Source organism: Nocardia sp. XZ_19_231 (genome assembly GCF_015355705.1).
GTDB classification, from domain to species: domain Bacteria; phylum Actinomycetota; class Actinomycetes; order Mycobacteriales; family Mycobacteriaceae; genus Nocardia; species Nocardia salmonicida.
Window position 1 is genome coordinate 1 of record NZ_JACUZI010000009.1, and the last position, 57,671, is coordinate 57,671.

Annotated in this window: 44 protein-coding genes (1 of these 44 running past the window's edge); 24 read left to right on the forward strand and 20 right to left on the reverse strand. The window is 65.0% G+C overall.

Features of this window, described 5'->3' with window-relative positions; genetic code table 11:
* A partial coding sequence (locus IBJ82_RS29120) for a single-stranded DNA-binding protein (RefSeq protein ID WP_194829190.1) occupies nucleotides 1-272 on the forward strand: 272 nt, incomplete at its 5' end.
* Between the two features lie 1,178 nt (nucleotides 273-1,450).
* On the forward strand, nucleotides 1,451-5,677 hold the full coding sequence (gene mobF, locus IBJ82_RS29125) for a MobF family relaxase (RefSeq protein WP_194829191.1): 4,227 nt from the start codon (nucleotides 1,451-1,453) through the stop codon (nucleotides 5,675-5,677).
* Between the two features lie 22 nt (nucleotides 5,678-5,699).
* Here mobF and IBJ82_RS29130 read toward each other — a convergent pair whose 3' ends face one another.
* The 5 genes from IBJ82_RS29130 to IBJ82_RS29150 form a co-directional block, all read right to left on the reverse strand.
* The gene (locus IBJ82_RS29130; RefSeq protein ID WP_194829192.1) at nucleotides 5,700-7,472 is read right to left on the reverse strand and encodes a hypothetical protein; all 1,773 of its coding nucleotides are present in this window, start codon (nucleotides 7,470-7,472) and stop codon (nucleotides 5,700-5,702) included.
* Nucleotides 7,469-7,996 carry a MobC family plasmid mobilization relaxosome protein gene (locus IBJ82_RS29135; protein WP_194829193.1) on the reverse strand — a complete coding sequence of 176 codons (528 nt, stop codon included), beginning with the start codon at nucleotides 7,994-7,996 and terminating at the stop codon, nucleotides 7,469-7,471. Before IBJ82_RS29135 ends, IBJ82_RS29130 begins: the two co-directional genes overlap by 4 nt.
* A 331-nt stretch (nucleotides 7,997-8,327) precedes the next feature.
* Nucleotides 8,328-8,933, reverse strand: coding sequence for a hypothetical protein (locus tag IBJ82_RS29140; RefSeq protein WP_194829194.1), 606 nt, complete (start codon nucleotides 8,931-8,933; stop codon nucleotides 8,328-8,330).
* A gap of 766 nt (nucleotides 8,934-9,699) precedes the next feature.
* The gene (locus IBJ82_RS29145) at nucleotides 9,700-11,331 is read right to left on the reverse strand and encodes a hypothetical protein (protein ID WP_194829195.1); all 1,632 of its coding nucleotides are present in this window, start codon (nucleotides 11,329-11,331) and stop codon (nucleotides 9,700-9,702) included.
* Nucleotides 11,328-11,690 (reverse strand): hypothetical protein, encoded by a 363-nt coding sequence (locus tag IBJ82_RS29150; RefSeq protein ID WP_194829196.1) that lies wholly within the window; start codon nucleotides 11,688-11,690, stop codon nucleotides 11,328-11,330. Before IBJ82_RS29150 ends, IBJ82_RS29145 begins: the two co-directional genes overlap by 4 nt.
* A 366-nt stretch (nucleotides 11,691-12,056) precedes the next feature.
* Here IBJ82_RS29150 and IBJ82_RS29155 point away from each other — a divergent pair, with 366 nt between their 5' ends.
* Both IBJ82_RS29155 and IBJ82_RS29160 read left to right on the forward strand, forming a co-directional pair.
* Nucleotides 12,057-12,788, forward strand: coding sequence for a ParA family protein (locus IBJ82_RS29155; protein ID WP_194829197.1), 732 nt, complete (start codon nucleotides 12,057-12,059; stop codon nucleotides 12,786-12,788).
* Nucleotides 12,788-13,648, forward strand: a complete 861-nt coding sequence (locus tag IBJ82_RS29160) for a hypothetical protein (protein ID WP_194829198.1) — start codon at nucleotides 12,788-12,790, stop codon at nucleotides 13,646-13,648. Before IBJ82_RS29155 ends, IBJ82_RS29160 begins: the two co-directional genes overlap by 1 nt.
* 155 nt (nucleotides 13,649-13,803) lie before the next feature.
* Here IBJ82_RS29160 and IBJ82_RS29165 read toward each other — a convergent pair whose 3' ends face one another.
* The 5 genes from IBJ82_RS29165 to IBJ82_RS29185 all read right to left on the reverse strand — a co-directional run bounded on the left by IBJ82_RS29165 (nucleotide 13,804) and on the right by IBJ82_RS29185 (nucleotide 17,738).
* Complete coding sequence (locus IBJ82_RS29165; protein WP_194829199.1) at nucleotides 13,804-15,018, reverse strand: hypothetical protein; 1,215 nt, start codon at nucleotides 15,016-15,018, stop codon at nucleotides 13,804-13,806.
* A 111-nt stretch (nucleotides 15,019-15,129) separates the two neighbouring features.
* Nucleotides 15,130-15,504, reverse strand: coding sequence for a hypothetical protein (locus IBJ82_RS29170; protein ID WP_194829200.1), 375 nt, complete (start codon nucleotides 15,502-15,504; stop codon nucleotides 15,130-15,132).
* A 118-nt stretch (nucleotides 15,505-15,622) separates the two neighbouring features.
* Nucleotides 15,623-16,195, reverse strand: a complete 573-nt coding sequence (locus tag IBJ82_RS29175) for an isochorismatase family cysteine hydrolase (protein ID WP_194829201.1) — start codon at nucleotides 16,193-16,195, stop codon at nucleotides 15,623-15,625.
* Nucleotides 16,195-17,274, reverse strand: coding sequence for a hypothetical protein (locus IBJ82_RS29180; RefSeq protein ID WP_194829202.1), 1,080 nt, complete (start codon nucleotides 17,272-17,274; stop codon nucleotides 16,195-16,197). The genes IBJ82_RS29175 and IBJ82_RS29180 overlap by 1 nt, the downstream gene beginning before the upstream one ends.
* 32 nt (nucleotides 17,275-17,306) lie before the next feature.
* Nucleotides 17,307-17,738 (reverse strand): GntR family transcriptional regulator, encoded by a 432-nt coding sequence (locus IBJ82_RS29185; RefSeq protein ID WP_194829203.1) that lies wholly within the window; start codon nucleotides 17,736-17,738, stop codon nucleotides 17,307-17,309.
* Nucleotides 17,739-17,844: 106 nt separating this feature from the next.
* On the opposite strand from IBJ82_RS29185, the gene IBJ82_RS29190 reads away from it, so the two are divergent.
* The 11 genes from IBJ82_RS29190 (at nucleotide 17,845) to IBJ82_RS29240 (ending at nucleotide 43,050) form a co-directional block, all read left to right on the forward strand.
* Entirely contained in the window at nucleotides 17,845-18,180 is a 336-nt protein-coding gene (locus IBJ82_RS29190) for a hypothetical protein (protein WP_194829204.1), read from the forward strand.
* Nucleotides 18,177-18,494 carry a hypothetical protein gene (locus IBJ82_RS29195; RefSeq protein ID WP_228537872.1) on the forward strand — a complete coding sequence of 106 codons (318 nt, stop codon included), beginning with the start codon at nucleotides 18,177-18,179 and terminating at the stop codon, nucleotides 18,492-18,494. The genes IBJ82_RS29190 and IBJ82_RS29195 overlap by 4 nt, the downstream gene beginning before the upstream one ends.
* The gene (locus IBJ82_RS29200) at nucleotides 18,491-18,679 is read left to right on the forward strand and encodes a hypothetical protein (protein ID WP_194829205.1); all 189 of its coding nucleotides are present in this window, start codon (nucleotides 18,491-18,493) and stop codon (nucleotides 18,677-18,679) included. The genes IBJ82_RS29195 and IBJ82_RS29200 overlap by 4 nt, the downstream gene beginning before the upstream one ends.
* Nucleotides 18,676-19,008: a WhiB family transcriptional regulator gene (locus IBJ82_RS29205; RefSeq protein ID WP_194829206.1), complete on the forward strand. Its 333-nt coding sequence runs from the start codon at nucleotides 18,676-18,678 to the stop codon at nucleotides 19,006-19,008. The genes IBJ82_RS29200 and IBJ82_RS29205 overlap by 4 nt, the downstream gene beginning before the upstream one ends.
* Nucleotides 19,008-20,867, forward strand: coding sequence for a type IV secretory system conjugative DNA transfer family protein (locus tag IBJ82_RS29210; RefSeq protein ID WP_194829207.1), 1,860 nt, complete (start codon nucleotides 19,008-19,010; stop codon nucleotides 20,865-20,867). The genes IBJ82_RS29205 and IBJ82_RS29210 overlap by 1 nt, the downstream gene beginning before the upstream one ends.
* On the forward strand, nucleotides 20,864-21,520 hold the full coding sequence (locus IBJ82_RS29215; RefSeq protein ID WP_194829208.1) for a DUF4913 domain-containing protein: 657 nt from the start codon (nucleotides 20,864-20,866) through the stop codon (nucleotides 21,518-21,520). Before IBJ82_RS29210 ends, IBJ82_RS29215 begins: the two co-directional genes overlap by 4 nt.
* Nucleotides 21,521-21,546: 26 nt before the next feature.
* Complete coding sequence (locus tag IBJ82_RS29220; protein WP_194829209.1) at nucleotides 21,547-24,858, forward strand: hypothetical protein; 3,312 nt, start codon at nucleotides 21,547-21,549, stop codon at nucleotides 24,856-24,858.
* Nucleotides 24,859-24,886: 28 nt separating this feature from the next.
* Nucleotides 24,887-26,956: a hypothetical protein gene (locus IBJ82_RS29225; protein WP_194829210.1), complete on the forward strand. Its 2,070-nt coding sequence runs from the start codon at nucleotides 24,887-24,889 to the stop codon at nucleotides 26,954-26,956.
* Between the two features lie 232 nt (nucleotides 26,957-27,188).
* Entirely contained in the window at nucleotides 27,189-27,848 is a 660-nt protein-coding gene (locus tag IBJ82_RS29230) for a hypothetical protein (RefSeq protein ID WP_194829211.1), read from the forward strand.
* 29 nt (nucleotides 27,849-27,877) lie between these two features.
* Nucleotides 27,878-40,552, forward strand: a complete 12,675-nt coding sequence (locus IBJ82_RS29235; RefSeq protein WP_194829212.1) for an SNF2-related protein — start codon at nucleotides 27,878-27,880, stop codon at nucleotides 40,550-40,552.
* Between the two features lie 263 nt (nucleotides 40,553-40,815).
* Nucleotides 40,816-43,050 (forward strand): hypothetical protein, encoded by a 2,235-nt coding sequence (locus tag IBJ82_RS29240; RefSeq protein ID WP_194829213.1) that lies wholly within the window; start codon nucleotides 40,816-40,818, stop codon nucleotides 43,048-43,050.
* A 27-nt stretch (nucleotides 43,051-43,077) separates the two neighbouring features.
* Here IBJ82_RS29240 and IBJ82_RS29245 read toward each other — a convergent pair whose 3' ends face one another.
* A complete protein-coding gene (locus IBJ82_RS29245; protein WP_194829214.1) occupies nucleotides 43,078-44,271 on the reverse strand; it encodes a hypothetical protein in 1,194 nt (397 codons plus the stop codon).
* A 284-nt stretch (nucleotides 44,272-44,555) separates the two neighbouring features.
* Here IBJ82_RS29245 and IBJ82_RS29250 point away from each other — a divergent pair, with 284 nt between their 5' ends.
* From IBJ82_RS29250 to IBJ82_RS29260, 3 genes are all read left to right on the forward strand, one after another.
* Complete coding sequence (locus IBJ82_RS29250) at nucleotides 44,556-45,374, forward strand: globin domain-containing protein (protein ID WP_194829215.1); 819 nt, start codon at nucleotides 44,556-44,558, stop codon at nucleotides 45,372-45,374.
* Nucleotides 45,375-45,444: 70 nt separating this feature from the next.
* Entirely contained in the window at nucleotides 45,445-46,515 is a 1,071-nt protein-coding gene (locus IBJ82_RS29255) for a hypothetical protein (RefSeq protein WP_194829216.1), read from the forward strand.
* 134 nt (nucleotides 46,516-46,649) lie between these two features.
* Nucleotides 46,650-47,375: a hypothetical protein gene (locus IBJ82_RS29260; RefSeq protein WP_194829217.1), complete on the forward strand. Its 726-nt coding sequence runs from the start codon at nucleotides 46,650-46,652 to the stop codon at nucleotides 47,373-47,375.
* A 499-nt stretch (nucleotides 47,376-47,874) separates the two neighbouring features.
* Here IBJ82_RS29260 and IBJ82_RS29265 read toward each other — a convergent pair whose 3' ends face one another.
* Genes IBJ82_RS29265 through IBJ82_RS29295 form a run of 7 tightly spaced genes read right to left on the reverse strand, consistent with a single transcriptional unit; the run spans nucleotide 47,875 to nucleotide 51,753 of the window.
* A complete protein-coding gene (locus IBJ82_RS29265; protein WP_194829218.1) occupies nucleotides 47,875-48,291 on the reverse strand; it encodes an NUDIX domain-containing protein in 417 nt (138 codons plus the stop codon).
* Nucleotides 48,284-49,216: an SUMF1/EgtB/PvdO family nonheme iron enzyme gene (locus tag IBJ82_RS29270; protein WP_194829219.1), complete on the reverse strand. Its 933-nt coding sequence runs from the start codon at nucleotides 49,214-49,216 to the stop codon at nucleotides 48,284-48,286. The genes IBJ82_RS29265 and IBJ82_RS29270 overlap by 8 nt, the downstream gene beginning before the upstream one ends.
* Before the next feature lie 2 nt (nucleotides 49,217-49,218).
* Nucleotides 49,219-49,506, reverse strand: coding sequence for a hypothetical protein (locus IBJ82_RS29275; protein WP_194829220.1), 288 nt, complete (start codon nucleotides 49,504-49,506; stop codon nucleotides 49,219-49,221).
* On the reverse strand, nucleotides 49,503-50,462 hold the full coding sequence (locus tag IBJ82_RS29280) for an NAD-dependent epimerase/dehydratase family protein (RefSeq protein WP_194829221.1): 960 nt from the start codon (nucleotides 50,460-50,462) through the stop codon (nucleotides 49,503-49,505). The genes IBJ82_RS29275 and IBJ82_RS29280 overlap by 4 nt, the downstream gene beginning before the upstream one ends.
* A complete protein-coding gene (locus tag IBJ82_RS29285) occupies nucleotides 50,450-50,662 on the reverse strand; it encodes a hypothetical protein (RefSeq protein WP_194829222.1) in 213 nt (70 codons plus the stop codon). The genes IBJ82_RS29280 and IBJ82_RS29285 overlap by 13 nt, the downstream gene beginning before the upstream one ends.
* A complete protein-coding gene (locus tag IBJ82_RS29290; RefSeq protein ID WP_194829223.1) occupies nucleotides 50,659-50,850 on the reverse strand; it encodes a hypothetical protein in 192 nt (63 codons plus the stop codon). The genes IBJ82_RS29285 and IBJ82_RS29290 overlap by 4 nt, the downstream gene beginning before the upstream one ends.
* Nucleotides 50,851-50,868: 18 nt before the next feature.
* Nucleotides 50,869-51,753, reverse strand: coding sequence for a hypothetical protein (locus tag IBJ82_RS29295; protein ID WP_194829224.1), 885 nt, complete (start codon nucleotides 51,751-51,753; stop codon nucleotides 50,869-50,871).
* A 582-nt stretch (nucleotides 51,754-52,335) separates the two neighbouring features.
* Here IBJ82_RS29295 and IBJ82_RS29300 point away from each other — a divergent pair.
* The 3 genes from IBJ82_RS29300 (at nucleotide 52,336) to IBJ82_RS29310 (ending at nucleotide 54,793) form a co-directional block, all read left to right on the forward strand.
* On the forward strand, nucleotides 52,336-53,652 hold the full coding sequence (locus IBJ82_RS29300; RefSeq protein WP_194829225.1) for a helix-turn-helix transcriptional regulator: 1,317 nt from the start codon (nucleotides 52,336-52,338) through the stop codon (nucleotides 53,650-53,652).
* A gap of 15 nt (nucleotides 53,653-53,667) precedes the next feature.
* Nucleotides 53,668-53,940: a hypothetical protein gene (locus IBJ82_RS29305; RefSeq protein WP_194829226.1), complete on the forward strand. Its 273-nt coding sequence runs from the start codon at nucleotides 53,668-53,670 to the stop codon at nucleotides 53,938-53,940.
* A gap of 250 nt (nucleotides 53,941-54,190) precedes the next feature.
* Nucleotides 54,191-54,793, forward strand: coding sequence for a hypothetical protein (locus IBJ82_RS29310; protein ID WP_194829227.1), 603 nt, complete (start codon nucleotides 54,191-54,193; stop codon nucleotides 54,791-54,793).
* 54 nt (nucleotides 54,794-54,847) lie between these two features.
* Here the strand turns inward: IBJ82_RS29310 and IBJ82_RS29315 are convergent, their stop codons facing one another.
* Both IBJ82_RS29315 and IBJ82_RS29320 read right to left on the reverse strand, forming a co-directional pair.
* The gene (locus IBJ82_RS29315; protein ID WP_194829228.1) at nucleotides 54,848-55,177 is read right to left on the reverse strand and encodes a hypothetical protein; all 330 of its coding nucleotides are present in this window, start codon (nucleotides 55,175-55,177) and stop codon (nucleotides 54,848-54,850) included.
* Nucleotides 55,178-55,260: 83 nt separating this feature from the next.
* Nucleotides 55,261-55,785: a hypothetical protein gene (locus IBJ82_RS29320; RefSeq protein WP_194829229.1), complete on the reverse strand. Its 525-nt coding sequence runs from the start codon at nucleotides 55,783-55,785 to the stop codon at nucleotides 55,261-55,263.
* A 143-nt stretch (nucleotides 55,786-55,928) separates the two neighbouring features.
* Here IBJ82_RS29320 and IBJ82_RS29325 point away from each other — a divergent pair, with 143 nt between their 5' ends.
* The 3 genes from IBJ82_RS29325 to IBJ82_RS29335 all read left to right on the forward strand — a co-directional run.
* Complete coding sequence (locus IBJ82_RS29325; RefSeq protein WP_194829230.1) at nucleotides 55,929-56,654, forward strand: hypothetical protein; 726 nt, start codon at nucleotides 55,929-55,931, stop codon at nucleotides 56,652-56,654.
* A gap of 185 nt (nucleotides 56,655-56,839) precedes the next feature.
* Nucleotides 56,840-57,133, forward strand: coding sequence for a hypothetical protein (locus tag IBJ82_RS29330; RefSeq protein ID WP_194829231.1), 294 nt, complete (start codon nucleotides 56,840-56,842; stop codon nucleotides 57,131-57,133).
* On the forward strand, nucleotides 57,130-57,671 hold the 5' portion of the coding sequence (locus IBJ82_RS29335; RefSeq protein ID WP_194829232.1) for a zeta toxin family protein. Its footprint extends 508 nt past the window's final position; 542 of the gene's 1,050 nt are visible here — the first part of the coding sequence; the start codon lies at nucleotides 57,130-57,132; its stop codon lies off the right edge, out of view. Before IBJ82_RS29330 ends, IBJ82_RS29335 begins: the two co-directional genes overlap by 4 nt.

The following is a 57,671-nucleotide window of genomic DNA, read 5'->3' on the forward strand; positions in this document are numbered from 1 at the left end:
AGAACGTCGCCGAAAGTCTGACCCGAGGCGCTCGCGTCATCGTGAGTGGTCGGCTCAAGCAGCGCTCCTACGAAACCCGCGAGGGTGAGAAGCGCACTGTGGTCGAGCTCGAGGTCGACGAAGTCGGCCCCTCGCTGCGCTACGCGACCGCGAAGGTCTCCAAGGCCGGGCGCGGCGGCGGACGTGGAACCGCTGCCGCCGAGGCCAGTTCGGTCCCTGCAGAGGACCCATGGGGCACCTCGCAGCGCCAGGACGACGAACCGCCGTTCTGATCCCCCGCTCTGTGGTGTCCCTCTCCCATACCGAGAGGGACACCACACATCGGCCGCGAGCACCAGGAGCGGCTGAGCCGCCGACCTTCCCCCAGCCCCGTACCGCCAGGCCCGTAGAAGGGCAACGCGGTACGGGGCTTGTGCTTTGAGCGCCGACCGCCGAGGCGCGGACGCTGTCGGCCAATGAGCCTGCATGCGGCGAACCGCCGAACGCCCAGCGTCACTCCCGCCGAGCGCCGCCGATCGTCGACCGCCGAGGCGCCGACCGTGCTGCCGAGCACCTACCCGATGACCGCCGAAGCCCTCAGCCTCACTACCGCCGACCGCCGTGCACCCAGCCCGGGGTACGACGAACCGCCGACCTCCCGACGTGCCGAGCGCCGAACCGCCGACCCTGGCCGCCGAGCATCTACCAGCGACCGCCGGGGCCAAGGCGCCCGCTCGCGCGGCGAACCGCCGAACCCCGTGGGCGCCGAACCGCCGACCGCGGTTGCGTGCCCGCCGAGCACCGTCCGTCCGTGCTGCGAACCGCCGAACCACCCCGCCTCGCTGCCGCCGAACCGCCGACCGTCGTGCGCCGAACGCCGTGCGCCGAACGCCGAACGCGGGGGTGCGCCGAACCGCCGAGCGCCGAGCGCAGCCGACCATCACCAACGGAGCAGAGCCGCTGTGCATGGTGAGCGCGAACTCGCGTCTGCTCCCCCAAACGAGGTCGAGCTCTCGAGGCAGCGATCTCCACCCCAGGACCACACGAAAACCCGCGGAACCGAATTCCCATACAGCGCTGCAGCATCGGAGCTGACACCCTCACAGTTGTCCGTTCCAGTTCTGGTTGGCGAGGCCCGCGCGCCTGAGCAGCAGCTCGCCATCTAGACATGAACGCCCAGCGGTCGATCCGTCCAGGTGCAGTTGGCGAAGTCGGCGCGGTCGGCGGTAAGACCCGCCCGGGTGCCGCACCTCCAGCTCCGCGAAAGCCCTCGTCGCCCACTGCGGCTCGCCACTTACACCTGGACTTCGCCACCCACTCGCCAAATACACCTGGACTTCGCCAACTACATCCGGACACGACAACAGTCCGTGTCGCCTCCCCCAATCCCCCGTCACAGTCATAACTTTCCACACACCTCTTGCACTCTGGAGTGAAAAGCGGCCATTTGGCCGCTACATTGGGCGTAGTGATGACCGTCCATAAGCTCCATGCGGGGGACGGCTACGTCTACTTGACTCGTCATGTGGCTGTGGGCGACACCACTGAGCAGTCGAAATCGAAGATCGTCGACTATTACAACGCCAAAGGCACTCCCCCAGGCCAGTGGTTCGGCGCGCTGACAGCGGCCGCGGGAGTGCGATCAGGTGAGCAGGTCACCGAGGACCAGATGATCCAGGTCTTCGGCGGGGCGTGGCGGCCGAATCGCGGAGCCGACCTTGTGGCGCTTGCAGAACAGCAGCGCCGGAACCCCGACCGATGGGAGCTGTCCGCCAAGGCATCCCGCGCCGCCGCGCTGGGACGACCATTCAGTGCCTTCGACAACTCCAGCGAGCTCGTCCAGGAGGTACTCCGCCGCAGCGCCGACCACAAGGCCGCTCACGGCGAGTATCCGGATGCCGCGATCTCGCTCACGCTCAAGCGTGAGGTAGCCACAACCATCCTCACCCGCACAACGCCGAAATCGCTGCTCACCGTCGAAGAGACGGATCGGTTCATCGCCGAGGCATATTCGAAGGTCCGGCGCCCGGTGGCTGGATACGACCTCGTATTCACACCAGTCAAGAGCATCAGCGCGATCTGGGGTCTCGGCGACGCAAGAATGAAGGAAGCCGTCGAGCGGGCTCACCGCGAAGCTGTCGACGAAACCCTGGCCTACATCGAGGACAAGGTCATCTACACCCGCCGCGGCGCCGGCGGCGCGAACCAGGTCAAGGCCGATGGTCTACTCGTCGCGCGATTCGACCACTGGGACAACCGTGCATCCGATCCGAACCTTCACACACACTGCGCAGTGGTCAACCGCGTCATGGCCAAAGGAACGTGGACCAGCATCGACGGACGCGTGTTGTACAAGGCCGCAGTCTCGGCCAGCGAAACCTACAACACCCTGGTGATGGACAAAGTCGCACGTCTACTCGGTGTCACCTTCGCACCGCGCTCGGACACGTTGACCAAACGCCATCCTGTCTACGAAGTCCAGGGCGTCCCGCTGTCCTTGATAGAGGAGTTCTCACGACGCGCCCAGATCGAGACCCGCCAAGCGGAACTGGCTGAGATCTATCGTGCGCAGCACGGCAAGAACCCGCCCAAGCGCACCCAATACGCCCATGCCCAACGCGCAACACTCGACACTCGCAACAGCAAGAACCCGCCGCGCAGTCTGGCTGAGCTGCGCGCAGAGTGGCGCAGTCGCGCTCAAAAGGTGATCGCCGCAGGCCACGTCCACGAAACCCTGCTCGACCTTGACCCGCTCACTACGGTCGAATCAGCCGGGGACCGTCGGCCGCGGTTTCACCGCGACGCGGTCGGCGACCTAGCCCGCGCGACTGCGGACAGGCTCTCGCGTGAGGCTGGCACTTGGACTCGATACACGATCGTCGCCCAGGTCCAGCGCACATTGCGCGCCTTCTCCTTCGCCTCGCCCGGGGATCTTCACCAGGCCGCCGAGCAGATCAGCGATCTCGTGCAAGACACCCTGAGCCGACCCATCCACGTAGAGAGGCACGCGGCGCCACCAACGATCGCCGAACAGGTCTCCGATACACATCACCGGCTGGAGTCCGAGGAGTACGCGACGATCAGGTACACCTCCGAACAGGTGCTCGAGGCCTGCGACTACATGCGCACCGCCGCGGCCACCGACAGCGAGCTCGCGATCTCCACCACGGCAATCCGCCGACACGTCGCGTTGGTTCAAAACCGCACTCGCAGCGAGTCTGGGCCCGCCGATTTCGCGCTCAGCGACGACCAACTTGCCATGGTCGATCACTTCCTTCAATCGCGGACGCTCGTAGCGGTCGCCGTCGGCGCGGCCGGGTCCGGCAAGTCCACCGCCGCCGAAGTCGTAGCCCGAGCGTGGGAATCGACCGGAGCCAAGGTCATCGCGCTCGGCCCTTCCGCCCAAGCAGCCGAAGTTCTCGGTGACCGCCTTGCCGTCACCGGACGCACGATCGCCCATGTGCTCACGTGCGCCGAAAATGGGCTACCCACCGGAATCAGCACAGGTGACATGCTCTTGGTCGACGAAGCGGCCATGGCCTCAGCGCGCGACCTGGCCGATCTCACCGCGCTCGCTGAATCCAGCGGCGCGGTCGTGCGACTCCTCGGCGACCCACAACAGTTGGCCGCCGTCGAATCCAGCGGTGTGCTGCGCGATCTCGCCGAACGCACGAACGCCCCGTTCCTCAGCCGAGTTCATCGATTCGTCAATCCGGAAGAAGCCCAGATCAGCCTCGCGCTGCGCGCAGGCAGCGCTGACGTTGTGGACTGGTACGCCGACAATGACCGAATCAAGTCGGCGATGAAACACCAACTCCCGGAACAGCTCTTTGCCGACTACGCCGCCGATATCGCTGCAGGCACCCTGGCCATCATGATCGCACCCACCCGTGAGATGGTCGGCGCCCTCAACGAGCGCGCCGCGCTGCACTACCGCAGCACAGGCCATGTGTCCGGTCCAGAAACCGAGTTGTCCGATGGCTCGCGCGCGGCCGCAGGTGACATCGTCGTCAGCCGCAGAAACACCTCCGAATTCCCGGTCAAGCGACCCGGGCGAAAGAACTCGCGGGTCCGCAACGGCGACCTTTGGACCATCACGACCGTCCACCCTGACGGGGCTCTCACCCTGGTCAACAACGCGAACTCCGGACACGTCTATCTGCCCCCTTCCTACGTCCACGAACACGTCGAATTGGGCTACGCGAGCACAATTCATAGAGCGCAAGGCCTCACAGTGCAGGTGTCGCGGGTCATGGCCGATCAGCACGCGATGGACCGGCAAGGGCTCTACGTCGCGATGTCTCGCGGTACGGAAGCGAATGTCGTCTACGTCCCGGACGATGCACTGCCCGACTACGACTTCGAACATCGCCCAGATCCGCACCCTGATCACATTCAGGTACTGCAGACCATCATCGAGCGCGACGGATCCGAAGAAACCGCGCTCGTTCAGCTCGAGCGCGCAGCCGCGCTCGATCGGTCACTCCCTGAACAGATCCGCAACTACCTACACGCGGTGACCGCGCTCTACGACACCTACACGCGCACGCAGCTCGGCCGCCGATTGACACCTGAACAACTCGCATTCGTGGTCGAATCCGATGGCTGGAGCCAGGTCGTGAAGCTCGTCGCCGCCGCAGAGACTCGCGGCCAGCCGAGCCGAGAAATGCTCGATCGCGCAGCGCGTGCTCTCAAGCAGGCTGGTGCTCAGCAACAGTTCGACGAGGACGACCACACCCCCGCGAAAGTGCTCGCGGGCGCCCTCCGCGCTGCTCGCCCCCAAACCCGCTATCGACGCGACGATCCGCTCATGGTGCTCAATGTCCCTGCGGTTTCCTCCGCCGCGGCCGTCGCAGACAAAGAACTGGCAGCCTATGCACGGGGACTCGGCCGGCGGATGCTCGCTGACGTTCACGCTGGCGCTGCGGCAGTCGAGAACGCTCCGCCGTCCTGGGTCGAGTCCCTTCCGGATCCGGGATCAGACCCGCGACGGGCAGCGATCCACCACGAACTGATCACCCGGGTGGCGGCACACAGGCTCGCCCGCGGAATCGAACTCGATGAACCCGACATCATGGCGGGCCTGCCCGTCAGCGGCGCTGTGTCCAAGCTGATCGCCACGCTCGAAGACCCAACCCCGGCACAGCGGACGTTCGCCGCGATGTCGGACAAAGACCTCGCACGCTCGACAAAGGCCGCACACGCTCGGGTGGCGCAGAGCAAGCAGATGGTCCGGCAACTGGAGTCGACGCTCACTGAGGCCCAGCAGAGGCCTCGCGAAGCCTTCGCACGAACGCATCTGACCGAGATCGTTCAACGCGGGCAAGCCGTCAAAACGGCACAGGCCGAGATCTCCGACGCCGACCTCATCGCAGCTGGGACCTCGGACCCAGCGACGATCACCGCAGCTCGTGACTCAGCGTTGGCCGCTGTCGCAGCGGCTCCTGCCCTCGCCGACTGGGAAGCGGCTCAGTTCGCCGCGGAAACACTCGATGAGCAGTACCACCGGATCGACCTCGCGTGCGAACTCGATTCCGAGCTCATCGAAACGGCGACTGCTGCCCTGACTAGGGCGACGACGGCGTTGGGACTCAACCGTCGCCACGCTGCGGTGTTGGATTCCGAGACCCAGCTACGCGGCAGTGGACCTACCGACGCGCAGCTGGGAACCGACCTCAACGCAGGGCCCGCCCTGTAGTCAGACAACCAGGGCCGGGCATCTACCGCTCGAACTCGTCTCGCCGCTGCTCTGGCTGCGCTTGGGGCGCGAGCGGATCCCCGGTGACCCGGTAGTCCTGCCCGCCAGCACGAGGCACGCGCCCTGGGCGAGCTGCCCCGGACTCCGCCGCCACGATCTGGCCGATGGTGTCCTCATCGAGCCCAGCCGCGCGCAGCCGCTCGGCGCGCTGCTCTTCGTCCTCGAGCTCGCGCGTCGCCGTGGTGGGCTTTTGGGCATAGAGCTCCGCGTAGTGCGCGTGCATCGCGGCCAACGGTTCGACCGCCCGGTCACGCAATTGCAGCGCGCGCCCCAGTTCAGCGCGAGCCTCGTGCGCGGATGCGAGCGCTGCCAGCGTGAGCAGCAGTTGGCGCATCAGCAGCATCGACTCGTACAGCGGGTCCCCGCCGGTGCGGCGACGCAACTGGGTGAGGGTTACCGCGACCCAACCCAGATCCGGCATGCTCTCAGGTCGCGCAGAACTCGACCGCCGAGCCGAGTCCCTTGGCTGCGCCGACCGGGTCAGCTCGTCGGCAGCGTCGGTGAGGACCCCGCCGTCAGGCTCTACACGCGCCGACCACGCCGAAAACACCCCAGCGGCCCGTCCAGCCGCCCACTCGTATGTCTCACGGTCATCGGATGGAATCTGCCGCAGCTCTTTGTTCCACTTTTCCAGGTCACGAGCCGCCTGCAGCCACAACTTCGGATTGTCGAGGTCAAGGCTCTCCCTGCCGGGCTTTCCCTCACCGCGCAGCGCGGCCACTGCCGCTTGACGCTCTTCCGGCGTGTCCTCCCACTGCTCACGCAGAGCTGGCAGTCCAAGTCCGCCCAGACCTTTGGCCCCGCCGAGCCGAGGCCCAATGGGGCCATCGTCACCTTCGAGTTGATAGCTGTACCCCACCACCTTGCCGCGGCCGAACCGAGCCGTCACCGCGACACCAGACGTCTGGCACCGCCGCACGAACTCAGCTTCCGTTTTCGACGCGACCGCGCAACTTCGAACTGTTCTCCTCAGCACTTCACGTTCGGTGGAGTTGCTTCCAGTCCGTGCCGCACGCTCTACCTCTGCCCGCGAATTTCCCGAAAGCGCCCCACCCTCTTCACGCGACGCCAGAACCTGCAACCCGTGGCGGTGCTCCAGTCTGTTGGCGACAGCCTGTGCCATCGCGAAGTCCCCCCGCGGGCGGCCGGTCTTCGGATCTCGGAAGTAGGTGTCAACCGCCGACCCGTCCTCACGCACCAAGCTGGCAGCGATGTGGACGTGGTCCTGCCCGTCTCCCGTCTCACCGGAATGGCCATGGCGAATCGCAACCCAACGTGCTTCTGCCACATCACCATCGCCGACAAATCCCATCTCGGCCATGAAGTCGTTGATCAGGTTGCTCCACTGCTCATCCGTGAGTTCTTCACCCGGGTTCAATGAGAGGATGCAGTGCCAGACCGGCGCATCCCGAAGCACACCCTTCGCGCCCTTGTCAGGGCGCTCGATCACATCGGTGCCTTGGCCACGCTGTCCCTGCGCGGGCTTCGCACGCATCTTCACCGTGGTGCCGTGAAGCTTGCGGGGAATCTCGATCTCATTCGCGATCGCGAGCGCGGCGTCACGAGAAGCTCGCTTGTCGGCGGGCCCATCGAACGACGCCAACCACTCCGGCCGCATCACGGTCGCAGATCCCGCAATGACATGTCGGTGACGATGTTCATTGGCACGACCCTCACCAAGCAGGTAGACCACCAACCCGCCCAGCTTCTGCCCCCGCTTGATTTTCGGGATCAACGGCGCACGACCTCCTTCGCGGCCTCATCCATCCGCGTCGCGATCTCGCGAATCATCTCCATGACCTTCTTGTGCTCGACGAGAGCCTCTTCCAGGTCGTCCAAGATCTCCCCAGTAATCCCTGCGGCGTTGGCCGCATGGGCAATCTGATTCATGTTCGCGCCGAGGTGCGACAACTGGGCATTGCTTGTCCGATCAAGAGCGCTCGTGGCCGAGAGCACGGTGGCAGCCAACACCTGCCGCTGCGGCCACGGCAACCACGGCCCTGACTCGGCGGTCGTCCCCGTCGGATTCAGCGCGCTCTTCACCAGGTACCACGGCACGGTCATGCTGGCCTTGGCCGCCGCCGACGTAAGCATTTTGAATTCTGACCCCGACACGACGACCTCTATCGTGTGGACGCCCTCCTCACGCGGGATGTTCGGTCGCCGCTTCCGCGTCCGCCGGGCAGTCACAGTCCGCGCGCGTCGCGCGCCGTCAGCACCACCGGGCGTGACCACCTCACCATCGCCGAAATCGGCCATCTGACCCCTCCTGATCTCCTCGAAAGCCCAGTGCAACGCCGTTCACCACTACGTGGAGAACGGAACCTCGCCCCTGCGAGGTCCATATTTACCCTGGGTAAATGTTATCTTGCTCTGCCGGGGCCCGCCACAATAGCAACCAGATCCACCCTCTCACTCCGCCCTGATCAACGCGCCCAGCTCGACACACATCAATCACCGACCAGACCTGAAAGAACCGACACCGACCACCTCGGGGAACGTGACAGCCGCGGACTTCAGCCATGCACCAACGCCGATCCCCAGCAGCTCATCTCGGCGAACCTCCAAACGACGCACGGCGCTCGGCACCTCAGCACGGCGGTCGGCGCTCGGCACGGCGGCGGTCGGCGGTCGGCGGTCGGCGCACGGCGCACGGTGGTCGGCGGTCGGCGCTCGGCACGTCGGCGGTCGGCGCACGGCGCACGGTGGTCGGCGGTCGGCGCTCGGCACGTCGGCGGTCGGTGCTCGGCGGTCGGTGGTCGGTGCTCGGCGCACGGCGGTCGGCGCACGGCGGTCGGCGGTCGGCGCTCGGCACGTCGGTGGTCGGCGGTCGGCGGTCGGCGCTCGGCGCACGGTGGTCGGCGGTCGGCGCTCGGCACGTCGGAGGTCGGTGCTCGGCGCACGGCGGTCGGCGGTCGGCGGTCGGCGCTCGGCACGGCGGCGGTCGGCGGTCGGCGCTCGGCGCACGGTGGTCGGCGCACGGCGGTCGGCGCACGGCGGTCGGCGCCTCGGCAAGTCGGCGCTCGGCAGGTGGGCGCTCGGCGGTCGGCGCACGGTGGTCGGCGCACGGCGGTCGGCGCACGGCGGTCGGCGCACGGCGGTCGGGCACGGCAGGTGGGCGGTCGGCAGGTGGGCGGTCGGCGCACGGCACGTCGGTGGTCGGCGCACGGTGGTCGGCGCACGGTGGTCGGCGCACGGCGGTCGGCGGTCAACACGTCGGCGGTCGGGAAGCTTGAGACTCAGAGGACCGATTCGGTGGGGCAGCTCCCTGGGTCGGCACACTGAGGCGATCACGCGCCGCGATCAAGCGCTTGGGACGCGGCTGCGCTTCGGTGCCGGAGTCACGTCGCACGGCGGTTTAGCGCAGCAGGTGCGGCCATCCCGCGCCGAGCCGAGCAGTCGGATGTCATGAACACAGCACTGTGCTGGCCGGCGGCCGCCCGCAGACCGCGACGCTCCGCGGGCTGTCTCCAGCAAGTAGCGCCGCGTCCAGCCGTGGCGCCCTCCGTGCGAGACAGGCGGAAGCACAATCGCGGCGAGGCTGTCGCCGACGGACACCTCGGTGCACCCCCGATTGAATGGGTCCAATTGGACCCATTCAAAGACGGCGGCAGGGGATGATCGGCGCCCGCATCACCGATGGAAACCCAGTACCAACCGAACTGTCACTGTGACGGACGATAGAAGCAGTCGCGCCAAAACGATCGGCGCGTCATACTGTCAGACGTGATTGCCCACTCATTGTTCATGGCTTGCGACCATCGAGGTTGCAAGGCTTTCCTCGAGGAGCTTGAGCAGCGAGCAGCCGAGGAGGTACTCCGCGAGACCGCGAGCGCGTCAGGCTGGTGGATGGGTAAACGCGGAGAATTCTGCCCGGATCACCACCCGGTTCGTCGCTTCCACTGAGTACGCAAGAGGGGCCCGACTGAAATGTCAGTCGGGCCCCTCTTGCGTACTCAGTGTTAGTTCAGATTGGGCAGGTGTGGCTTCGCGGACTTGACGATGCGCCGCACACTTGCCTCGTCACACTTCATCTTCTCGGCGATCTGCAGGTTCGATTCGCCTTCGAGCTTCAACGTCAAAACCGTTTTGACCAGATCCGGCGACCGCCGCCCGGTCCTGCAGATTAGCGTCACAGCCCTGTCGACCTCATCTTCAACCTCGTTGGGAACCACCGCGAGAGTGCCCCGAACGACGCTCACCCGCGACGCACCAGCGGGGCTACCGACAGGACGCGGCGGCTTCGTGGAACGGCTGGCATGCTTGATGGGCGCCGCGGGCTGGACGGCGCGCTCGGGTTGAACGCGGGATAGCGTCGAGAGCGTGCGCGCTGCCGAGCCAGTAGGCGCGGCCTCGGTACCGTGCGAACGGTCTTCGGCGGGCGCAGGCTGCTCCTCGGTCGAGCCCTCGTGTTGCGCTGCAACCACTTCGCTGCCGACACCGTCGGTCTCCACGTTCATATCAACGCCCGACGGGTCGGTTACTCCGAAGGCATCCGGCGCCGCTTCTTCGTGACGCGCCTCGACAGCTCGCTCGTCGCCAGCAGGCGCTACGACGGGGGTCGCCGCACTGTTCTGCGCTGCATCGGCAGTGTCGTAGCTGGGAAGTGCTGCGGAGTGGTCCACCTGGATATCAGCACTGACCGGCGCCGACATCTCGTCCGTGCGCCCTTCGGCCCGCAGCGGCTGCGCGACGGAGAAGTCGACCGGGACTTCCGCCTCCGGCAGCTGCACTCGTCCCGCCGATGGAATCGGGGTGGTGGCTGTTGCTTCTAGATCCATCGGACTGTCCGCATCGGCGAGGGTGAGGCTGTCCACCGACGACAGGTCATGAAGTTCTACCGGCCCCATTGCGGCCGACGCTCGTTGGATCGCGACGCCGTAGCGTTCGGAAACCGCGTTGTGGATGAGCAGAGCAATGCCGATCATCACTGGCGCAATCGAGTTCGGAAGGAGCTTGTTCAGTTGGAGCGGGCTGACGTAGGGGTAGCAGTTGAGACCGATGCTGAGGCCCAGCAATGTCAGCTCAGCGGTGACGACCTGGTTCTTGTTGTTGTTGACGCCCCACTCGGCGACCGCATTGGAACCGACCATGATGACGACCAGGCAGGCGCTGATCATCGCCTCCAGTAGGTAGCTGACCCAGTACAGCGGGTCGCTCGGTCCAGACGGTGCCAGGTTGTGTTGGACGTTGACCGCCGAAAAAACCATGCCAGCGACGACGACCCCGGCCAGCACACGCAGCGACCACTTCCGTTGCCGATACAGTGCGGCCAACTTAGCGGCCGGCGAGTGCTCGCGGCGCTGTGCAACCAGGGCATTGTGCGCGTCGATCTGGTCCCGGTTAGTGGACTTTGCGATGGCACGCTCGGCTGAACGACGCTGTCGGCGCAGTCTGGCCCCGTGGCGGATCGAGCCCACGCGTTCCTGGCGGGTCATCTTCCGCGCGTAGGCCTCAACTTGAGCTTCCTTCGCGAGCTCCTCGTCTGAGCGTGCCGCACGGAGAGCCGGATTGTCTTGCAGAGCGAGCCGATTCTTGGCCCTTTCGACGAGATCGGCGAGGTCTGCCTCGTCGCTGCGAGTTCTCAGTTTCATTCGCTCTTGCCCTCGAGGAGTCGGGTGATGATCGACCGGATCTGTGGTCGCGCAGCGGTGAGATCGTCGGCGAGCTCGCCGCGGTTGGTCGCGTTCAGCTCGTCACTGGCGGTATCGATCATCGTGACGATGGCGGCCAGAGTGAGCGCAACGTGCGCTTCTGCCGCGTTGTCGCCCTGGCGGCTGAGGCGGATCGCAATGCGGGCTTGGAGCGCATCGTCCTCGACAAGTTCCTCCGCCAAGGCAATCATGGTTTCCCTGTACGTGCAGCGACGGCGGCCGAGATCCCTTCCGAGACGTTTGCGCGCCTTCTCCAGCTCATCGTAGAGGTCGGTGTCCATGTCGACCGACGTGTGCATTGGCCAGCTCCCCTTCTGTGCCCAACGCTCGCTCGTGGGCGCGAATTGCGCATCTGCGCGTTTGCGCGTCTGCTCAAAAATTGTACCCAGACTCGATCCTTGAGCGCCAGTGTTCGCGCCAATTTTTGCGCCAATGTTCCCGGATTCGTGTTGCCGCCGAGCAGAGTTGAGGCCGCGCCGGTCCTGATGGGTCCAATTGGACCCATCACGAGCCATGGCCCAACAGCTGGCCACCCACACATTTGGGTCCAATTGGACCCATTCCGGTGCTTGCGGCCAGCCGCCATCGTGTCCACGCGGATCCGCCGCGCCGCGTGTGACACACTTAGCGCGCATTACCAGAACCTGTCCTCCAGGGAGGGGATTATGACCTCAGCCGTCACGCTTGAGATCCCGAAGCCACTCGTCATCACTCTCGGCAATCTCAAGGGCGGCGCGACGAAGACCACATCCTCGTTCTTCCTCGCCTGCTACTTCGCCATCGTCCATGGACGTCGGGTGCTCGTAATCGACGCAGACCCACTGTCCCAGACCGGATACTCTTGGTATCGACGTCTCCGTGACGCCGACGTCGAACCTCCCTTTTCTTTGGTTGCCTTCCCGTCCAAGCAGATTCACCAATGCATCGACGACAACAGCGCGCTCTACGACGTAATCATTGTCGACGCCGGCGGCGAGTCCGATGAGATCTTCAAAGCGGCTGTGCGGCGCACCCAGGAATTGATCTTGATGACCGGGACGAATCCGTCAGAGTACAACCGGGTTCCCTCCACCTTCCTCGCAGCGAGCGAAGCGGCCGCTCAAGTCAGCCATGAGATCAATGTGCGGGTATTGCTGGCCAAGGTTCCGACCCAATGGCGGACCATCGATGGCAAGAAGGTCAACGTATCCACCGAACACCGCATGGCGCGTCAGGATCTCGTCGATGCGGGCTACGAGCTCTTTGAGACTTTCCTGTCCGACTGGCGGTGGTACCGCGAAGCCGCCGACGGGAAGGTCGGCAAAGGGGCTGAGAACCCAATCACCGACCTCGGCGAATATCAGGCCGTCGGTGATGAGCTCGTTGCCCGATACCTCACCGCAAAGGTGGCGTCCTAATGCCGCCGCCGAAGCGGCCGACCGGAAAAGGGACGCTAGGAGGAGGTGTCAATCCGGTCGCTGACATCAATCCGGTCGCTGACACGTCACCGCACACCCTGCCGGTTTCTCCGCTGCACAATGCTGACTGGCCGCCGACTGGAGTTACGCCTGTTACCCCGTCGACCGATCCGACGTCTGCAGTGTTCGACGCGGTGATGGAGATGCCGGTACCGGCCACGGCCGGTGAGGACGGATCCGACGCCGCGCTCACGGTGCGCGAAAAACAGCAACTCGAAGTGCTCGAGCAGTCGATCGAAGCGCTGCGGATGGCCTTCGCGGTGGCTGGCCGCGCACTGGAGATCATTCGCAATGGCAGGCTCTACCGATCGACGCATCCGACGTTCGAGGCGTACGTCGAGGACCGATGGGGCATGCAACGCGGGTACGCGAACAAGCTGATCAGGGCATGGCCGTTGGCGAACCGACTCAGCTCCCGCGCACCAGCCATCAATGAAGCGCAAGTGCGCGAACTGCTTCCGGTGGCTGACCGCTACGGCCAGGATGCTGCGATCACTGTTTACAGCGTGGTTGCCGAGGCCGACAAGGTGACCGCGGCCAAGGTCAAGGAGGCTGTGGCTGTCGTCCCAGATGGCCCGTTCGACGAGGACGAGGTCATCAAGCGCATTCGGGCGCTCCAGCAAGGACTTTCGGTCGATCCGGCAACTAAGGATGACCGGCTGGTTCTGACGCTGCGGAAGCTGGAAGGAATCACGTCCCAGCTCGTCGAGGGCTCGCGTGACCATCCTGACGAAGCTCGCGATGTTGCCCAGCGCCTGCGCGAGATCGCCGATCGGCTCGAACGGGCGGCCGAGGACTGACCTCACCCTGTTTTGCTGCTCCTGTCCTTGCGGTCGTGGCGAGGACAGGAGCAGTGTTCGTCTGCGGCCCATGCGATCAGCGCCGCTGACCTCACCGGGTGATCGTCGAGAGCGACTATTGAGTTCTGACAAGGCGTGATCGAGCTGCACGATTCTCATCCGGCGTGCCGGAGCGACAAGGCGATCTCTCGCCGGGCGAATTCTTCTGTCCTCATCCGGGCTGCGGCGCGGCCGCTGACACGCAGCCGGTTCGCTTCCCGGAACTCGGCAAACAGCTTGCGGCCCAACGAATCCGAGTTAACAGACTGAGCGGTCTTTTTTGCTCGTTCGACATCGTCGCGGTACAGCTGCTGCTCGAAGCGCTGATGGTGTTCCCTCTGGACCCGCTGGCCACGTGCGATCCTGGCAGGGGGCTCGTTGACCGGCACCCGGCGCAGCATGTGAACCAGGTAGCCGGAGGGGTTTTCGGGATCGGTGAGCAGCGTATGACCAGCGAGGCGGAATTGTTCGATCGCGGTCAACACGTCGTCGACCAGCCATCCAGCGCGGGCGTAAGGCGTGAGAACCGCGGTGAGCTTGCCCAGAGCGATTCCAGCGATCCAGTCCGGGATCCTCATGTCACCGCGGCAGTTTCGAGCGAGAGAGACGGCTTTGGAGTCCCAGATCGGTGCGCTGCGGTTGGTCTTCTTCGGTCGCGGAGCGGGATCCTCGGTCTTTTCGGGAAGTTTTTTTTCAGCCGACAATGAGAGAACAGACCTACCACCGCTTTGCGGTAGTGGGGTGTCAATTCCCAGGTCGAGCAGCTCTGCGACCGCTTTTTCATCCACAGACAGTGTGGTCGATTCATGCAGCGCCGCAACCGATGCCCACCCCCGGCCCTTGTCCTGGTGACGGTAGGACTCGAGCCGTTCGGCCTTCGTGCGGTGCCGGCCACGAAAGACGACCGTGCGTACGCCGAGCTGCACCGCGAGTCGGCGGCAGCGTTGGATCGTGGACTTCGACCTGATGACGAGGTGCTGGAGTCTGCGCACTGTCGGTCGGCAGTCGCGACCGGTAGCGATGTCGGCCGTGGCGCTTTCTGCGATGACGTAAGCCATCCAGGTCGATCGACTGATCGACGGGACGAGTCCGTCGCGGCGCAGAGCCCGGTAGTGCTCGTCGTAGAGCGCGACGCAGTGCGCCACGAATCTGACGCGCGACCACCAGCACGGCGGCGCACCAGCGTTTGAGTAAGCCTCGTCCGATAAGACCAACCGCAGCGGTCTGTCGGCGGGCGATGCCTTTTTCAGGGTAGGGGAGGGCGATTTGGCGTGTCGGTACTTGCCAGATCGCAGGCGTGCGCTACCCTGAGATCTGTCCTGGAAAGACATGATCCCCTTGGGGGTCCGGAACCCCTCTCAGCCTGGTCCGCTGTGGGGGGGTTCTTGCGTTATGGGGTATGTGGGGGAGAGGTCAGTCACCTCGCGGGCTGCTCGGCTTGGTCAGGCCGAGATCCGCTGTGGAGCTTCACCTCCTTGGTGATGCTCGCCGGTGCGCTCGGATGGGGTCAGCAGTCCGAGTTCGCGCAGCAGCGCGCGTTCGAAGAATTCCTTCTTGGCGCCTATCCGCTTGGGCAGATAGGACTGGTAGTCCTTGATGACGTCCAGCGAGAGCATGACTCCGCCTGCTTCGGTCGATCCAGAAAGGTATGTCAGGCCGACCTCGGCCGGAATCGCGGTTGTGCCGGGTCGTTCCCCGTGCACAATCGCCAGCTCGCCTTTGAGTGCGTACTCGTAGAAAGCCCTCTTGGTCCAGCCGCGGCGGTAGATCTCCGCTGCGACAGCGGTTTCCAGCGCTTCGGTGAGTCGCAGGTTCACGAACTTGCCTGGTGGTCTTGATATGGGTCGGCCCATATGAATATAGATATCTCACGTCGGCTCGAGAAGCGAGCCGACACACCCATAAATTCTCCTGGGTTGGATGCCGCGCGGGCTATCACGAAGTGCGGTGCCTGTTCAACGCATTGAGAACCTCGGTGCTCGTGATGATCTGACCGGCGCCGATGGATCGGCCGATGATCAGCAGGGCGGCTTCGTGGACCTGGTCGGCACGGTGCCGGGTTGCATTGGAGGCGACGGCATCTCGGACCACCCACGGTGTCCAGCCGAGCTCGAAGGCGTCCAGCGCGGACTTGAGGACGCAGGCATCGGTCGCGATGCCGCACAGGAACACGTCGGTGACCGCGAGATCACGTAGCGCGGAAATCGTTTCAGGGGTGAAGGCGCTGTAGATCTGCTTGTCGATGACGATGACGTTGGGCAGCTCCAGGTGCGGTACGAGCTCGTCGACGACCGCGATCTCCTCCGCACTCTGCAGGGCTGTCCAGCCTATGTAGCGCTCGTAGGGCGAGCCGGCGTAGTTGGCGAACCGCGTGATCACGATCGGCTGACCGGAGGGCGCCCAGGACCGAATCAGGTTGTCGACCACCGGGACTACCGGTGCTGAATCGGGAGTGATGAACCCGTGCTGGACGTCGATCACGATCAGCGCGGCGGTGTCGATGTTCACTAGCTCTCCTGCAGTGCGTCCATGGCCAGCTCGAGCTGTTCGATCAGGCCGCTGGTGGTGGTGATGGCTTCGCGCATCGAGTACTCCGAGCCGGTCTCCTGCGGCCGCGGTGTGAAGAGCATCGGTCGGACTCGGCGCAAGAACCGGTGCCCGAACTTCGGGTCGATCGACTCCGGCGACTCGTTGATCGCATGGGTGTAGGACCAGATCGCTTGCAGTGCGATCTCGAAGCTGACGACGCGGGGCTCCTGCAGCGCGCGAGCGGGATCGTGCGGGTGGTAGGCGACACCGGACCAGGATGCGAATCCGGTTGAGACTCCGGGAATGCCGAAACTTGCCATCTTGACGTCGGGGTATCCGGCGGCCAGGAGCTGCGCTTCGATGCGTTCGCCTGCGACCTGCGCCGCGGCGGCGTCGGGCGCATCAGGATCGATCAACACCCGTGGTGAGCAGATCAGCCGGACGGCGGTCTCGAGCGATGCGCCGACCCACGGTGCGGTGTAGATCCAGTACAAGCTCAGGATGTAGGAGCCGGTGACCGGTGCGTCTGTCAGCGAGCTCAATGTCTCGCTGGCCCACTTCAAGTCGGCGGGGTAGGTGTCATAGCGCCACAGGGCGATCGAGGTGATATCGGCTGCGTCGACCTCTTCTGCGAGGTGGATGATGACGGTGCCGAAGGCGAAGATCTTCATCGTGCAGCCAGGGCGAGCCATCGGAGCCGACCATCCGCCGAGCTTGCCGAATTCCTCGGTGGGTGTGGCATCTACAGCGGTGACGAGATCGCCGATTGCTGCCGGGGGGATCTGCGCCGCGATGAACTTGTGTGACCGGATGCCGATCTGGGTTGCGGGTGTCGGTGCCAGCGCGCTGACAGCGAGCAGGACATCTCCCGGTGGGGTGGTGCTCGACTCCCAGGCTTGGACATGGCCCGCGGCGATAGGGCGGCCGAGCTGTTGGGTGAGGCGCGTCGCGAACTCGCTGTGCGTCTGTCCGGCCCTGGTACGAGCGTCAGCGATGCGGCGGCGCGCAATTGCGGCGTAGTCGGGGCGCCACGCCGAGTGTGTTCCCAGCGCGGTCACTGACGCTGTGGACGACGTCGGCAGGTAATGAATCATCCTGCGGCCTCAGCAGACTCGTTGTGGTGCGGCAGGTCGGACAAGCCTAAGTTCGACCGTGCCTCGCCGACCAGCGCTTCGAGCTGCTGGATGTCGCGCCGAAGTTCGGGGATCGCCTTGCACTGGTCCTCCAACTCGGAGACACGTCGGCGCAGCTGCGCGACTTCAGTTTCCAGCGCCTCAGTGCGCTCGGGAATCGACGGGCCGGGCTCGGGTCGGGGGAGAACGTAGGTCCCCATGCCTTGGCGGACCTCGACCAGCCCGCGGTCGACGAGGAGTTCGACAGCCTGGTTGACCGTGCCGCCGGCGGCGCCGTAGATCTCCTGCAGCGCCCGCTTGGCGGGCAGCGTGTCGCCGACGCGGTATTGGCCATCGGCCATCTTCTTATCCAGATCGTCGGCGATCTGGACGTATTTCGAGGTGCCCATCACCGCATCATAGTCCTTCATAACTCACTTGGGTGATCTAGATGTCTATTGACTGAGCTAGCACAGTTATGAAACACTTAGATCACCGAAGCGAGAGGAACCCCCAATGAAGTCCACCGGACAGGACTCCCGATCCCGATACCTTCGCCACACCGATACCCACCACTACGCGTTCCTGGTCAGCGCGGATCGCTATGTGATCTCCTTCTGGCGCTTCGAGCCCGGCGCGGTCGTCCTGACCCGCGAGCAGGCTGTCGCCGCACTCGACCTCGCCGCACTCGTCACCCACTTCGCCGATCAGCTGCTCTTCGCCCGCACCAAGCAGGCGACGCGCCTGTGGGACAAGGTGACTCGCCTCGCCGAGGTGGTCGGCCTCGACCCGCTCGACGCTGTCCTGCGCGCAATGCAGGACCACCGCACCAGGCAGGGGTGGCTGGCGTGAACATGACCACGTGGCGTCGCCGCCGTGTCGAATCCGGCAGCGTGCAAATCACCGAATCCGCCGAGAAGGTCGACGTGGTGATCACCGAGACCTCGATCACCTCGAAATACACCCGCCAGATCGGCGTGTACGTCGGTGACGGCCTTTGGGTTGTCAGCTACCTCCCCGGACGCGAGTTCGACCTGCTCGGCGCCATCACGGCGATCTCGGCAGCCGCCGTCGCCGACAGCGTGCTGGCCGACTCCGCCGCACAACTGGGCCTGACCGCCGCCGAGCTCGTCGGCTTTATCGCGATGACGGGGGCGTTCAGATGACTCTCGCTACAGACACCGATCACGTCGTCACGAGCAGCCAGCGCACCCCGCGCAGCGCCGAGGCGCGGATCGCGATCGCCCTTTTCGTACTCCTTATCGCCTGCGTGGCAGGCGGATTCATCTTCCAGGTGCGCTACGCCGCCGCTCCCATGCCCTGCACCTACTGCCAGGAGACACCCCGATGAACCGAACTCACGAGACCACCACCATCGTCGCGACCGTGATCGCGGGCCCCTGCCGGAAAGACCCGGACCGCTTCTTTCCGGCTCGTCTAAACGTCAACAAGGTCATGGCGGCCCGCGATATGTGCGCCTCTTGCGACTTTCTGCAGGCCTGCGCCGATCGGGCCCTCGCCATGGTCGAGCGCTCCCCGGAACTGCTGGTCAGGTCGATCACCGCCGGATACCCGATCCCGACCAACCCCTCCGAAGCCCAGTTCACCGAGCTCGTCACGAATCTGCGATTCACCAGCGCGACCGGGGTTCTGGCGCCACTACGCGAGCGGAGGGCGTGATGGATCGCAAGATGAAGCCACCCCACCACGGTGGTGGGCTGGACCTGGAGACCTGGGGGCTCTTGGGGCTGGTCGGCATCGCCGGTGCAGTCTCCGGCTACACCACGCTCTCACTTGATCTCGCACAGGAGATCGGCGGTCCGACCCAGGAAGTCCCGTGGCAACCGGTCGAACTGTTGTGCGGTCTGCTGACCGACGAGCTGGTCTGGAGCACCGAGGCCACGATCGTTGCCGTCGGAATGCCCATCACCGGTTGCACGGTCTGCGCTGCGGGGATCTACGCCGCTCGACGCTGGTGGCGGAACCGGCCCACACGTCGTGACCGCAAGGCCATCGACTCCCAGGCCCAGTTCATGGGCAGGGGTAAAGAGATCGACGGCCTCAAGGAGGCCGCAGTCGCCGAGCGCGCCGCCAGCCTGCAGGTTCGTCTGCCGCAGGGATCTGTGCCCGGCGTGCTCATCGGTAACACCATCCGCCAGTCGGTCTTCGATCGGTCAGAGCCCCTGTACGGGTCCTACGAGGACCTGCACGTCGATATCTGGGGTCCGCGTCAGGGAAAGACCACGTCGCGGGTCATCCCGGCAATCATGATGGCCCCCGGCCCTGTCGTGTCGACGTCGAACAAACGCGATGTCGTCGATGCCACTCGGCTTCATCGCGAGAGTGTCGGTGACGTCTACATCTTCGACCCGCAGGGTGTGGCCGACGCCGACCCGACGTTCTATTGGGATCCCATCGCCTGGGTTGCCAGTGGCAAGACGCTGGCGCTGATGGAACAACGCGCGGCAGTGCTCACCGGACACTTCGCGGCGTCTGTCGGGGACGATCGTTCGGTCGACGCGTTCTTCGAACCCAGTGCCCGCAAGTTGCTCCGAGCGCTGATCATCGCCGCCGTCGTCGCGAAAGCGCCGATCACCAAGATCGCGGAATGGATCGACGCCGAGCACGACGATTCTCCTCGACTCCTTCTGCACAAGGCCGGGTTTCGTACCTACGCAGGAGTCCTGGCGCAGCAGTACAGTGCACCGTCCAAGCAGAAGGGCGGCGTTTTCGCGACCGCCGGGGTCATGACCGAATGCCTCAATACCGCCGCGATCGTCCCGTGGGTTACCCCGAGCCAGGACGGTGAGCAGCCGCGTAGCGCGTTCGACGTGCGGGCATTTGCCAAGTCCCGAGACACGCTGTATGCGTTGTCATTGGAAGGCGAGGGCAACGCCGGAGCGTTGGTGTGTGCGTTGACCGACGCCGTGACCGATGCTGCCATGGACCTGGGATCGCGCTCACCGCGCGGCCGTCTGTCCGTGCCGATGCTCGCCGTACTCGACGAAGCTGCCAACATCATCCGCTGGCCAGCCCTGCCGAAGCTCTACAGCCACTTCGGATCTCGCGGCATCGTCGTGATGACGATCCTGCAGTCCTGGGCGCAGGGCGAGCGCTGCTGGGGCCGCGCCGGCATGGACACCCTGTGGTCGGCGGCGACCCTGCGCGTACTCGGGTCCGGCGTCGATGATCCCACCTTCCTCGCAGGTCGCAGTGAGATCGTCGGCGACCACTACGAGAACAACGTCAGCGTCTCGAAGAGCCCCGGCGGTAACAAGTCGACCACGACCAGCCAAACCGAAACCCGCACCTTGAAGCCTTCCGACCTCGCAAAAATGCCGCGCGGGCGGGCGGTGTTGTTCTCCGCAGCCAACCCCGCCGTCCTGTTCAAGACCGTGCCGTGGTTCGAGCACGACTTCGCCGACAAGGTGGCCGCATCACTCGCGCGCTACGAGCCCAAATTCGAGGACGAGGCCACGATCGCCCCGCTTCATGTCGTGCACGACGATCTCGACACCACGGAAGGAATCTCCGCATGAGCGACGCTGATTGGGAGGAGCTGATCTCCTCCGACACACTCCCTCCAGCCCTGGCCGCGATGGCCACCGACACCGTCGAACGAGCCATCACGACTGCCTTTGCCGCGATCACCAACCCCGCGGTGACCGAGGCCCTCGAAGGGCGCGAAGAGGAAATCCGCGCGGTCGCCAAGCGACAGGTCGATCGTCTCCTGGCCGGTTCGGCGCCGGGCGGCGAGCTGCGATTCCGAACCCTCGACGAATTCGTCGAAAAGTTCGTGGCGCGTGTCTATCGCCGCGATGTCAGCGAGGGCACCGAGCGCGGGCCTTGGCGGTGGTGCTCGGAATGGTGGCAGCACGGCGAGGCGGTGGCCAAGCTGTCAGCTCTGTGGTGCGCGTTCGAAAACCTGCGCACAGGCCCGGGCACCGAGCAGGCGGTGTTCTGGGTGCAGTTCGGCGAGCCGATCCTCACCAAACTTCTCGGCGAGGAAGGTCCGTTCAAGTACTGCTACGGGGCCGCCCATTCCAAGCGCCTCGAACCCCTGCCCACGGTGCCCGCGCCGACCGGGATGTTCGCCGACGGCGCCCTGGCGCCCTCTGCCGTCGCCGCACCGGCCGCCGTCGCAACAGATCCCGTCGTCGAAGCCCTGGTCGGCGAGCCGGGCTTCCCCTGATCGTCGCATCGAGGAAAGAGCTGGACATGCAGAACCCGAACCGTGCCGCCGCTGGCGGACATCGCCGCCGCGATCCAGGTCTGACCGATATGCGTGCCGAGCTGGAAGCCACTCGCACACTGGTGAACTGCCTCAGCGCAGTCACCATGGCGTGGGACAGCGGACTGAACCCATACAGCCGGGCGATAGCGCCGATCGTGGCACAGACCCGTGCGCGTGCCGACGCCCTCGCCCCGCTGGTGCACGAGCTGCGAGACGCCACGATCGACCTGCGCGAGGCCGAAGCGGTCAGCGACCCGTTCCTGGCCTCCGCTGTCGCGCAGATGGCCGACATGGGCACAGAACACCCTGACTACACCCGACTCAGCGACAAGGTCACCGACTACCTGCTCATCACCCAGACCGCAGACACGCGGATGATCGAGCACCACCGCGCCCGATCCGACTCGGCACGGATGCAGCTGGAAGCAGCCGCCGACGGCCATGTCGCCATCGATCAGCTCGACGTCGGGTACGTCCAGATGCTCGCCGACGACATCGCCGTCGAAGACCTGTGGGCCGCTCGCGCACGACTGCACACCCTCACCTGCCGCGAACGTGACGCGCGCGGCGCCGAGGTCCAGCGTCTGGTCAGGTCCGGAATCGACATCACCCAAGCCCGCGCCGCGGTCGACACCGACTACCAGCCGACACCCGAAGCGATCACTGCCGCCCTCCCGGGTGTGCTCGGACGCCCCGCTGCGGCACCCGAAAACCGGTTGCGCACCACCGATCCCGACGTAGTCGACGCTGCGGTACTCGCCGCACGGCGCCGTCTGATCGAAACCGGCCCACTCGACGACGAATCAGTACCGCCCGCGCTCGACGACTCCGTGATCGTGCGATTCGTGCGCGCCCGCGCCGACATGCTCATGCCCGCCGCCGTCGCTGGGCACATCGCCGCGCAGGCCGCGAAAAGCGCGGTCCAGGAGGTCGCGTTCGTCGAGGCCGCGCAGGCACGAGCCAGCAGCAAGGAGATCGACCCGTTCATCGTCGACGAGCCTTTCGTCGAGACGATGCGCGCGAGGATCGCCGAACTGCAGGACGACCCACCACGCCGCAAGGCGCTGACCCAGCTGCTCTCTCAGTTCCGTGTCAATGCCAAGGCCACCGCCACCGCCAAGCTGGCCACCGAGATCGCCGCCGCGACCGAGGCCGCCGAGTCCGCGCGGAACCTGGCCGAATCCCTCACCGGAAACGCCGCCCACCTGCAGCGCGGCTTCGCCGAATACGCAGAGCAGCTCGACAACTCGGCAGACAGATCGATCGCTGACTTCCCCGCGACCGTAGCCACGGTGTCATCCACGGCTGACCCTCCCACGCCGAAGCCCTACCGGCTGGACCTGAACAACGCGACAGCCCCGCAGCGCGGCACCGCAGAGACCACAACCAACCCGCCCACAGTTGGAGTCCCAGACATGTTTTTCAGCCACAGCGAGCCCACCCAAGTCGATCACCACTCCGCCGAAGACGCCTTCGGACAACAGTTCTCAGCGCTGACCCGACTGCTCATGCAGTACGTGATGGCGTGGGCGCAAACCGGTGCCAAGAAGCGTGAGGCCTACCTCCTGGCGATGGCACGCAAGGCCGACCGCGAGCGCGAAGAAGCCCAGGCCAAGTTCGATGCCGAACGCAAAGGTGTCGAGGCGAAGCTAGCCGCTGTGGAGAAGGCCGGGTTCGACAACCTGACCCGTCGCGAGGTCGTCGCAGCAGTCGGCGACGCTGCCTCGTGGGCACCGCACAGCGCGGTCGCCACGGCGTCGATGCACTCGCTTCGAACCTACGTACACGCGCGTTTCGGCATCGTTCTCGACCTCGACGAAGCCACCGCGGTGATCGACAAGGCCTACGTGCTGGACTCCAAACTGCACAAGGCAGAGGAAGAACGGCTCTACGTTGCCCGCGCCGGCGCGGCCCAAAAGCACATGATCGACCAGGTCGTCGCCGATCCATCCATCGATCAGTCGGCACGCCGGACCGTGATCGCCCAGATCCAGGCCTGGCAGAGCGACCCCACCGATACCACCCTGCGTGCAGTCAACGAGGCGATGGTGTCGGCGGGAGTCAACGACCAGACCCGCACCAAGGTCGCGTTCACCGCGCTCTACCTGGCTGGCCGCGATGACCAGCCCGCACCGGTGGTACTGCAGCGCAAGCTCGCCGAACCCCTCGTCGCCCCAGGCGAAGCGATCAAGAACCGCCTCGACACGCTGCTCATCAGCTACCAGACCCAGTTGAAGACGGGCATCGACTCCACCGCAACACGGCGCACCATCCAGAACCTGCTGCCGCTGCTCGACAAGACCGATGTAGAGGTGGCAAAGCAGCGGGGCAACGCGATCTGGGAGAACCCCACCGGCGAGTACAAGCCGCTGTGGCCAGACCACGTCAACCGGACAGCGGTCGAAGAGGATCTGCGGTTGTACTCGATCGTCCGCCAGGCCGCGACCCAGGCACAGATCGATGTCGACTCACTAGACGCCCCCGCAGCAAAGTCCTTGGAGAAGACGAGCGCCGCGGTCAAACGCCGACTGGACAAAGTGATCGACAAGGGCGAAGGGCTCCACCCGGTCGAACGGTCCCAGCTCGAGTTGACGATGCGCGGTATCGAATCCGGCAGCGGGCGAATCCCCGAACAGATCTTCGCCGATCACCACAGTGGCGCCGCCGCCGACATCGAGCGAGCAGTCGGGCAGGCCCGAACCAGCGCCGCACATCACCAGCACACCCTGGAGACGCTGGTCGGCAAGGAGATCAGCGACCCAGTTTTACGTGCAAAGCTGGTCTCTGACAGCAACATTCAGCACCACCTCGGCCGCCTGGCCACCTCCGCCGGTGGCGCCGACCCAGCGGCGAACACGGCCGCCGAAGCAGCTGTGACTCGCCTGAATGTCTCGCTGGACGCCTACGGGATCAGCGCCCCTGTCCGAGCCGAAGTCAACGCCCGAGCCAACGCCGCGATCACCGATGCCGCGAAACACGCCGCCTCGACTGCCGCCCGCCAAGAGCGCTGGAACAAAGCCATCTACGCGCCCGTCAAATCCACGGTCGACGCACCTGTCGGACACCCGGCAGAACACAAAGAGAGCGGAGCACACGCACACCTGACACCGGAACAGATGGAGGTCATCGAAATCGCGGCCAGCACTAGATCTGAGCCACCCGAGTCCGCAGCCCGCATCGCCGGACGGCGCGGTGCCCGCAAGACCACCCCCGGCGCGGGCATGAACTACCTGGTCGACCGCGCCATCCACGGCCCCGACGAGGGCACTTCCCCCGGTACCGGCATCGGCGACTGAGCCGATCAAACAGAGACAGGAACCCCCAATGACCAGCAACGAAACCCCCAACGACACCCCCAACGACCGTGCCGGCTACATCGAGCGGGCGCTGCACATCGAAGAGCGCCTGACACGAGGGGATTGGCGGCACGACGAGACCATCGGGTCCATCACGGTCGCACGTCACGTCCGCGACCTCATCAAGGTCACCGACACCTACCTCGACGGCGCCGAAGCCGAGCGCGCCACGGTCGTGCTGTCCTCGCTGATGCGCGGTGGTACCTCGGTGGGTCTGTGGGACCGCATCCACGATGCCCGCGCCTACTCCTTCTGGCTGCACTGTGAGGTGGGCATGCCGGTGTACAAGAACGACTGGATCCGGCTGAATCCCCCACTCCACGCCCGAGTGACCGGCGCGGAGTCGTCGTACGTGCCAACCGACGTCGAAGGGCTGGACTTGACGACGGGCAGAAGCATTCTCGCGGCCGCCGAAGAGGTGGCCAAGGAAGCAGCTGACCGCCCGGTTGGGCTATTCGCCTCCAACCGGTGGCGCGATGAGCTCTCAACAGCCACGACAGCAGTCATCGCCGCAGCCAACCATTCGATCGGCCTGACCGCCGGGGAACGGTACCGCATCAACATGCTGCTCAATAGGTGGAGCGACCTCTCCCGCGAAGGCGAAGGATTCGATCCCGGAACCCTGCTGCGCGATGCGGACCTGTTCGACCAGTGGTCGCGCAACCACGACAACGATTTCGAAGGCCATCCGCTGGTCGACCTGCCCGGCGTCAATGTCCATCCAGCGTCTGACGTCGACCTCGACGACCGGATCCAGGCCGTCACTGCAGCCGATATCTCCTACGAAGAGTTCAATCGACGTCTCACCGAGTTCGTCGACACCGCACCGACGTTGGACTACGAATCCTCTGCCGACGGCGGCGCCGATGGTTCGCGCGTCGACGAGGCGATCGTGATGACCGCGACTGCGCTGTGGGCCGGGCACACCCAAACGCTCACCCCGGCAGAGGTCGATCGAGCCCGGAAGATCATCTCCGCGGTCGGAGCTGAGGAAGGCGCCAAGTGGCGCACCCTGCTGCCCGCACAGGTCATGGACGCCGTCGTCGATTCGAATCGGTTCACCGAGTTCACCAACGCGGTGCAGCGTGGCTACTACGCCGAGGTGGAGGGCCGGTACCTGCGACAGCAGCCCGAGTACACCGGCATCATCGACCTGGACCCGATCATCGAGATCGCCGGATCATCCATCTCCAACCTCGAACCCCACCAGTTCGTGGCGCGGGAGGAACTGCGCCAGCACGTCGAAGGCGCAGAGAAGTACGTCAGCGCGAACGCGCGCGGCCTCAATCTCGACCAGCTGGCAGCCTTGGCGCAACTGATCGCCACTGCCCGCGCCAGCGCCTCGATCTCCGGTGCCGAATCCGCGCGCCTGGAGGTCGCGCTGATGGCACTCACCGACCCGACCGAGGACAACCCCGCCCGCGCCCGGCGCGAGAAGCTGTGGGAGGTAGTTGAAGACATCGGTGCGTTTCAGACCTTGGCGGCAACGCTGCGTCACCGCGCTCCCGTCGAGCGCGGTGAACAGACAGAAGTCGCGGTCGAGGAAACATCCGTGGCCTCACTCGATACCGAGCCGTACTTTGACGACAGCGACGAAACTCGGTGGAAGGCAGCCGAGGAGTACAACGAGGGCCTGGCGTACGACGCCTATGTCCAGGACGTCGTACGGGAAGCGATCGATGCACCAGAGGCGCCGAGCCCAGCCGACATCGACGCTGAGCCCGAGGACGTGATCCGCGAACTCATTGACATCGCGCGAGTTCAAGCGCGGGAGCTCGCGAATCTGCAGAAGCAGATCGATGACATTGTCGCCCGTCCCGAACCAGTTCAGGCGAGCGTGGACACCGAGGTGTCCAACATTCCTGCTGACCTCAAGGAACAGCTCGAAGCCGCCTTCTCCGGCCGCGCGCACCCGCCGGCCGCCGCGGTGGGAACCGGCACCCGACCGGCCCACCAGCTCCTCGCCACATTGGCCGAAGGCGCCGTGGAACTCAACGCAGACAAAGCAGTCGAGGACCCCGGAATCGGCGCCGCCTGACCGAGACCACGGCGGCCATATGCCGCCACACCGAAAGTGCCGAGACCAAAGCGATGGTCTCGGCACTTTCGTGCGCACACACAAAATTGTGCGAAAGAGTCCAGGCCCAACGCATTTAGGATCGAACTTCAAGCCATGTCAGTGCCAACCAGCACGATGGCTCGAGGGGAAATCATGCGGGCCGACACCCGCAACAACTGGTCACCGACCAGTAGCAGGAGGGAACACCGAAATGACAACCGCCCACCCCGAATACGACATCGACCCTGAAATTCGCGCCGAGGTCAGCAGAATCCGACGCGAATGGATCGGAATGGACCCGCAACAGACCCCGGTCGAACGCGAACGCCAGATCGATGAGGAATCCGCGCACCTGACAGCCCTGGTCGCTGAGATCACCGATCAGAGCGCCCACGGATTCCTCGTCGATCAGTGGCGAGCCGACCACCCGGGCAGCGATCCCGACCAGACCACCGTGCTGGCGCTGATGACCACCGCGCAGCGCAGCGCCCGCCAGCAGGTCCTCGAAGAGCACCTCTATTCGCAGCTGACACCGGAGATCCTCGAACAGCGGCGCAGCGAGACCGCCGAGTTGGTCGGAGCGGTCGCCGCCGAGATCGAGTCCGCGCGCACCGCCGCCGATCCCGACCGCTGGCGTCGGCGGATGGTTCAGCCCACCGAGCTCGCTGAACAAATCGTCACCGCGGCCTGGGGTTTGAGCCGGTCGATGGACTTCACCATCTTGGCGCTGGCGCTGATCCAGCAGCGCCTCGACGACAACGCACCCACACCGATCAGTTCGGTCGATCCGCTCGTCGACGACCTCACCGACCTGATCGAAGCGCAACTCGACCAGGAGGCAGAGCCATCAACGCCAACACCAACGAGCTAATCGGCAAATGGGCGAAGGCGCGGCAGGATTTGCTGCGCCTCACCCAGAAGGGCATGTCGACCGGCGCCTCGATCAGCAGCGCTGAGACATCCCGCCAGACCGCGCTCAGCCGTAGGGACTTCACGACGGCGAACCGGCTCGGCTCGACCCTCGCAAGGCTCACCGCGCGACGTGACGCCGAACGCCAGCAGTGGAAGACCCAGCAAAGCGCGTTGATGGCGCTCGAAGAACAGCTTGTCGAGCGCGGCCTCGATCCAGCCTTCATCGATGAGCACACCGCATCGAAACTGGGATCCACACAGCCCGAACGGTGGAGGGAACGCCCCGCCGACGCCAAGCAGCGAGAGCTACTCGGACGCTTGCTCGGCCAGCGTCAGCTGCCGCCCGAACTCCCCGAAGACCTGACCGCCGGTGATGCCGACACCGCCATCAAACAACTGCTCTCCCCGCACACGGTCGCCGCGGCCACGACACCATCGGTCAGGCCGGCCGAGGCCGCAGCAACCAATCCTGCGGTGGTCGACGACGACCGGGCTGTCGTTGATGCCGTAGCGGGTGAACGCCGCGAAGCGCAGTGGAACAGCCTGTTGCACGAGATCGGCGAGATCGCCATCACCGAACTCGCCCCCCTGGCCGCTGAACTCGACACCATGCCGAGCGCGGACTACCACGCGCGCATGGTCCCCGAGGCAAAAGCCTTCGTGCTCCACCAGCTCGGCATTCGCGCCCACCCGGAGTTCTACGACGGCGAGCATGACGACAGCGCGGCCGCAGCCGAGCAACTCCTGAAAACCCCGTCGTTCTGGGCGCAAACGGCCTACACCATCGCCGAGCGCCTGCGCGAGCAGAACCAGCCCCCCGAACAGCTCGCCGATGCAGAGATCGCCCACGAACTCGCCGATGCCATCGTCGAAGAATCCGGCACCGGTCGCCCCCAGCCAGACGACGTCCAGACCACGGTCGAATCAACACCAGCACTCGATGAGCGCACCGAGATCGAACGGCAGAGCATCGTCCGCGTAGCGGTCGGATCTGCCGCAGTGCTCGGCAGTGTCGACTGGAACGAACTGGGCCGCACGGAATTCGATCCGGACCGGCTTCTGGACGTACCCGATCCCGACCAGCATCCGACCGTGGCGGCCGCCATCGCCAAGTCCCGGACAACCCGCAACAGCGGTCGGATCACCCGCGAGTTCGAGAACGGCTACTTCGAGGCGGTACGTGCCCACACCGCCGCGATTTGGAATCAGATCACTACCGAGGTCATCGCCGATTCAGACATCGGCGCCGCGGTGCGCAGGATCGGGCGCGAACCGTCGCTGCTGGCACAAGACGACGCGTTCCAAACCTTGATCCTCATCCGCGTCACGGAAGCGGCGCAGCGCAGTGACCTGCACAGGGCCGCCGTTCGAGCTCATGCGTTGCGCTACAGCACGACAAGGCTGGACTCCGGCGTCACCGCCGAAATCGCCGAAGGTGCGGTTCGTCTTGCGCGTCAGGGGTGGTCGCCCCCTTTCCTTGATGCCGCCAGGCTCGAAGTCTGGCGGCGATACGCAGCCGAAGAGCTCGCCAGCGACCCTCTGGTCGCAGCGGGCTTCGGCGCCGCACTCCACTCATCATCGGTCGTCGTATTCGACGCCGTCGCAACCCGGATCATCGACCAATACATCACCACCACCGAAACGTCGGATCCGGCAGTGGTCGAGTGGCTGAGAGCTGATCTCAACCAACATATTCGACCCGGCATGACGGCAATTGAGGACAACCCATGGAGCGACCTCGGCGGTAGATGGAAGCTCGAACAGTCCAATGTCCAGATCAGCAGGTACCGATCCGGAGGATGGGCGATCAGCCCTGACAGCGGCGGGTCCTTCGACCCCTGGGGCAACGACCATCGCGCCGCAACGATCGCCGCGCACCGGGCAGCGAAGCGCACCCACCAACCAACCCCCGAAGCCCAGGCGATCTTCACTCGGGTCGACGAGGCCAAGCGCACCATCAACAGCTACCTCGGTGCGCGATTGGCCCAGCACGAATTCATCGTCGCAGTCGCGCGATCCGAGATTCTCATGCGGGACGTCGGCCCGCACAGCGTGAGCTCCAACGCCCGACACTCACCCCTGATGCGCAGCGCGGTCGACGAACTCACCGCGACCGTCGACCCGTCGATCCTCGACTACCTCGCTGACACCGGCATCGACGTCGATGCATTCATCGACGACATCGTGGTGCCCACCGCGCTACGGCAAGCACATGCCTCCCGCCTGGCCGCTGCCGACGGCGCAGACCTGTTCACCGGCGAAGTTGTCGAAGACATTCATGTCCTGGACCTGTCAGGCATCGTTGTCGGCGACCTCGACGGCGCCAACCTACGACTCCAACACCACAAGACCAGCGGGGCCAGCTCGTGGAAGGCATGGGCGGGCGACCACATCTTGGTCGAGGAAGCCACGCTCACCGAGGCGATCGCGACCGCGCGCTACCTGCTGGCCGACCATCAACACGACGTCGCCCCTGACGCCGATCAGTACCGGTTCGCCCATCTGTGGCGGCCGCTGCTCGAGCGGGCAGCGCCCAACTTCGCCGAGGGGTTGAGCCAGGACGCACTCGAGCTCGTCACCGACGCCTATGACGCGGGTTGGTACGTCGAGTCCAATCCAATCGGCGAGCACCGCATGGAGCTGGCCTTCACCGGTGACACGATCGCCGGGTTGTTCCAGTTCCAGCTGCTCTACGGCCGCGACGAGAACGGTTGGGTCGCACTGCAGGAGGAGTCGACTTCTCTGCAGCTCGACAACAGTGGCGACGTGGTGCGGCGGTTCTCGAGCTCGGAACGAGCGGTTCGCGACGAACTGCACTTTCGGGTCGAGCCCGTGCCCGCCGACCTTGTCGTCATCGAGGACCTTGTCGCTCTCGTCCTGGACGACACCGCACTGCGCCGTGTGGTTCGCGACCAGGCCTACCTCGGTCACACCCTGCCGCAGCGGATCAACTCCCTGCTGCAGGACCGCCTCGCCCAGCTACGGGTCGGACCGCACAGCAACGATGCCGCGGATCTTCTGAACAACCGGGGCCTTCGCACACGACTCGTCGCGGCTATCGCGGAACATCTGTGGCGCACCGAGAACGACAGCACCCCACCACTGTGGGTGACCGGACACACCGCCGAATTCACCCGCCAGATGCCGCCTGACCTGAAAGAACTGGTCACCGCCGAGCGGCGGACGCTGACCGACCTCGCCGCGGATCCAACCAACCCGAGTCTCACCAGCGGGGCCATCCTGGCATGGCGCGACCGAGTTCGCGCCGACCTCGAGCTGAGTGCCCCCGAGCGCCGACCAGCCGCAGAGCTCACCGCTGAACTCGCGGCAGCCGAGACTGCGATCGTTCGCTATGCGGGCTGGCTCGACACAACTCGTGAGGCCGCCAACCTCGCCGTCGATGTCGTCGTGAATGACGCCGATCTCGACGCCGAGTTCGCGCCGGCGGTCGTCGCTGAGCTCACCGCCGTACTCACAGAACTGGAACTGGCCGCCCAACGCGGCCAGCCCACCGCAGAGCCGCGCACCGAGCTGGACACCGTGATCAACCGGCACGGCATTCCACCGGCCGCGGCGCAGCTTCTCCGCTGGCACGCCAACCAACGGCACTCATCATCCCAATCGAATCCGGACTCGGACGTCGCAGACAACTCGCCCGCCCCCGAACACTCAGATCGCGCCGACCACCTCGAAGTCCCAGAGCCCACGGTCGACCCGGTCGAGGGCAAGGCCGATGGGCAGGTGCAGCCAGCATCGGGCACGGGCCTCGCCGACGATGAGGTCGCCGAACTGGTCGACGCTGTTAGTCGTATGAGCGCGGACACCGCGATACGTGGCATGGTCCAGGTCGGTGACGCCGAGTTCTATCGGCATTTCGCCGTTGCGGCCACGGCTTCGGCGTTGGCCCTGGTCGCACCGCACGCAGTCGACCAGGCTGGCGCCGTGGCCGCCGCATTGTGGGCGACCACCCATCCTGATGACCGGTTGGTGTTCGACGAAGACTTCAACCCAGCGTTCGAAACATTCGAGACGCAGCTCTACGACACCTCCGACCCCGACGACCTCTCGGTACACACCGAATTCGCGATCACTGTCGCCGATCCGGTCTACAGCTACACCGTCTACGTCGGCGCCGGAGATCCGTACACCATCGTCGCCCACCCCGGTGAGGAGATGTACGGCAGCGAGACCCTCACGATCGGCGAGGTCTCCTCGGCCGCCGAAATCATGCCGGTCATCCGGGACTCGGTCGCCGAAGTCGCCGAATGGCGTGCGCGTCAGCACGCTACGAACACTTCCCCCGACGATGCAGAACAGATCGAGGCTCTCGCGCACGCTGCCGGACTGATCGTCACATCGGAATTCGACGTGCCCCGAGCGCCCGGGAACCGCGGCGAGATCGACCGGCGCTACCACCTCGGACTGTCGAGTCCTGACGGTGAGGTGTCGATGCGGCTGCGCTGGGACTTCGACGGCGTGTACGGGCCATACCGGTTCGTTGCCAATCGCTCCAGTGTCTTCGGCATCGACGGTGTCGGGCCCGATCTCGCCGCCATCTCCGAATACCTGCGGTCGGCGGCAATCGAACCCGACACCGACCTCCCCGAAGCTGATGTCGCGGCCGAGGCGCCCGAAGCTGTCATCGAGGAGTCGGTCGCCGAACAGCCAGGCATCGCAGCCGCACCACAAACGCCGGACGACGCCTCGAAGGTCGCCGAGCAACTCCTGATCGACCTCGCCGAAAGGCTCGGCTGGGAGACCCCCATCGGCGCCAGCCCCAATCGTGTGCTCGCACGACGCGACGAAGCGGGAAGGACACATCTACTCACGCTGGCGTGGGACTCCCATCGCGTCGAGGGCGAGAAGGTGGAGTTCACCGCGGCGGAATACACCATCTCCGTCGGTGACGCTGTGCAGGAGCGTGAAACCGATCTCTCGGCGATCTACACCGAGCGCGTCCTGAGCCAGTTCACCAACCGGCATCAGCAGCGCGCCGTCGCCGAGGTGATCCTGCGGGCGAAAGCATCGGCGGATATAAACTTGAGGCGGCACAGCGGCATCCGCAGCGGCATCGAGGAATACCGGCGCGACGCCCGAGCCACCGCCGAGCGAGCACTCGATCATGTCGTAGAGCAGCTGCCCGGCGACGAGGTCAGCTTCCGTCTACGCGACCCGTCGCTGGCGATGAAACCAGCGATCATCGACCTGATCACGCGCGGCGACCCGGCTCGCTCCGCACTTGTCGACCAGATCCTCGACGAGGCTTGGAGAACAGCCAACGGCGAGGCCGCCGGATACGCGCGTGCGAGCGCGATGACCGCCACGTCTGAACAGATACGGTTCGGTCTGGCGCTGCCGATCGAAGAATGGGGCGGCAGCTCCACCGAGGTCAACTTCGGGCCGCACGTCATCGGCACCGTCCATATCGCCGACCACGTCTACAAGGTGTGGTTCCCTAACCGCGGCACCGAGTACGGGCCCTACACCATCGGCTACGCCGGTTCTTTCGAGAGCCGCGCGAACGACCTCCCCGAAATCGGCACGGTCGACGTCGGGTCGGATATCGGCGCCTTCATTCGCGCCCACCACAGTGCCCTCGCCGAAGCCGAAGCCTACGAAGCCGCCGCCCGTCTCCAGCCCGCGATCACTCTGACCTCTGGCCCCACCACCGAAGTGCTCGCGCTGATCACACCCACCGAGCAGTACCTCGGCGAGGTCCTGCCCGGTAGCCACGAGATCGAAGTCGGTGGCGAGGTGTACATCCTCGACGAGTTCACGACTCCCGAGGGCATCGACTACCAGATCTCGACCAGCCAGCAGCAGACTCGCGATGACGGCACCCCGCACCGGGTCTCTGCACTCTCTGTCGCCGACACCGTCGACCCGACCGAGATCTTGGCTCTCATCCGTGCACACCATCGCGACGAGATCGCCTACGACGGCGCAATCGAGCACGCACGCATGCTCGAACGAACCGCCGATCCGGAGTTCGCCAAACCGGCGAAGGCCGACGAAATGATCGCCCTGGCCCGAGCCAACGGCTGGTCGGTGAACGAGATCGGGCTCAAAGGAAAGGGGTACAGCACCACCTACGAGCTGGCACTTTCCGCACAGACCGGCAGTGGCTGGCACAGCTACCGACTGCACTGGGAAGTCCGCAAGGGCTATCTGAGCTTCCTGGCGGCCAGGTCGGCCGAGTGGACAGGCCCGAACCGCACCGAGGCGAAACTGCATCGGCCGCGCCTGAACGAGGTCCTCCGCGCACTGAACGGCACAGCGATTCAAGAGCCGCAGGCGCCACCGCCGCAGGTCGCGGCCGAACAGCCCGCGGTGGCGGCCGCCGACGAACAGCTCGACATGTTCGCCACCGTCGAACCTGCACCCCAGCCCCCGACTCCCGAGATCGCGCCCACGCCACCGGCGCCGACCGTGACCGCGCCGGTCGTCTCCACCTCCGACGCGCTCCCGACGCCTTTCCTGGTCCCGGCTGACGAGACCGGTCGCCCACTCACCCAGTGGGTCGGTCACACCATGATCGAGGCGACCCGGCCCGACGGATCCCGGGTGATGATCTGGGACGAGGACGCTCGCCGCTACCTGGCCGCCGCCGCGACCACAAACCCGGCGGCACCCGCCGCCGACAGCATTACCGTCACCACCGCACCCTCCGCGGCCGCCGACCCTGACTCCGTCGAGGCGCCATCACCGCCGCCCACCGGAAAATCGGCCCTAGGTGCGCGTTCGGATGCCGACCTCGCCGCCGAGCACTTCATGGAACTGGTCAGCTTTCCCGCGCCCGAAAACAACTGGGCTAAAGGTGGTTCGAAGTCCGACCGCGCCGCCGAGCTCTTCGCCGAATTGGCCGCGCGGCCCGGTAAATCGGCCCGAGGTGCACGCGGGAACTACAAGCTCGGTACCGAAGTTCTGGCGCCGAGCAGCGTCAGCGACCGGGTCAAGGCCAATATCGCCGCGATCACGGTCATCAACGAGATCACCGCCGACGAGCGTGCCGCGACCGCGAGCGAACAAGAAGTGCTCGCGAAATGGTCGGGTTGGGGCGGTGCCTGGCAGGTCTTCGACACCGATCGCAGCGAGTTCGCCACCGAGAACGCGCAGCTGCGAGCACTGCTCGGCAACGACGGCTACAACACCGCCTTCCAATCCACGATCAACGCCCACTACACCGATCCCGCCATCGCTGCAGTGATCTGGGGCGCGCTGCAGCGCGCCGGTCTGCCCGACGACGCCACCGTGCTCGAACCCGGCTGCGGGTCCGGCCATTTCATCGGACACGCCCCCGCGGGCGTCCACATGGTCGGCGTCGAACGCGACGTCATGACCGCTGAGATCGCCCACGCGCTCTACCCGGAATCACTGATCTACCGCGTGCCCTTCCAGAAGGTCGACGCCCCCGACAGCGTCGATGCCTCGATCGGCAACGTCCCCTTCGCGGAGCTGCCGGTCTTCGACGCCACCTACAACCCGCACGGGCTGCGGGTGCACAACTACTTCATCTACAAAGCGCTGGCGATGACCAAACCCGGCGGGTACGTCGCGCTGATCACCAGCACCTTCACCTCGGACTCACGCACGCAGACCCGGCAGGCGCTCAGCGAGCTCGGCGACTTCCTCGGCGGAGTCCGACTCCCCAGCAACACCTTCGCCGCCCAAGCCAAAACCGCGGTCGTCACCGATCTGCTGGTGTTCCGGCGGCGCGAAGAAGGCCGCGCGCCCAGCACGTTGACCAAGCGGTGGGCCGCGCCTCTGGAAGCAATCGACATCGCGGTCGGCGACGACACAGAGTCGATCCGGATCAACCCCTACTTCGCCGACAACCGCGATCAGATCCTCGGCACGCTCTCGCTCGGTCAGGGCTATCGGGGACGCACCCAGCTCCTCGTCCGCGCCGGCGAAGAGCCGCTGCATCAGGCAATCGCCGCGCGCCTGGACGCGATCGTCGACAGCGCGGCCGCCGAGGATCTCGGGCTCTCGACAGATCAGCCACCGAACCTGGCCGCCAAGAACGTCGGAATCATCACCCCCGACGATTTTGCGGTCGAGCCCGTGCCGGGCACGCTGCGATTCGACGAGACCAGCCAACGTTTCACCCAGTACGAACTCGGTCGCGGCTGGCAGGCGGTCAAGGCCAAAAGTGCTGCCCTGAGCGCTGAGTGGCTCGAGCTACTCGAAATCGGTGACACCGTCGCCAAGCTCATCTCTGATGAGGTCCAGTCCACCACGCCCGATGTGCGCGAGAAGCTACGTGCCCGCCTCAACGACCAGTACGACCGCTATGTCTTCGACCACGGCCCGATCAACAGGTTCAAATGGACCAACCACGCCAGCCGCAACACCGACTTGCAGGCCGCCAAAAAACTCGACCGACTCGAAAAGAGCTGGCGGGCGAAGAACGGCGGCCGGAAGCGCTCCGAAGACGGCAAGAAATGGTTGAAGACTCCGTTCACCGGCGAGATCCCGGCCCAGGTCATCGAATCGCTGTGGGACAAGGCCTACATCCCAGACCAGAAGCCCTACCGCAAGCGCGCTCAGCTCGAAGGCGCGATCCGGTTCGATCCCCGCATCATGCTGGTGCGCAGCATCGAGCTGTTCGACGACTCCACCCAGACCGCACGCAAATCCACGATCTTCACCGAGGACATCAACTCAGCACGCCAACGGCCTGAGCGCACCGACACGGTCGAGGATGCTGTCGCGGTTGTTCTCGACGAATGCGGTGAGATCGACCTCGCCCGGCTCGCGCAGCTGCTCGACACTGACACCGCCGGCGCGGTCGTGAAAGCGCGCGGCCTGATCTACCCAGACCAGCTCAACCCCGACCGATGGATCCCGGCCGCGAGCGCGCTATCTGGAAACATCCGCACCAAACTCGACCACGTCCGCGGCTTGGTCGCAGAGGATCGCGACCGGTGGAAACCACTGCAGGACGCCCTGAACGAGGTCCTGCCAGCCCCTGTCGAGATGTCGAAGATCAAGCTTCGACCGGGCACACCCTGGTTCAACCACGACTACTACCGGCAGTTCTTGGCTCAGGAATTCGGTGTGGCGGCCATCGTCGTCGGCTACAACGCCGATTTCGGGACCTGGCATTTCGCGAGCAACGTGACTCCGCGCAAGGACTCCTGGGCTGTGGACGGCGACAAGCTGACCGGCATCGGCCTGTTCGAGCGAATCGCCAACAACCAGGTCATCGAGTCCCGCAAGACATCCGAGGAACTCGAAGACTCCCCCAAACCGCTGTTCCATCCGGAGCGAACCGCTGCGCTCCGGGCTAACGCCAAGGGGTTGGAGAAGCGGTTCATCGCGTGGATGTGGGAAGACGACGACCGCGCCGCCGACCTGGTCGACACCTTCAATCGCCAGTTCAACTGCCTGGTCAAACACGCCTACCCCACCGAACACCGCACGTTCCCGGGGCTCAACCCGCTGATCACGCCCTATTCGTACCAAGTCGAAGCCGCCGTTCAGGCAGTCATGGACGGCACGATCCTGCTCGATCACGTGGTGGGCGCGGGCAAGACCTTGACCGCGGCGATCATCTGCATGGAGATGCGCCGTCTGGGCATGGTCAAACAACCATGGATCGTGGTGCCCAACCACCTGGTCGGAAACTGGGCATCGGAGTTCCGGTTCGCCTACCCGGCCGCGAACATCCTTGTCGCCGACGAGCTGAAAGACAGTGTCGACCGGCAACGATTCGTGGCCACGACCGCGACCAACGACTTCGACGTCGTCATCGTTCCTCAGAGTGTCTTCACGCTGGTCGGGATGAGCGAGGAAGCCCGCGCCGACTACCTCGAATCAGAGAAGCAGGACCTCTACAGCCTGTTTGCTCACATCGAGGACGCTCACCCTCCGCTGGTCAAGGAGGTCGCCAAGGCGATCGAGCGTCTCGAGGCTCGGATCGATGAGATCACCGAGAAGAAGGTTGCGCGCGAGGACAAGTCGATCAGCTTCGAGCAATCCGGATGCGACTACCTGGTCGTCGACGAGGCGCACCTCTTCAAGAACCTCACCCGAGCCAGCAAGGCATCCGATCTGACCTTGACCGCGGGCGCGCAGCGCGCCAGCGACATGATGATGAAGATCAGGTACCTGCGCGAGCAATCGCATCAGCGCAACCTCGACCAAGGCACACCGTGGTCGCCCGCGCGGGCCGCGACGTTCGCAACCGGCACCCCGATCGTCAACTCGATCGCCGAGCTGTGGGTGATGACGAAGTACCTTCGCCCGGATCTGCTCGATGACCTTCGGATCGGCCATATCGACGCGTGGGCAACGGTCTTCGCCACCATGGTCACCTCCATCGAGATGAACGTGACCGCCACCAAGATCGTCACCAAGTCGAAGTTGCGTGACTTCGGAAACATGAAACAGCTCCGGCTGATCTGTGACCAGTTCACTCACACGGTGGTCAGGTCCCAGATCCCCAAAGAGCTGCCCGCGCTCGTCGGTGGCGGCCACACACTGCTCGAATTCCCTGCGGCGGAATCGATTCGAGATTTTCTCCACGACCTCGAAGTCCGCATGCGGAATCGGCCTTCCGACCGCCCCGACATCGACAATCCGCTCAAGGTGGGCAGGGACGGCACCAACGTCACCATCCATGCGCCGTTGTCGGGGATCGCGTCGCCGCCACCCGAGAACGACCGCATTGCGTTGGTCGCCAAACGGATTCGTCAGATCCACGAGGAGAACTCCGACTTCTATCTGCCCGCAGACGCGCACGGGCCCGAGGTACATGGAGTCCTTCACCTCGCGTTCTGCGACATCGGCACACCCAAGCCCGGTGACACTCCCGACGACCCATCGCTGTACAACTACTTCCGAAATTGCCTGGTCGCCGAAGGTTTCGACTTCGACGAGATCGCCTTCATCCACGACTACCCCACCACCCGCGACAAGGACGGGCTGTGGCGAGAGTGCAACTACGGCAAGATCAACGTTCTAGTCGGGTCGACTGAAAAAATGGGCACCGGCATGAACGTCCAGCGCCGGGTGCGCTCGCTCACCCACATCACGCTTCCGCAGACGCCTGCCGCCTACGAGCAGCGCGACGGCAGGGCAATCCGGCAGGGCAACCGCAATAAAGAGGTCGAGATCATCGACCCGATCGCGATCGGGTCCTACGATCCTGTCTCCCACCAGCTCATCGAGGGCAAGGCGCGATTCATCGAGCGCTGGCGAGAAGGCAATCTGCCTGATTCGGTCGAAGACATCGGAGCCTCGATGGAAGTCAGTGCCGCACAGGCCAAGGCTGCGGCGACCGGCGACCCGCTCCACATGGCAGTCGTCGAGAAGGAGAACTTCGTCCGCGAACTCTCCGACGAACAAAGGGCCGTCGACCGGGTCAACCGAATGAATGACCGCCTGCTGACCAAGCTGGAGCAACAGCTGCCGACCCTGGCCGCCGAGCTCGAACAGGCGCAAGCTACTGCTGTTCCTCTCGCTGAGTGGTCGGCCACCGATCGCGCGAGCCGCAGAATCACCATCGGTGGCACCGAGGTTGCCGACGACGACACCGACCGGCTTGCCGATGCGACTCAAAAACTGCTGCAGCGCGAGGTAATCGGCCTCAAGCTCAAGCGCAACACTGAGGCGATCCCGTTGTTCCGGATCGCGGGCATCACCTTGCACGGCCGACGGTCGATGGAAACCGGCGTACTGACGGTCTCGGTCAACGACGCAACCTGGATGTATGTCGAGGAGGAGGACTACACCGCCGCCATGGGCTCTGCGGTCAAAGCTCATGGTCTGCTGCGTCGTGTCCGCAACATGGTCGAGGCTGTCGACACCGATGTCGCGCGATTGCAGCGCAGAATCGAAGACACGCAGGAACGTGTGGACGCGCTGCGGGACCTTCCCCCGCGGGTGTTCAGCCGCGACGATGAGCTCTCGGAAGCCCGCGTCGAGCTCCGTGATCTGGAGGCCGAGGTCTCAGCACGCGAGAACTCCCCTGCTGCGCTGCGTCTGGCCGAGGCCGAGGCCGAGCGGCGGGCCGCAGCCGGCCAATATCCCGGATTCACCCTCGACCTCAATCCGACGCCTGCACACGCCGAACGTCAAGAGATTCCGTTCAACGAGATGCGCAAGCTCGTGCCGACCAGGATGCGAAACGCGGCGGCGAACTGGAAAAGGCGGGAACGTGACCGCGCGCTGAACAAGGCCAGCGACCCGTGGCAGCCGGTCAACGAGGACGGATCCGAATATCTGTGCGGCGGCGCCGAATCCAGTGGCAAGCCCGGCGCCCGCGCGTTGTGGAACGACCGGACGTGGACCTGGGTGGCGTGGGACGGCACGGGCAATACCGTCGCAGGTGACCGCAGCCAACTCCACGACGCGAAGAACTCCGGACAGTGGGCTGCACGCGATCTCGCAACAGCGTCGCACGTGGACTATTCGGGGCTGTACAAACTCGCGGGATTCAACGAGAAGCTCTGGAAAGCGCAATGGGATCTGAATCATCCCCCGGGTGAGGTGATCGACGCCGAAGTCGGCAGCGCCATCATCGACGGCGTCTCGGCCGCCACTGCTGGGCGACAAAGGCCACTTGCTCTTGCTGCGCAGGTCGGCGCGGTATCGGGCGGCAACGGCCCCGTCGTCGAAGAGGCGGATGCAGAAGTCGTTGCGGCAGTGGGTGATTGACCGACGAAAAGTGTCATCACGGGCGCGGTGTGAAGTCGAGGCCGCTCAGTCGATGATCGTCTGGGTCCGTTCCGAGGGGTGAGGGCAGAAGTGCGGGCCGGGAGGCTCAATCCGTTGACTGATATAGCACAGTCATGAAACACTTAGAACACTTGGCCGAATGGCAACCGGACGTCTTCGGCGAAGAACCCCCACGCAGCCGAAAGGTTTCCAGCTCCGATGACCCGGTCCGGACTGGCAAACCGCCCCCAAGGAGGAACCCGTTGTCCACCAACACTTCCCGCTATACGGCCGAGGAGAAGGGGGAAATCTCCGTCCACGCTCGCCAGATCGAATACTGGTACGACCAGGCGGCAGAGCGTGTCCCCATCGCCGAGCAGAAGCTACTCGATTATCTAATCGCCCACCGCGACGTACTGGCCGACGACGGACCGCCGACCTGGCAGCACTGGTACAACCTCATCGACGCTGACAACCCCGAGCCGGAACCATCTCCGCAACCCACCACTACTTCCCGCTACACCTCCGAGGAGGAGGGGGAGATCTCCGTCCGTGCACAGCAACTCGGTTCCTGGTACCACCAGGCGGTAGAGCGTGTCCCCATCGCCGAGCAGAAGCTGCTCGATTATCTGGTCGCCCACCGCGACGTGCTGGCCGACGAAGGACAGTACTGGCAGCACTGGTACGACGTCATCGACGCTGACAACCCCCAGCCGGAACCGTCTCCGCAGCCCACCAACGAACAGACCACTGCAACCCGACTGGAGACAACCGTGCCGCCACAGCTGGGAGTGCCCAACGGCTACGGTCAGCGCATCCACAGCCTGCTCGCCGTGACCGCCGTCAACAGAGCACATCACGATCGGACGCGGATGGCCGATCTCGGCGAAGCCGCATCCCGAAGGAATCGCGCCGCTGATCACGAACTGCTGAGCGCCGACATCCCCTGGCCGAATCGTGCTGCGCTGCAAGGCGTGCTGACCGCGGCCCTGGTCTGGCGTGACCAGGACGAATTGGCGGCGAAGCGCGTCGAGGAGATCGCCACACACCTCGCCAACTCGTGGGGTGTGATCATCGACGCCGAAGAACTGACTGCCGACATCGATCCGAACTTCGATCCGATGCCGCTACAAGACTTCGATGACGCCGCCTGCCTGCTCGCCCGCGAAACGGCCGTGCTCGAAAATGTCGCTGCCGTGCCGATGCCCGACGATGCGCGCGCGACCGTGCTGGGTGCGCTCGAGGAATGGCGGGGAGCTGGCATCGATCCGGCCGATCCGCGCGCTCACATCCTCGATCGACCCACGCGCGACGCCCAGCTCTACACCAGATTGACCGCCGCAGCACTGCCCCCCGACGTCCGAAAGAACGTTGAATTCACCATCGCCTATCTGTCCAAAGACGTCTCAGCGATCGATCTGCTCGAGACCCCTGTCTTGGTCGATCCCCGAGTAGAAGCCCGCGGTCGGATGCGGGGTTTGCTCGACGATTTCGCCCAGGGGCGCATGCCCGCCGAATGGATGACAGAAGAAGTCGCAGTCCTGTCCCCGGCAGATCAGGAGATTGTGCGCGACATCGGCCGAGCGATTAAAAACCGCCAGGAGGTGGATCTGTCGTCGCTGTGGGCAGATCATCCGGATCGCGAATCCTTGAAGAGCAAGGTCCAGAGCTACGCTCTCGATACCGGTCACATGGTCGAAGAAGCCAACTATATTGCCGAAGAACCCCTCGACCCAGAGAACTACCGATCACTCGGCGTGAACGACGACATCGAGGTTCGGTTCGAGCGGATGGCACAAGCTCACGACGAGTTGGTTGCCGAGCTCGACACTGCGGGCTTGACCCGCATCGAGTACGCGCACCTCAAGGCAGTCGTCGACGACCTCGATGCCGGTCAGATCCTCAGCGAGAACGATCTGCCCGAGCTGCTCTGGGTCGATGAGCGCACCAAAGCCGAGGTCGACGAACGGCGGACCAGCGATCTCGGCGCCGAGGTCTCCCACAAGATGCGACGCGAGGCGCACGATCGGGTACACGACAGCGACAAAACCGTTGACGTATCCAGCAAAACCTCGAGCCAGGCCGAGCACGCGCTGCAGGCCCTCGGCAACACGCTATATGGCGTGGCCACCAGCTCCATCGAATCACCCAAGGCGCTTGCGCAGCGCCGCGAGACGTTCGCCAAGGAACGGGAAAGCCTCACGAAGATTCTCGACCAGGGCGGCGTTAGCAAAGGCGTCCAAGCCGAGGTCCAAGGCGTTGTTCACGCCTATGCCACTGAAGCCGGGCAGCTCGGACGCAGAAACACCGAACGGGTCAGGCAGTGGAAGTCGCGGGGCAGTGACACGGTCGCCGACGAGATCAGTGGCGTCATCCAGGCGTGCCGTGCGCACGCGCCCGCAGCAGCAGCCCGTGGGCATAGCTCAGCACTGCCGCCACCGGGGGGCATGACTGAACTCTCTGTCGAGGCAGAACAGTCACTAGCCATTGGTGATTGACCAGAAGAAGCAGTCAGCCGCCTCCGCTCATTTCTCAGCGGGGGCGGCTGACTGCTGTGCGGGGTCCTCTCGGCAAGGACGATCCGGGCCGTGCAGATGACAATCTCGTCCCCGCATTGCGCGGGATCGTGGAGAAAGCCTGGTCAGCGCGGCGCGTGCCGCGACGATCTGGTCTGGTCTGGCGGCTTGCGCGCGCGCCTCAGCCAGACTGATCAACGCGTACGCCCGCCCAACTATCAGCCGCTCGTCGATCAGTCGAACAGCTGACTCCGCTGCCGCCACACCCGCAGCGGCATCACCTAACTGGACCAAACACCTCGCGCGCATCGCCGCGCAAAGACCACCACTGAAGAACGGCACAAGCGTGCTCGGCTGGCGCGACTGATCCGCCAACGACTGGGCTCTCGCCAGATGCTCACCCGCCTCGCCGGCGGCGCCACCAGCGACCGCGACCTTCGCAGCGATAGCGGCGCAATAGGAACCCAAGAGCAGATCCGAGGTCTTCGCCGACCACGCCATCGCCGCGGCCGCGTGATCGGCCGCAAAATGAAGCGGGCCGCTGGCGAGCTTGAGCCGTGCCATGTTCGCCAGCACGAGCGCAGCCAGGGCCCAATCCTCGCCCGTGTGCGCATCGGCCCGGCTGCGTTGGTAGAGCTGCGCAGCCTGGGTGTAGTCACCGCGATCGTAGGCAGCCCAACCCAACTCGCGCGCGATCCGGCCACGCGCTGAGCTCATGCGCGTGCGAAGCCGTGGCGGACACTGCGGCATCAGCACATCGTCAACGAAATTGAGCTGAGCGGCGAACGTGGGCGTCGTCGCACGCGCACCGAACATCGCACCGTGCTGACCGGTGGCAATGACTGTTGCCTCAACCGCACGGACGACCTGGTCGTCGACGCAGTTCCCACCGAGCACCGACATCGTCTGCTCGATAGCGGATTGACCAGAAACCGCCTGTGACCGACAAGTTCCGCCCTCACGCGCGACACGATCCACAGCCGCCTCGAACCGAGCCCGCTGATCGGTGGTCAACCGAGTCAGCACCGTGTCCATCGCCGCGGACATCTCCAGGTCCAACTCGGTCGCGTCGCCGCGTCGCTCCCATTTGTAGACCGCGTCCTTGCTGCAGCCGAGCATCTCGCTCAGCGCGAGCTGAGTACATCGCAACGCGGCTACCCGAACTGCTTTGACCTCGGTCCCGGTCCATCGGTCGACAACCACACCCCGGTCCTTTCAGCCGACTGCCGCCAGCCTACGTCGGTACGACTCCAGTCCGATTGGAGTCAGTCGACCCATGACGCTGGCCCGCCAAGACTCGAACATGCCGCAGCGCAACCGCATTGACGACATCAACACCAATCGAAGGCGACTCTATGCCTCTCTTCTTCCAGATCATCTTGTTCTTGGCCCTCATGAGCGGCGCCGGATCTACCGCGTCCTGACCTGTCTCCGGTTCCGGCGAGCGTCATCGCAGACCCCGAACTGATACTCGAAACGAGGACACATTGACAACGACCCCGGCGCAGGAGCGAAGCCACCGCGAGCTCGACTCCCACCACGCCGAGCTGATCCGTGCGACATTGCCACTGGTCACCGCACAGCTCGACCGGATCACCGAGATCTTCTACCGCCGCCTATTCGACGCCCACCCCGAACTGAGCCGGGATCTGTTCAACCGAGAACACCAGCTCACCGGTCGGCAACCCCGCGCGCTCGCCGCAGCAATCACCACCTTCGCCGCCGCGGTCACCGACCCCACCAAGACCCGTCCGACCGCCATGCTGAACCACATCGCCGCCAAGCACGTCTCGCTCGGTGTCACCGCCGCGCAGTACGCCACCGTCTACGAGCACCTGTTCGCAGCGATCGTCGAAGTTCTCGGGCTCGACGCGGTCACTAGCGAAGTCAAAGACGCATGGAGCCAGCTGTATTGGATGCTCGCCGAGGCGCTCATCGGGCGGGAGACCGCTCTCTACGACCAGCACGGCTACCGCCCGCAGGAGATGTTCACTCCCGCCACCGTGCAGGAGAGAACGACATCTCGCGCCAACCTGACCGAGTTCACGATCAGCGCGGCCGACCCCGACCGCGCCCTGCCCACTCCCCTGCCAGGCCAAGCCGTGACCATCGGGGTGACCATGGCCGACGGCGCCCGCCAGCACCGCCAATTCCGGGTCGTCGCTACTCCCGAGCCCGGACAGATCACTTTCGCCGTCAAGCACATCCCGGGCGGGATCTGGCCCGTCGGCGAGATCGCCATCCACATGATCGACCACATCCACACCGGCGACACCGTCGAGGTATCGATGCACACCGTCCGCTGATAACGACCGCCCACGTGGCCGGCGCGCTACACCCGAACCTCCCCCGAGGAGCCGACGCAGGAGCTAAACGATGACCAGCCCGATCGACCGATCGACGCTGCGACAGCAGCAGCGGCAAGCCGCGGCTGAAAGCCGCGCCGAACTCGAAAGTATTCGCCGCGCTATCACCTCCGCGGTGCAACAGCACCACGAGCACGTTCGCGCCTACCCCGATGTCACCGACCTGGCCCGTGTCCGAGGATTGCTCCGGCAGATGACCGCGATCGAACGGCGCATCAACGCGACCCCAGCGCTATCCGAAACCGAACGCGGGCGCGCGATCTCAGCGCTGCGGACCGCGCACTACGCTCCGGACAAGCCGCTGGGCCCGATCTTCCAATCGGAGGCGAAGTGGCGCGAGCTGTACAAAGACAAGCTGGGCTACCACAACCTCAAGGCCCGCGCCGAGGCATTCCTGTCCAGGGTCAGGCTCGGCATGCTCACCCCCAGCGATCTCCGCCGCCTGCAACGCTGGGAACAGCTCCACCAGGAGCGTGCCGAACAGCGCGCGAGCCGACCCTCTGCCAACAGAGCCCCAGCACTGGACAACCCGTTCGCGGGCAAGCCGTGGAGTCGTGCAGAAGCTGTCCAATTCGGACCCGCCCAGGGCCGCGACCAGCTGCGTGAGTGGTTCGTCGAACTGCCAACCCTACTTCGCGAGCATCCTGACACCGCGCGCGAGAACATAATGCGCACGATGTACAACATCGAACGCAGCGCACACCTGAGCACCGCCGAGCGCGGCCGTGCCACCGACGTCCTCAACGCCATCGTCCAGACCGCCCGCGAGGGAAAGGCGTTTGACCGCGATCCATGGGACCTTGTCGTCGCGTCCTGGGAGTTCCATGCCTGGGAGCAATCCGGAGGCGCCCAACCCAGCCGCGATTCCGGGCAGACACCTGAGATCGCAGCAGCCGACCACGACCGCACGACGGCGGCGACCGTGCCTGCCGAGATCATCGACGCGATGAGAGCGGTCGGACTGGGCGCCAACCCCGACCGGCCCGCCCTCGGCCGCCAGCGTGATCCCCTCGCACACGACCCGAGCCAACTGGCCCTGGCGGCGGCCGCCGAAAGTAGCGCATCCATCGGCGCCGAATAGACGCCTGGGCTCGGTGAATAGCTGCAGGGATCGTTGTTGCCTGGCTGCCCACTTCTCCCCCCGGCAGCGGGTTGCCGTGCTCAGAAACGGGCAAGCGTGCGAGAATATCGAACATGCGTTCGAACTCCGGACCGGTGGGGACCGACCTCGCCGCGATGCCGCTCGCTGACCGGCTCGTGCACCTGCGCCAGCAAATGGACGCCATTCCCGCACGTGCCGGATCTCCAGCTCGCACCTCCGTGCCGGGCCACGACATCGTTGCCGTCCCGGGCCCGCTCGGCGAGTTGCTGCCCGATCACGGCTTGGTCCGCGGTGCCATGGTGACCTGTCCGCGCGGAGCGGTGCTGTGTGGGCTTCTCGCGGCTGCGACCGCATCAGGTCGACACGTTGCGATTCTTACCGATCCAACCGCGCCGCAGATCGGGCTACTCGCTGCGTGGGAGATGGGCGGTGTACTTGAGCGCCTCTATGTGATTTCGACCCCGGATGATCGAGTCGCCGAAGTGGCTGGCGTGCTGGCCGAGGGCCTGGATGTAATTGTGCTCGATCTGCCGCGAGCACACATCCCACCGATGGATCTCGAGAAGCTGCGCGGCCGGCTGCGGGCAAGGGGAGCCGTTCTCATCGCAACCCGTGACGATTGGGCCAGACAAGCGCACCTCGCCCTGCGCATCCAACGGCGGCCGAACTACGGTCTGGGACGCGGACGTGGCCGTGTCACCCAGATCGACCTCGACATCGAGATCCTCGTCGGCGGCCGCCGTGTCCGCCGGGGCCGGATCGTGCTGCACGGACATGGGGGCCGAACTCGCTGGCATTACCCCGAAGCTGTCCCGATCTCATTGGCCCACACCGGATGAAACCGTCCATCACCGATCCTGCGACGATGCGTTGGCTCGCGACTCCGATGCCGGTGGAGGTCGACCCGTGCGCCGTCATCGTGCTGCCCAGGCAGTGGCCGAGACCGAACCAGCGGGCCCTCGGTGTCTTGGCTGGCGGCCTCGATCTGCGTTTGGATCAGCCCTGGCTGTTCGCAACCCTGCACCGATGGCTGAGAACCAGGCTCAGCTTCTGGATCGCTGAGGTAGAAATCCTCTATACCAGCCATAACGGCACGATCGAAGTACCGCTGCGTCAGTGGGTTAGCGAGGATGCTGTTCGGCTTCCCCGCGGCGATGGACAAGCCGTCGACGTATCTGGGGGGAGATAGTCTTCGTCGGCTCGGCATGCACAGAGAGTTCAGCCGCGCCGATCCGAAAGATGGAGTCAGCCGCGCCGACTACGCCGACGCGGCTGACTCCAGATCGAAATTGATGAGCCATCGGCATCGCCGGTCCGTGGCCCAAACCTCCTGCGACCTCAGTTGGTCACGGCGGACTGATCCAACTCGGCGAAGTAATTGAGCAACATCTCATTCTCCTCGAACCCGAGCTCAGTCACCTCGATTTCCGCTGCGGTGAACCACTTGAGCATCTGTCCCTCGGTGAGTGTGGTCGTGCTCAGGTCGAGGTCGAGTCGGGTTTGGAATGTGTGCTCTCGTAGTCCCCAGTGCCTGTCGCGGGTCATGTAGTGCTGGACGGCCTCTGGCTCGAGCACAACCGCGATTTCTTCCTCGATTTCGCGGATGACGCATTCGAGGGGTGTTTCGCCGGGCTCGCGGTATCCGCCCAGCAGAGCCCACATGCCAGGGCAGGGAATGGTGGGTTTGTCGTCGCGCAGGAATAACAGGATCTGGTTGGCGGCGTTGCGGATGATGATGTTCGAGCCCTCAGCCATGATGCTCCTTGTTGTGTGAGTCCTCAGTGGAATCAGTCGGGGGCGGCGCGTCGGCCGCGCATCGGAATCCCAGGTCGAATGCGGCGTATTCCGGTATGCCGCAGATGCGTTCGCTCGTGCGGGTTTGCCAGCGCATCATCTTCCACGATCCGCCGCGCGCCACCATGAAGCCGAGCCGCCCGGCCGCGGCATAGCTCGGATCCGTGCTGGCAGCCGCGTACGGGTGGTAGACGGTTGCTGTCCACTCGGTGACCTGCCCGGCCATGTCCAGGATGCCGCACGGCGAAGCGAAATCCCGGAATTGCCCAACCGGGGTAGTGGCTGGCGCCGCGCCGTTGGCTCGCCAGTGCGATGTGTACCAGGCCTTCCAGTCCGCCAGCGCACGCAATTCGGCGCCCGCCCAAAATTCGGCGGAGTTGGCGGCATCAGCCGACCAAGTCGATCCCCACGGCCAGGCCCTCCAGGTTGGTCCGTGTGCGGCGTGCTCCCACTCGATTTCTGTGGGCAGCCGCTTGCCCGCCCACCGGGCATAGGCCGAGGCATCGGCATGGTCGACGTGCACGACCGGGTGATCGGGACGATCAGCCACGGCGTCGATGTCGTGGCTGGGCCGCCGCCACGACACCCCGGGCAGCGTGTCCCAGTACGCCGGTCCGTAGACCAGGCCTTCCTTACGGCGCTCGGTGGCGGTTATCCATCCGGTGTCGGCGGCGAACTCGCCGAACTGGCTGTTGGTGACCGGTGTTCGATCGAGCCAGAATCCGGCCGTGACCTCTAGGTGCTGTGGTCCTTCGTCGTCGAACCAGGCCCGCGGGTAGTGCTGTTCGGCGCCGATCGCGGCGAGGTGATGCTCCGGCGAACCGATTTCGGTTCGTCCGCCGGTGATCCACACCATTCCGCCGACGAGGGTACTGGTGGAACTCATCCTCACCCGCCCATGAATGCCGAGAGCAGTGACACCTCGTGCTGGGGGGCGGTGAACCGCCAGTCCAGGCCTTCGGAGGTGCTCACGCGCTGGTCGTCGACTGCGACCACCGCGCAGCGCGGGATCTTGCCCTGGGTGTCGAGGACCCGGTCCGCAACTTCGGGACACTGCGTCGAGAGCCACCGCAACGCCTCGCCGAGCGTGTCGGCCGAGCAGGTCAGACCTGTGAGGTCGCGTTTGGCGACGGTGCTCCAATTCGTCGGCAAGACGAACCGTACTTCGGCGCTCACGCCGCCACCTCGAACGCGGCGGGACCGGCACGGTGTGCCCGCATCCAATCCAGGGTGCGGGCGAGGCCCTCGTCCAACGACACCCGCGCCTGCCAGTTCAAGACCACGTCGGCACGGCACATGTCGGGGCACCGTGACGGGGCGTCCTGGGCACGCCCCTCTGTCACTTCCACCGAGCCCGAGCCCGCCAGCTCGATGATCTTGTTGGCGAGGTCCAGGATCGACACCTCCTCTTCGCTGCCGACGTTGACCGGGCCGAAGGTGTCGTGCTCGAGCATCGAGCAGATCGCGGTCACGGCGTCGTCGACATAGAGCAGGCTGCGAGTTTGGGTGCCGCCGTGTAGATGCAGGGTCTCACCGGCCAGCGCCGCCGAGCAGAACGCAGGAACCACCCGGGAGTCGCCGACCCACATACCGGGCCCGTAGACATTGAACGGCCGAATCACCCCGGCGCGGACATTTTGTGCGCGGTGGAAGTTGACCGCGGCCGCCTCGGTGAACATCTTGGCAACTTCGTAGGCACTGCGCGGTCCGATCGGGTCGATCGCACCGCGGGAGGACTCCACCTGCGGGTGTTCGGCGGTGTCACCGTAGACATCGCTGGATGAGGCCAGGATGATCCGCGCACCGGTAGCCGCCGCGCACGTCAGCGCGTTCATCGAGCCAGCCGATCCGGCCCGCAGGGTTTCGATGGGCATCGACATGTACATCGCGGGCGCGGCAGGACAAGCCAGGTGCACGATCGAATCGACGTCTCCGAGGTCGTCGAACGCTGACCGGTCAGTGACGTCGGCGATGCGCAGAGTCACATTCGGATTGAATTCGGTCTCAACCAGATTCGCGCGGAATCCGGTCGACAGGTTGTCGATCACCGTGACCTTGTCTCCGCGTGCGGCGAGCTTTCTGGCCAGATGACTGCCGATCAACCCGGCGCCGCCGGTGATTACCGTGTGCATGGTGACTCCTCCTTGAGTTCGGTATCGGGATAGGACGACTGGGATTCGGTGGAATCCGGTGGTGCGCCGGAGGGTGCCTGTAGGCCCGCGACGACGCGGCGCAAGAACACGGGGTCGGTGACGTAGTAGAAGCCCGGCGTCGCCGCGTCGATGTCTCGGGGATTACGCAGGGGTAGGCCGGGGTGGTCGTGATCGGTCATGCTTCGTAGAGCTCGTGGCAGGGCAGCACAGACAGCGTTTTCGACACGGCCGCATCCACGGTGACCAGGATTTTGTCGTCCCATTGCTGTATTGCCGTGGTGAACGCGTCGGCAGCAGTTCGACTGGCGCGGTAGTAGAAGACCGGGCCCACCGTGTTCGTTGTCAGTGCCGGAAACGCGACGCTCACCCGTACCTCCATCGCCTCTCACCTCCGCGCAAATGCAGTTGTGGGAGTGCTGGTTTCACTGTTCTCGCTGATCAGCGGGATCTCGCAGCGGGTCGCGGTTCCGCTGCCGTAGCGGGACCGGGTCACGCTGCCGCCGTGGCACGCGGCGTGTACGGCGGGGTGCGGGGGTTTGTCAGCGAAGTCGCGGGAATCCAGGCAGGTGATCACCAGCACCGCCTTGGACGCGTCATGGTGGATGAAGATGGTGAGGGTGTGGTCTTGACCGGAGAGGTGGTCGGTTTCAGTGACGGTGCCGACCAGCTCCCGCATGAGGATGTCGACCCTGTCGATCATGTCGCCGAACGCGAACCGTGCCAGCCGAGTCCGGCTGTTGATCCGTATGATTTCCTCAGCCAATGGCACTGGTGCCACCTGGAATTCACCGATGAGCTTTTCGCCGGCATCGGCAACAGGGGGTACCTGCTCGGCGGCACTGGCATCGAGCACACCGATGTAAGGCTGGAGTTTGGCGAGCCGTTCCATCACCTGTTGGCGTGGGACGTCGAGTCCCTCGAGATGGTTCATGCTCGGCACGACAAGATAGCCGCCACGACCCGCAGATTCGATGTCGGCCACCGCGGTCCACAACACTGTCGAGCTGGCCGGTGCGCCGCGGAACGGGCGTAGGTCGATCTGCTCTCGGTTGGCGAGGGTGGTCAACATGGGGATCAGGCGGCTCTCGTGGCGATGGTCCAGGTGCTGCATCAGCGAATACAGCGCGTTGGCCTTCGGGGCGGGCTCTTGACGTACCTGGGTGAGAACGCCCTCAGCGACAAGAGCGCACTGGCGCAGTTGATGTTCGACGAGCAGGAGATCGTCGCGACGAATCAGCGCGCACCGCAGGTAGCCGATCATCATGGTCATCGCCGGATCATCCTCACTCCGCGATCAAACGCGCGGCACGGTGGCGCCCCGGCGAAAATTGCGTGTCCGAACAGGATTTGAGCGATCACCACTACCTCCTTGTCCGCCAGCGCTCAGTCGTCGAGCTCGGCGGAGAAATATGCTTGAGCGGCCAGGAACCGACGGCATTCTGGCCCGTGAGCGGCATGGAGTTGCATGACCGCGTAGGACTCGTCGGGGCCTGTGAATCCGGCAGGGTCCGTGCTGCAATCGCGGTGAGTGACTTCGCACAGCGAAAAGTCGAGCTTTCGCACAACGCCTCCTCGATCGCCGGGACTGCCGGGGGTGTGCTCGGCGTCGGCGCGCGGCCCGAGACCGTCTCGAAGCTGTTCGGGCGCGTCGGTGTTTGCCGTCAATACGGGGGGATCGATGACATATGCCCGACGCCGAGCACGAGACAAGCGTCACACTCGATACCTGTTGGCCAACAGGGCAAACAACCCCGCAGAATGCCCCCCAAACGAGTGTGGACCCTTTCCGAGGGGACGAAGATGCTCGTATTCTTGAACAACAGCCGCAGGTCACCTCCTGGGAAGGTCAACCATGCATCCGCCGCGCTCGCGGACTCCGAATTCGCTGCTTGCACAACGGATTGCGGAACGCGGTTGGACGCAGCAGGAGACCGCGGACCGAATCAATGCCGCCTATGCCGCCATTCACAACCGCCCGGGTCGTTACGACGACGAGTCCATTCGGCGCCTAGAACGGGGGGATGTCAGTTGTCCTCAACGCCCGTACCGTGTGGCTATCGAGAAAGCGTTCGGCGTGCCGGTGACGGAGCTGGGATTCCGTAGTCGCCGCGCACGTTCGGCAAACACTGAGGAGGATGACGTGCGGCGGATCGACTTCCTTCGCGGCTTGGCCGCGATGGGGGGGAGCGCTCTGCTGGCCGGCGGACTGCAGGCCACTTTGAATGATGCCATCGTGCATACCCCAACACCTCGGCTGATCGGACCCGAACACGTCGAGGAAGTCGCGCGCATCGCCGAAGCCGTGCGCCGCGCCGACAACCTCGGCCACCCGTTCGCGTGGGAGGTGATGGCCGCCCAAGTCCGTCGAGCCGTGACGCTGCTTGAGAGTGTCAGCGCGCATACAGTGAACTTGAACCTCAACGCGGCGGTCGCCGCGCTGGCAGACGCCGTTGGGTGGGCACATTTCGATGCTGGCCAGCACCGAGCAGCGGATAGATTCTTCCGGATCGCCCTTCACTGCGCCGAGCAAGCTGGATCGTGGTGGCTCCGATCGGATGTTCTGAGCGACATGGCTCGTCAGGCCATCTACCTCGGCCAAGCCGACGAAGCACTTACCATCCTCGGCGCGGCCAAGGTACGCGAAGACCGGATCTCGAGCCTTCGCCGCGCGAACCTTGCTGCGGTTCAAGCGCGGGCCTTTGGCGCCATCGGCGACGTTCGTGAAACTCTTCGGGCTGTCCGTGACGCTGATGAGCACTTCCATGATGCAGCCGCCGACCGCGACGAGCCCGACTACGACTCGTTCTCCGACTATTTCAGCTTCGCCCAGCTCAACGGCGACACTGCACACGGACTGTTCGGCATCGCCCTTCACGGACACGCTGTCGACGAGACCCGCCATCGGCTGCGCGTCGCCGCCGACAACTACGGCTCCGACTGGAGCCGATCACGGGCATTCTGCCTTGCTCTCGACGCTGCCCTCGCTCTACGAGGGTCAGACCCCGAAGAGGGTGCCGCCCTGGGCCAAGCCGCCGTCGCCGCGGCCACAGGCATCGGATCGGCACGTCTAGCTGCGAACTTGGAGCAGATCCACACCGCAGCTGCGACCCACGATCACCCCGAAGTCAAAGCGCTGCGGGCAAAGACCGCATCGCTGATCATTCAATAAGGAAGGACCGGGCCGATGACCGCGATGTACGCAACCAGTGCCGAAGTTCAGCAGGATCTCACCGATCTGTGCAGTACCTTCGGCATCACCATCGAGAACACCGCGCCCGCACTCCTGTACGGCACAGCGACCGAGCCTCGGGCCGCGCTCTCTCAGCTGCGTGACGCACTGGCCACCACTATCTACCGCGAACGCAGCGTTCGTATAGGCGATGAAGAGTCGTACCTGACGGTGTTGGACGCGATAGAGCGAACAATCACGATCAAGATCCGGCGCAACCTCACCTGATCGGCGCGGAATACCTGCCCGACATCGGCATCGCTCTGTCGAATCGTGATGTCCCTGATCTTAGAGCTGTTCCCACACACCGACGGTCGTGTAGGTTCGATCCCGATTCGGCTATGAGGGGGACGCTGTGCGGTTCGTGGTGGGGGTGGCTGTCGCTCTAGTGGTGACGGGGATGACGACGAGTTGCGGAAGCTATAAGGGGCCAGACTCGGCCGCGGATCGAGATCTCGCTGCGGCTGCAGTCCTTGCCGTGAGCGATCTGCCGAATAAATGGCCCGCAGTCGGCAGTCCCCAGTCGGGCACGGATCAGGGTGCTGACCAAGGTATCTGGACTCAGGACCTGTTGACATGCCTCACGGTGGAGCCGTCCAACGCAGGTCCGGTTACAGCATGGGCGACCTCGCCGACCTTCGCCGATTCGCCTTACGGCGCAGGCTCGCGAATCGAGCTGACGACGACAGCGGAGATCGCGAAGGCCCGCTTCGATACCCTGAGCAAATCCAATGTCACCGACTGCCTGCAGAAATCGCCAGGGTCGGTCTGGAAGCTGGGTGACCCCGAGCCCGCAGATCCTGTCCAGAAGGTAGAGCGGGTTGCCCGGCTGGAATTCCCGCCGTTCGGCGACCAGGTCAGCGCTTTTCGCGTGAAGGTGACCAAGGCCCACGCCGCTGGGCAGATCAACGCAGGTAAGTCATGGACTGCTGTGATCGACCTGGTGATCGTACGAGCCGGACGATCGTTGGTGCAGATGGCGTTCGGCGGCGGCGGCGGATCCCTGCCCACCGAATGGGAGCAGAATATGACTCAGACGGTCACCGACCGCATCGTGAAGTCGACTGCGACTTCGTCTTAGTCGCCGACCTCGCGCGGGAGGCCGCGAGAGGGCCGCTGTAACGCCAGCTCAGGGTCAATCGGCGCGGTCAGCGTCACCGTCGACCACACGTAGCCGTGGGCGGGACATCGAGATACCGAAGCCCTCGGCCACCGCACGGTCCAGGTGCAGCATCCGCTGATCGGTACGGTCGCGGCAGCTCTGGGGGCTGTCCCTGCACACCAGGAACGTCCCGCCGCTGTATGGGTCGTCGAGGATCTCGACTTCGCGTTGCAGCGCGAACCAGTCCCGCCCGATGTAGCCCTGGTGGTCCTTGTCGCACAGCACGCAGATCGGCACGGTCCACCCGTGATCGGACAACAGCGCGGTCAGCGCCCGGTCCTCGCTCGCGCGCGGCGTGGTCATCCAGCCGCACATGCACACCGCGCGATGCCGCTTGCCTACCGGCAAGAAACCATTTGGCAGATGAACACGCGCCACGGTGGGGGTCATCCGATCACCCGCGACCAACGTTCATGTGCCGATTGGCGAGTCATCCTGGCCGCCTTGCCGATCGCCTCCCACGACGCGCCCTGTTCGCGAGCGGACCGCACAGCCGCAGCGAGCCGGGACTGCACGTCGTCGGCTTCGTCTGCGAGATACCGCACCTCGGCGGTGCCGCGGGTCGGCGCGATGTGGGCCTCCCACTCCTGCATCAGCACGTCCTGAACGTCCTCGTCGAGATCCGCGGCCTCGCTGTAGATCCGGCGCAGCTCCGGAGCGTGATCGGACGGATCGGCGACCCGAGTCCACAGCTCCCCACCCCAGCACTCGCGCCCGTCGCGGGAGCAGACCGGACGCCACCCCACCACCTCGGCGTCGCCGCGCGTCTGCCATTCCGCGACAGCCAACATGATGCCGTCCGCCCCGGTGTCCGCGATCGGACCGGCGCTCCAGGCGCCGCCGCTGCGGCCGTCGGCGAACTCGTGCGCTACGTAGCCCTCGTGCTGCCCGTCGTCTGTCTGCCTGCCCATGATCTCCCCTTAAGTCGTTGTCAGGATTTCCTGACAGTCTATCAATTGTCAGGAAATCCTGACAGTATTTCGAGCGAGAACGGATCAGCTCCTTTGTCAGTCATAGTCTGACATTGTCAACACGTCAGGCTTAGGCTGACAGTATGGAAACGAACGAAGATGACCGCTTCTCCTACAGCACCGCCGCTCTTGCGCGACTGGTCCTCTCCGATGAACTGCGCGAGCTGGCCGCCGGCGCCGCCAACCTGATTTCGACCGAGAGCGATGACGGATGGCATCCCGGCGAAGTCGTTGAGGCCGCCGCGCGCCTGGTCGATCAGGCTCAGTCCGTTCTCACGCGCGCGGTGATCTACGAGCGGGAACGCCACAGCTCCTGGGACCGCATCGGCGAAGTCTTCGACATCTCGCGCCAGTCCGCGCACGCGCGCTACAGCGACGACATGGGCGAATGGAAGGAAGCCCTGCACGAGCCGTTCTACGAACAGACCGGCCGGATTCGCAATCTGCGGCTGCCCGATGCAGCGTTTCGGCCCACGGAGATCGGCCAACGACTCGACAGCTGGGTGCGAGACCATGGCTTCGACGGTGGCGACCACCCGGTCACCGGCGGCCTGCCCGAACTGAGCGTCACCGCGGAACTGGGTCAGGTCCTCGAGGCCATCAACCGGCTGTATCGGAACCCGTTCGACAAAATCGACCAGGGCAAGCGCGCCCGAATGCTGGAGCGCAAGGCATCGCTACTCGACCGGATCGCCACCGAGGAAAACCGCCCTGAAGCTGTCCAGATGGCGGCCGAAGCGCGCGCGCTGGCGGCCGAGCTGCGCGTCGACAAGGACGGACAACACCTGCGGGCGGTGGTCGACGAGTAGCAGCTCCCGGGGTTGGCGGCGCGACGCCCTTCCAAGGTGCTCAATCGCAGATTCCGAACGCATTGAATGCGACCTACTGCAGGGGCTTCGAAACACGAAATAACCACGGCTGCAACGCTTTACAGAAGAATTGTCAATACTTGCGGTGCTATCCTTAGTTCAGGAAAACCGACGAAAGGACACAAATGGCCAAGCCGCTGAACAGCCCAATTCCGAAGTCCGTCGACAGTCGATATGAAGTAGCCTTCGAGGCGCTGGGATCTCTGATCGGGATCGCCAGCAACGACGAAGGCGCGGCCAAAATTCGGGCCGCACTGGGCATCTCCGCCACGGCATCTATCGATGCGGTCGTCCGGGATTGGGATACGCGCCGTGACGCGCTTCATCCCGACGATAGCGAGGCCATCGACCAGGTCTTTCAGGTCGACGCGCCAATTTTGCGAGCCGCGATCGGTCAGGCATCAGCGAGCGAGTCGTGATCAGTTCCAACCCTGCCGACAATCTCCTCGCCCCAGACGAAGCGCAGCGAATTTTCGACAAGGAGATTTTGCCCAGATTGCTTCGGAACGTGAGGGTTGGAGTCGACCGTGAGGAGCGGCCGATCGCCATGCTCCTCACTGCTCAACCGGGTGCAGGGAAAAGCACCATCGCGCGGCGCATCCAACAGGTGCGGGCGCTCGATGATCCCATGGTGTTTTTCGATGCTGACGGATTCCGTCCCTACCACCCGAAGTACGCCGAAGCGAAGGCTCATTCCTGGGAAATCGAAGACGCCGTCGTTCTCGGTGACGCCCGCCGCTGGTTCGAGATGGCGTTCGATGCACTCACCGAGAAGGGCGTCGATTTCATCGCTGAAACCGGAATGAGGCCAGAGGTAGCGGACAGGTATCTCGACCGACTCGCAGATCCGCCAGCACCCACCGAGCCCTACCGGACCGAAGTCGTCATCCTGGCGACATCGCCGGGCGAGAGCCTGCTGGGCATGCTCGATCGCTACAACGAGGCGGTCAAACAGAT

Excerpts from the sequence above, each read along its gene's own strand:
- IBJ82_RS29270 (WP_194829219.1), bottom strand. The coding sequence starts at position 49,216 with ATGAGTTCCACCAGTACCCTCGTCGGCGGAATGGTGTGGATCACCGGC.
- IBJ82_RS29330 (WP_194829231.1), top strand. The coding sequence starts at position 56,840 with ATGGCCAAGCCGCTGAACAGCCCAATTCCGAAGTCCGTCGACAGTCGA.
- IBJ82_RS29220 (WP_194829209.1), top strand. The coding sequence starts at position 21,547 with ATGCAGAACCCGAACCGTGCCGCCGCTGGCGGACATCGCCGCCGCGAT.
- mobF (WP_194829191.1), top strand. The coding sequence starts at position 1,451 with ATGACCGTCCATAAGCTCCATGCGGGGGACGGCTACGTCTACTTGACT.
- IBJ82_RS29300 (WP_194829225.1), top strand. The coding sequence starts at position 52,336 with ATGCATCCGCCGCGCTCGCGGACTCCGAATTCGCTGCTTGCACAACGG.
- IBJ82_RS29165 (WP_194829199.1), bottom strand. The coding sequence starts at position 15,018 with ATGTCTTTCCAGGACAGATCTCAGGGTAGCGCACGCCTGCGATCTGGC.
- IBJ82_RS29230 (WP_194829211.1), top strand. The coding sequence starts at position 27,189 with ATGACAACCGCCCACCCCGAATACGACATCGACCCTGAAATTCGCGCC.
- IBJ82_RS29145 (WP_194829195.1), bottom strand. The coding sequence starts at position 11,331 with ATGAAACTGAGAACTCGCAGCGACGAGGCAGACCTCGCCGATCTCGTC.
- IBJ82_RS29285 (WP_194829222.1), bottom strand. The coding sequence starts at position 50,662 with ATGACCGATCACGACCACCCCGGCCTACCCCTGCGTAATCCCCGAGAC.
- IBJ82_RS29295 (WP_194829224.1), bottom strand. The coding sequence starts at position 51,753 with ATGACCATGATGATCGGCTACCTGCGGTGCGCGCTGATTCGTCGCGAC.
- IBJ82_RS29210 (WP_194829207.1), top strand. The coding sequence starts at position 19,008 with ATGGATCGCAAGATGAAGCCACCCCACCACGGTGGTGGGCTGGACCTG.
- IBJ82_RS29150 (WP_194829196.1), bottom strand. The coding sequence starts at position 11,690 with ATGCACACGTCGGTCGACATGGACACCGACCTCTACGATGAGCTGGAG.
- IBJ82_RS29160 (WP_194829198.1), top strand. The coding sequence starts at position 12,788 with ATGCCGCCGCCGAAGCGGCCGACCGGAAAAGGGACGCTAGGAGGAGGT.
- IBJ82_RS29320 (WP_194829229.1), bottom strand. The coding sequence starts at position 55,785 with ATGGGCAGGCAGACAGACGACGGGCAGCACGAGGGCTACGTAGCGCAC.
- IBJ82_RS29305 (WP_194829226.1), top strand. The coding sequence starts at position 53,668 with ATGACCGCGATGTACGCAACCAGTGCCGAAGTTCAGCAGGATCTCACC.
- IBJ82_RS29325 (WP_194829230.1), top strand. The coding sequence starts at position 55,929 with ATGGAAACGAACGAAGATGACCGCTTCTCCTACAGCACCGCCGCTCTT.
- IBJ82_RS29315 (WP_194829228.1), bottom strand. The coding sequence starts at position 55,177 with ATGACCACGCCGCGCGCGAGCGAGGACCGGGCGCTGACCGCGCTGTTG.
- IBJ82_RS29225 (WP_194829210.1), top strand. The coding sequence starts at position 24,887 with ATGACCAGCAACGAAACCCCCAACGACACCCCCAACGACCGTGCCGGC.
- IBJ82_RS29135 (WP_194829193.1), bottom strand. The coding sequence starts at position 7,996 with ATGGCCGATTTCGGCGATGGTGAGGTGGTCACGCCCGGTGGTGCTGAC.
- IBJ82_RS29185 (WP_194829203.1), bottom strand. The coding sequence starts at position 17,738 with ATGGGCACCTCGAAATACGTCCAGATCGCCGACGATCTGGATAAGAAG.
- IBJ82_RS29200 (WP_194829205.1), top strand. The coding sequence starts at position 18,491 with ATGACTCTCGCTACAGACACCGATCACGTCGTCACGAGCAGCCAGCGC.
- IBJ82_RS29280 (WP_194829221.1), bottom strand. The coding sequence starts at position 50,462 with ATGCACACGGTAATCACCGGCGGCGCCGGGTTGATCGGCAGTCATCTG.
- IBJ82_RS29205 (WP_194829206.1), top strand. The coding sequence starts at position 18,676 with ATGAACCGAACTCACGAGACCACCACCATCGTCGCGACCGTGATCGCG.
- IBJ82_RS29265 (WP_194829218.1), bottom strand. The coding sequence starts at position 48,291 with ATGGCTGAGGGCTCGAACATCATCATCCGCAACGCCGCCAACCAGATC.
- IBJ82_RS29255 (WP_194829216.1), top strand. The coding sequence starts at position 45,445 with ATGACCAGCCCGATCGACCGATCGACGCTGCGACAGCAGCAGCGGCAA.
- IBJ82_RS29155 (WP_194829197.1), top strand. The coding sequence starts at position 12,057 with ATGACCTCAGCCGTCACGCTTGAGATCCCGAAGCCACTCGTCATCACT.
- IBJ82_RS29215 (WP_194829208.1), top strand. The coding sequence starts at position 20,864 with ATGAGCGACGCTGATTGGGAGGAGCTGATCTCCTCCGACACACTCCCT.
- IBJ82_RS29190 (WP_194829204.1), top strand. The coding sequence starts at position 17,845 with ATGAAGTCCACCGGACAGGACTCCCGATCCCGATACCTTCGCCACACC.